Raw genomic sequence first — 55,243 nt, 5'->3', positions numbered from 1 at the left:
CCGCGCGATGGTGGTCCGGTCCGCGCACACGCGCGCCCCGGTGTGGGCGAGACCCGCACCGACTTCGGCCTTCTTCGCCGGGTCCGATCCTTGTGGGCCTCGGGTCCTGTCGGCCTGATTCCTCGCAGGCGTCGGCCTTCGTCGGGTTCGGCCGGTGTCGGCCGGGTCTTCGTCGGGTGCGGCCTTCGTGGCCCCCGGGTCCTCGTGGGCCTGGTTCCTCGCCGGCCTCGTCCTTGTCAGCCGGCCTCGGCGTGCTGCCAGTCGGCGGTCGTGCCGTCGGCGACGACCAGCCGGATCGGCGCGCCGTCCTGCGGCAGGCACAGCGCGGGTGCCGCGACGGCGGCGGCGATCTGCCGCGGGTCGTGCCCCGCGCCGAACCGCCCCTCGGTGCCGAACGCGCCCCAGGCGTGGTCTGCCCAGTGCGCCAGGTGGGGTTCGCCCACCAGCTCGTCCATCCAGGCGGGTTCGTCGACGACGGCCACGCAGGCGACGCCCTCGTGGCGGCGTGCCGCGTCCAGTTCGGCCTGCCAGTCCAGCCGGTCGGGGCAGATGCGCACGGGTGCGCCGCGCCGCAGCACCTGGGGCGGGCGGGCCCGTGGATGCGGCGGCCGGGAGCCGACCACGAGCAGCACCCGGTGGCTGTCGGCCCGCCACTGGTGGCGCCACCCGGGCAGTTCACCGGGCACGTGCTCCAGCCCCGTGGCGAAGTCGTGCCGCAGGGGGCAGGGGCGCCAGGACTCCAGCACCCGCGCGGCGTCCGGTGCCGCCGACATGCCGACCCGGTGCACCACGGGGTCGTGGTCGCGCGGCCGGTGGAGCGGATCGTGGTCGCGGTAGCCGATCAGGCCCACCCGGAGCGTGTCGTCGCCGCCGACGGCGTCCTGCACGGCGGTGACGACGGCCGCGGCCTCCTGGAGGCGCTCCTCGACCGCGGTGCCCCCGTCGGACTGCGGCCCGGAGACCTCCACGGCGACCATCAGGTCGACCGGGCAGGGCCGGGAGAGCTGCCGGGGCGTCCCGGAGGCCAGCGCGGGCCAGGGGGAGGTCTCGGGTTCGTGGTGGCCGTCGTAGCGCAGTTCCACCCGGCTTCTTCCGTGCAGGGCGTAGGACAGCGTGGTGCGGGAGCCGGGCGGCAGTACGAGCCGGTCGATGCGCAGCGAGCGCCACCGGGACGCCGGTTCGTCCCGCCCGGCGGCGACGACGGCGGCGACGCTCTCGCCGGTGGTCGCGCCGGGCGGCGGCGCGGTGACCGGGATCCGCACGACGGGCCCGGCGGCGGTGCGTCCGTCCGCGCGGCTGCCCGCGGGGAACAGCGGCCGGCGCACCAGGCCCACCGTCCCCGAGGCGCCGTCGACGTGGGCGGCGGCGAGCCACACCGTGGTGCGCAGCGGCAGTTCGCCCGTCAGGTCCTCCGGCGTCGGCGGCCAGTGCGCGGGCATCCGCAGGCACAGCAGCGCGCCCGACTCCGCCCGCACCGCCTCGGCCGCCCGCTCCAGCGACCGCCAGCCGGCGGCCCTGACGGCGAGCACGAGCGGGTCCGACGGATCGCGGTGCCCGGTCCGTGCGAAGGCGGCAAGAGAGGTCCGCAGGGCGGCGCCGACCCCGGCAGCGGCGCGGGGCCTCCCGCCGGCGAGCAGGAAGAGCCGGCCCGGCCGCTCCGGCGGGAGCACCGAGGAGGCGGGGGCCAGTTCGGTCCAGGACGACTCGGCCAGCCGGATCAGCTCCGGACCGGTCGCGCCGGGGCCGTAGGCCAGCCGGTTCAGGCGCAGCCGCTCACAGCCGACCTCCAGGACGTCCAGGGCGGGGAAGGCGCTGGAAGCGAGGCGGGTGAGCACCCAGCCCAGGCCGGCCGGCGACCGCCCGGCGCGCTCCTCGGCGAGCACGTCTTGCCAGGCGGATCGCCAGGCGTGGGCGGGCGGCGGGGCCGCGGCGGACAGCAGCCGCGCCACCCGGTGCCGTTCGGGCGGCGCCGGCGGCTCGCCCCGTTCGCCGTCCGGTTCCGTGCCGCGCGCGGCGGGCCCGCCGGCCAGCAGGTCCGCGACGCGGAGCGCGGCCCGAAGGTCGGCCGCCCCGGTCTTCGCAGCGTGGTCCGACTGCACTGTTCCTCACCCCCCGATACGGCCGCCGGCGCCCGGAGGCGGCCGGCGACCGTTGTCGCACATGTTTCAGACATGGAACGGCTCTGAAACAGAGGCAGCCATGACTGATCGCAGACCCGGAATCCCCCATCCGGTTGCGGATTCACATTATCGCCCGTGATGCGGATGGGACCCGCATTCGTGAGCTTTTTATTTCCGTCGCCGCGCCGCTGGTGGGGGAGGTGAATGGGGCCTGAGGGAAAGGAAGGGGAATGGTATTCGTCTATTTCCGCTGTTGGCGATTGTTGTTGATTTCCCGAGTGCAGGTAGGCCGGAATTGATCGAAGTCGACCGGTGCTGATTTCCTCAGTCCGCGGAGGCCGTCCAGCCCTTCGCCTCGATACGGGACGAGTCCGCCGGGCGTGCCTCGTCGAACAGGACGGCGCGGCCGGTCCCGACGCGCTGGGCGTCGACGTAGGCGCCACGGCCCACGTACAGGCGGTCCGTCGTGTACCGCCAGCGCAGGGTCAGCCGTCCGGCCGCCGGGAGGTCGGCCGTGAGCCCGTGCCAGACCCGGCCCGAGTAACCGGTGGCGATGCCCGTCGGGTGCCGCTCGGGCTCCTCGCCGCGGCGCGTCGTGGTGAACGGCACCGGCTGCCAGGTGGCGCCGCCGTCCGGCGTGCACTCCAGGACGAGCACGTCCGATCCGGGCTCGGTGTCCCACCACAGGTCGCAGCGCAGCCGTGCGCCGCCGGCGGAGGTGTCGAGCGAGGGGAGGGTCAGGGTCGCCGTCGTGGAACTCGCCATCCCGGAGAACCACGCCGTGCGGCCGCGCGTCGCACGGACCGGTACGGCCCGGGCCAGGTCGTTGCCGGTGGCGACCCGCGGAGCGGAGCCGGAGCGCCAGTTGCGCACCGGGTGCACGGAGTTGCCGAGGACGATCAGGAACGAGTCGGTGGTCGGGTCGAGGACCAGCGACGTGCCGGTGAACCCGGTGTGCCCCGCAGTGCGCGGAGTGGCCATCGCGCCCATGTACCAGTGCTGGTGGAGCTCGAAGCCGAGACCGTGCGCGTCGCCGGGGAAGGCGGTGTTGAAGTCGGTGAACATCAGCTCCACCGACTCCGGCCGCAGGACGCGGGTACGCCCGTACGCGCCGCCGTTGAGCAGCGTACGGCCCAGCACCGCGAGGTCCCACGCGCAGGAGAACACGCCCGCGTGCCCTGCCACACCGCCGAGGCTGAACGCGTTCTCGTCGTGCACCTCGCCCCACACCAGGCCGCGGTCCAGGCCCGACCAGGGCTTGCGGGCGTCCTCGGTGGCCGCGATCCGCGGCTTCCAGGAGGCGGGCGGGTTGTAGCGGGTGCCGTCGAGGCCGAGCGGCCCGGTGATCCGCTCGTGCAGCAGGGTGTCGAGGGTTTGTCCGGTGACCGCCTCCAGGACGAGTTGCATGGAGATCATGTTCAGGTCCGAGTACAGGTACGCGGTACCGGGCGGGTTGATCAGCGCCTCGTTCCGGAGGAGTTCGAGTTTCCCCTCGTACGTGGGCGCGTCGTACAGCGGGATCCAGGCGCGGAATCCCGAGGTGTGGGTGAGGAGTTGGCGGATGGTGACCTCCTGCTTTCCCGCCCGCCCGAAGTCCGGGAGGTAGGACGCGACCCTGCCCTCCAGCTCCAGCGTGCCCCGTTCGAGCTGCTGCACCGCGAGCAGCGAGGTGAACAGCTTGGAGACCGAGGCCAGGTCGAAGACGGTGTCCCGGGTCATCGGGATCCGCTGGTCCGCCGGGAACTCCACGGCGGTGTCGGTCTTCTCGTCGTACGCCGAGTAGCGCACCGCCATGCCGATCGGCTCGTGCAGCGCCACGGTCCCGCCGCGCCCGGCGAGCAGCACGGCGCCCGCGTACCAGGGGTGCGTGGGGGACGGGCCGAGGAAGGCCTCGGCGTCCTCGACGAGTCGGCGCAGCGGGGCGGCCAGCAGACCGGCCCGCTCGGGGGATCCGTACCGCAGGGTGGGGCTGCCGTTCGCCGGGGCGGCGGCGGCCGGTCCCGCGGGCAGCGCCGCGAGCGCGAGGGCCCCTCCCAACGCCATGGTGGTCCTGCCCAGTTGGCGGCGTGTCAGCCCGCCTGCCGCTGCTCTGCTTGCCGCGTCCTCGGTCGTCATGAGGCCTCCGCCCATCGTCTGAAAGTATCTTTCGGGGATGGTCGTGCGGGGTGAAACTTTCGTGTCAGGTGAGGGCTGTGTCAACGGTGCGTGCGTGTCCTGTGCGAACCTGACTGGGCGTCAAGCAGGCTCGTGCGGCCGGTGTTCACGGGGTTTCTTGACCTTCCGCCGCGCCGGAACGAGGATCATGTGTCATGACGCCTGGACACGGCAGTACGGTCGACGGAGTCCTGCGGCGCAGTGCCCGGCGCACCCCGGCACGCGTCGCCGTCGAGTACGGCGAGCGCACCTGGACGTACGCCGAGCTCGACGACGCCGTCTCCCGCGCGGCGAACGTCCTGCTCGGCCAGGACCTCGCCCGCGGCGACCGCGTCGCCGCCTACGGCCACAACTCCGACGCCTACCTCATCGGCTTCCTCGCCTGCGCCCGCGCCGGCCTGGTGCACGTGCCCGTCAACCAGAGCCTCACCGGCGACGATCTCGCCCACATCGTCGGCCAGTCGGGCAGCTCCCTCGTGCTCACCGATCCCGACCTGGCCGGACGGCTCCCGGCCGGGGTCAGGGCGTTGCCGCTGCGCGACGCGGACGACTCGCTGCTCGCCCGGCTGCCGGCCACACTCCCGTACGACGGCCCCGAGCCGCGTTCCGAGGACCTGGTGCAACTGCTGTACACCTCGGGCACCACCGCGCTGCCCAAGGGTGCGATGATGACGCACCGGGCGCTGGTCCACGAGTACCTGAGCGCGATCACCGCGCTCGACTTCAGCGCGGGGGACCGCCCCGTCCACGCGCTGCCGCTCTACCACTCGGCGCAGATGCACGTGTTCCTGCTGCCGTACCTCGCCGTCGGCGCGACGAACATCGTCCTCGACGCGCCCGACGGTGACCGGATCCTCGAGCTGGTCGAGGCCGGACGCGCGGACAGCCTGTTCGCGCCGCCCACGGTCTGGATCGGACTGGCCGGGCGCCCCGACTTCGCCACCCGTGATCTCGGCGGACTGCGCAAGGCGTACTACGGCGCGTCGATCATGCCGGTGCCGGTCCTGGAACGCCTCCGGGAGCTCCTGCCGCGACTCGCCTTCTACAACTGCTTCGGCCAGAGCGAGATCGGCCCGCTGGCCATGGTCCTCGGGCCCGACGAGCACAAGGGCCGCATGGACTCGTGCGGTCGGCCGGTGCTGTTCGTGGACGCCCGCGTCGTCGACGAGGAGGGCGACGACGTGCCCGACGGCACACCGGGCGAAATCGTCTACCGTTCACCGCAGTTGTGCGAGGGCTACTGGGACATGCCCGAGGAGACCGCGGAGGCGTTCCGCGCGGGCTGGTTCCGCTCCGGCGACCTGGCCGTCCGCGACCCGCACGGCTACTACACGGTGGTCGACCGGGTGAAGGACGTCATCAACTCCGGTGGCGTACTGGTGGCTTCACGCCAGGTCGAGGACGTCCTCTACGCGCACCCGGGTGTCGCCGAGGCGGCCGTGGTCGCGCTCCCCGACGAGCGGTGGATCGAGGCCGTCACCGCGTTCGTGGTCTCGCACGGCGAGGTCACCGAGGCCGATCTGATCGCCCACGCCCGTGAGAAGCTCGCGTCGTTCAAGGCCCCCAAGAAAGTCATCTTCGTGGACGCACTGCCGCGCAACGCCAGCGGAAAGATCCTCAAGAGGGAACTGCGCGACCGGTTCACCGCACGATGACGACACACCCGACACCAAAGGCGACCCCGGAGGCCCCCACACTGACCCTCCGCCCCTGGCACACGGCGGACGCGGCCGACCTGGTCGAGGCGTACCGGGACGAGGCGCTGCGCGCTGGGCCGGTCAGGTCGTGGACGACCGGAACGGCGCGGCCCGGTGGATCCGGGAGCGGCAGCGGGACCGGGAGACGGGGGACCGGTTCTCGTTCGCCGTCCTGGAGGCGCAAGGTCCCGAGGGGCGCGAGCGGCTGGTGGGGCACGCCGTCGTCAAGGGCCTGCGTCCCGGCGTCCCGTCCGCCGAGGTGGGCTACTGGACCGCCGCGCACGCACGCGGCAGGGGAGTGGCGCCCCGGGCCCTGCTGGCCCTGACCGACTGGGCCTTCGCCCTGTTCGGAAACCGGGGGCCGGACCGGCTGGAACTGCTGCACCAGGTGGACAACACGGCCTCCTGCCGGGTCGCGCTCAAATGCGGGTACGAGCAGGCCGGGATCCTTCCTGCGGCGCCGCCCGGCTACCCGCTCGACGGGCATCTGCACATCCGCGCGCGGCCCGGCGCCTGCGCTGAAAAGTCCCCCTCACGTGGCCTGTTGACGCCGGGACTCGATCGCTAGGCTGACCCGCGGACGACGATTTGGGGAGGAGCACGGACGTGGCCGAGAGCACTGTCCAGCAGCACGCGCTCGCGGGATGGGACAAGCCGGATCTGGATCTCAGCAGCGCGAAGTGGCAGTCCAGCAGCGGTGGCCTGGGAGATGTCCAGATCGCCTTCGTCGAGGGTTTCATCGCGATGCGCAACGGCGGCCGCCCGGAAAGCCCCTCCCTGATCTTCACCCCCGCCGAGTGGGGCGCGTTCATGTCAGGGGCACGGCAGGGGGAGTTCAACCTCACCTGACCGGACGCGCGCCAGGGGTGTTTTCCCCCGCCTCCGGGGACAGCAGACCTTGAAAGCCCCGCCGGGCCGGCGGCCGGGCGACGCCGGGCCCGCGGGAAGGTCTCCGTCCGGAGGAGAGGAACCTCATGAGCACCCCACCGGTCGTCGCCGCCGTCGACGGCTCCGACGACAGCCTGCGCGCCCTGGACTGGGCCCTCGACGCCGCCCGGCGGCGCGGGGCGCCCCTGCGCGCGGTCCATGTCCGCCAGTACGCGCCCATGGCCCAGCCCGACGTCCTCGTCGCCGGACCGCCCGGCGACGACGGCGATCCGGTGCTCGACCAGGCACGCGCCCATCTGGGGGAGCGCGCCTCCGGCACGCAGGTCGAGTACGCCGGCCTGGACGGGCTTCCGGGCGCGATGCTGCCCGAACTCGGCTCCAGCGCCCAGCTGTTGGTGCTGGGCTCCCGGGGGCGCGGCGGCTTCGCCAGCCTGCTCCTCGGCTCCAGCAGCCTGGCCGCGGCCCGCGACGCCGAGTGCCCGGTCGTCGTGGTGCCCCGGCCCGGCCGCGAGGTGCACGGCGAGACGGCGGCCGGCCCGGGGCCGCGGGTGGTCGTCGGCGTCAACGTCGACAGCCCCGACGACGCCCTGCTCGACTTCGCCTTCACGGAGGCCGCCCTGCGCGGGGCCCGGCTCCAGGTGGTCGCCGCCTACCCGTGGCCGCCTCCGGCCTGGGTGGCCCCGGCGGAGGTCACCACGCTCATGGCCGACCGGGACGCCGTGGAGAACGAGACCCGCACCCTGGCCGAGGGCTTCCTCGCCCCGCACCGCACCCGCCACCCCGAGGTGCCCGCCGAGCCCCACGTGGTGCCCGGCGACGCGGCCGGCCTGCTGGTCGCCGCCTCCCGCGACGCCGAGCTGGTCGTGGTCGGCCGCCACCGCCGGCGCCTGCTGGCACCCGCCCGCATGATGGGCTCGGTCACCCAGGCCGTCCTCCTGCACGTGGCCGCCCCCGTCGCGGTGATCCCCCCGTCACCGCCGGAGGAGTGACGCCGGTCACTCCGCTGCCCGCCGCACTCCTCACCCAGCCGTACGGCGCTCCGCCCTCAGGCCGCGTACCGCGTACCGCGCACCGGCCGCGTACCGCGCACCGGCCGCGTACCGCGCACCGGCCGCGTACCGCGCACCGGCCGCGTACCGCGCACCGGCCGCGTACCGCGCACCGGCCGCGTACCGCGCACCCGCCGCGCACCCGCCGCCCACCACGCACCCGCAGCGCGACGCGTCCCGGAGCACCGCCCCCTCTCCGAGCAGGCCACCTCGTGCTCCGGGGCCGCGCCCGTGACGCCGCCACCACGCGTCGCACCACGCGTCGCACCCCGGGAAGGGCACCGGGTGATTCCACCCCCGGTCGGTGGCCTCCCTCACGCCGCGGGGCCGGGCGGGGAACGTACCATGGCGGCATGTCGTTCCTCCGCCGCCGCCACGCCACGCCCGCCGGGCCCGACTTCGACGTCCTGGCCATGGATCCGGGCGACTGGCCCGGCAACCTGGGCGCCGGTCTGCTGCCCGCGCCCGACGGCACCTGCCAGGGCGTGTTCCTGCGCTACGACCTGTTCGGCGGCCGCGGCACCGCGATGATCATCGGCAACCTGCCCGAGGGCTCGGCGGCCCGTGAGGTCGCCGAGGGCGAGGTCCCCTTCGAGGTGGCGCAGCTCCTGCTGGCCCTGGAGAACGACGAGGAGGTCACCGTCGTCGGCAGCGAGGACATGCCGGTGCTCCAGGGCGACAACCTGCTGATCGTGCGGCGGCTGAGGCTCTCCGAGAGCCGTGTCTCCTGCGTGCAGTTCGACCGCAGCGACGGCGTCCTGGTCACCATCGCGGCCTGGGACCGGCCGATCACCGACGACCTGTACACCCTGCTCAAGCCGCTGCCCGCCGAGCTGTTCCAGCAGGGCTGACCGGCCGCGCGAAAGGGCCGGCCCCCACGGGACCGGCCCCTCACGTCGTTCTCGTACGCTCTCGGCCCGCTACCGGGACGAGCGTTTCACCTGTACGTCCGCGGCCCGCACGAACGCCACCCGGTGCCCGAACTGGACCTCGTAGTACATGTCCTTGCCGACCACCACCCGGTGCGAGTCCGTGGTGAAGGTGGCCGAGTAGTAGTACTCACCCGGCAGCAGATCGCCCACCACGTACTTCTGCCCCGCGAGCAGCTTGTACGGCAGCGGCGACACCGCCTGGACGGGCACGCCCACCGGATAGGCACCCTCCTCCGGGTAGGCCCTGCCGTACACCGGCACGCTGTCCAGCCCCGCCTTGGGCGTCACCACCGTGCCGGCCGCGTTCACCGCCGTCGGCTGCTTCGCCGGGTTCTGGAACCAGGCCTTCTGTCCCAGGTACCAGATCGCCGTCCAGTCGCCCTGCCGGTCGGCGACCGCGTACTGCTGCCCGGTCTCCACCCGCGAGGCCACGTCGTTCACGTCGATCGTCGACGGGCTGCCGTCCGGCCTCAGACCGATGTCCTTGATCAGCGGCGAGGAGGTGTCGGGCTGCGAGTACAGCCGCACCTCGCTGGAGCCGTGCGCCGCGCACGGCTTGCCGCTGGTGACACAGCCCGTGTACTCGGGCCGGTTGGCCGCGTAGTCGGGGCGGATCGTCACCAGACCGCCCTTCTTGCCCGCGGACGCCTGGAACGGGTGGCCGAGCAGCTTGAAGTAGTGCCGCCAGTCCCAGTACGGGCCCGGGTCGGTGTGCATGCCCGGGATGTTCCCGGTGGTCGTCCCGGGCACGGTGTCATGGCCGAGGATGTGCTGCCGGTCCAGCGGGATGTCGTACTTCCGTGCCAGGTACTTCACCAGCCGCGCCGATGACCGGTACATCGCCTCCGTGTACCAGGCGTCCGGCGAGGCGAGGAAGCCCTCGTGCTCCAGGCCGATCGACTTGGCGTTGATGTACCAGTTGCCCGCGTGCCAGGCCACGTCCTTGGCCTTCACATGCTGGGCGATGTGCCCGTCGGTGGACCGCAGCGTGTAGTTCCAGGACACATAGGTGGGGTCCTGGATCAGGTTGAGGACGCCGTCCCAGTTGCCCTCCGTGTCGTGGATGACGATGTACCGGATGGACTGCGTCTTCGGCCGGTCGCCCACGTCGTGGTTGCCGTAGTCGTTCCCGCCGAACTCCTCGTACGGCGCCGGAACCCACTCGCAGGACACCGAGGCCGGGCACTCGGTGCCCGCCGAAGAGGCGAGGGGCAGGGCCGCCCGCGTCAGCTGGGCCTTGCGGGGGGCGATGCCGGGCCGCGCGGCCAGGGCGACCCGCTGCCCCGAATCGGTGGTGCGCCGCTCACCCGAGCGGATCACGTTGTACACGTCGTCGGCGTAGGCCGCCGCCGTCGCGCTGTCGTCCGCGCCGGAGTACCGGGCCACCGCGCCGTACCAGTCGGCCGGATCCGCGCTCAGCGGCTCGCCGAGCTTCTTCTGGGCGGCCGCCAGCAGGGCCGCGCCGCCCGCGATGTTCGCCGACTCGTCCTCCCGCAGCCGCTCGGCGGGGATCCCGGTCAGCCCCGCCGCCCGGGGCAGCGTCTTCAGTCGGGCGGGCAGGGCCGAGTCCGACGGCACCTCCGCCTCGGGGTGCAGGGCGGCCCGCGCGTCGTCACCGCGCGCGTCCTCCGAGCCCTCGGCGTGGTGCGGGGCCGAGGCGAGCGCGGTGCGCGCGTCGGTCAGGTGCATCGGCCCGTAGCCGCCGGTCACGCTCGGGGCGCCGCCGTGCCCGTCCCAGCGCGACTGGAGATAGGACACGCCCAGCAGGACGCTGAGCGGCACGTGGTACTCGGCGGACGCGGACGCGAACGCCTGCTGCAACCGGCCGGTCTCGTCCGTGGCGGCGCCCGCGGACGGGGCGCCGCCGAGCAGCGGCAGCAGCAGCGCGGCCGAGGCGACGACTCCCGCCGCGGCGCGCGCGCTTCCGCGTCCCGGCATGGTTCTGGGGTCGGTGGTGGCGGATCCTCGCAATGCAGCCTCCTGGGGCGCTCGGGCGTAGCGGGGCGTGCGGGGCCGGCGTGGATCAGTGGTACCGGCTGCCCGACGATCCGTCAATCATGCGCACAGCAAGGCGATTTCCCATGTCAAGCAGCATCTCGGCGAGTTTCGCCGCGGCGTGCCCGAGGCCTGCGCGGCGTCAGTGGCTTACACCAATGGCTCCCGCGGCCACTGCTTCGAAAGAGGTGAACTTCCGACCCGAGTGCGACGTCCGCGGAAGGAGCCGCACGGGAGCCGGTCAAGGGCGGGCACGGCAAAGGTCCGCGGCGCACCCGTGTCGCAGGGTGCGCCGCGGACCGTCGTTCCGGTCAGCGGGTGCCGACGGCCGCGCGTACGGCCCGGCGGGCCAGCTGGCAGTCGTCGTGGAGCCGCCGCAGCAGCAGCCGCTGTTCCTCGCCGGACGGCACGGCACCCGGGTGGGCCGTGCCCGGTGCGGCCGGGGTAGTGTCGTGCAGGGAACGCTGCACGGCCGTCTCGTACGTGCGGATCTCCCGGGTGAGCACGAGCATCAGGTTCACCAGGAACGCGTCCCGCGAGGCCGGGCCCGCCGACTGGGCGAGCTGGCTGATCTGCCGCCGCGCGAGCGGCGCGTCCCCGAGCACGGACCACAGCGTCGCCAGGTCGTAGCCCGGCAGGTACCAGCCCGCGTGCTCCCAGTCCACCAGTACGGGACCGGCCGGGGAGAGCAGGACGTTGGCGAGGAGCGCGTCGCCGTGGCAGAACTGGCCCATGCCCTGCCGGCCGGCGGCGTGCGCGATGCCGCGCAGCAGCTTCTGCAGGTCACCCAGGTCCCGGTCGGTGAGCAGACCCAGCTCGTGGTACCGGGAGATACGGGCCGCGTAGTCCAGCGGGGCGTCGAAGGTGCCCGCCGGGGGCCGCCAGGCGTTCAGCCGGCAGATCGCGCTCAGAGCCGCCCCGATGTCCGCCCGCGGCGGGGCCTCGACCGGGTGCCGTTGCAGCGCGGCCACCCGACCCGGCGTCCGTTCGATCACCAGCGTGCAGTTGTCCGGGTCCGCCGCGATCAGCCGGGGCACACGGACCGGTGGCCGGTGCCGGACGAACGAGCGGTATGCGGCTATTTCGTGCCGGTAGCGCTCCGCCCACGCGGGGGAGTGGTCGAGTAAACACTTGGCGACAGCGGTGCCGCGCCCGATCGTGCCGACCAGGAGCACGGACCGCCCGCTGCGGCGCAGCACCTGCACCGGAGCGAACTCCGGGCAGATCCGGTGCACCGAGGCGATCGCCGTACGCAGTTGCGCGCCCTGAGGGCCGGACAGGTCGAGTCTCCCGCTCAGCGGTTGCGTGCCGGGCCCCACGGCGTGGCGCGTCCGGCCGGCACCGAGCGCGGGGGCCGCCGGACGCACGGGGTCGAGGTAGGGGCCGCCGACGCCCGGACGGGGACGCAGCGACCGGGGCGGGGCGGACACGGAGGACGATGCTGCGTACATGTGGCGGGACCGATCCCTTCGTGTGCCTGCTGCTTCAGCGCCTCCCGGCCCGGACGCCCGGGTGCACCCTGGGGAATGTCCCTCGGCGACCGGGTCGGGGTGGCGCGTTCCTACCTGACACCCGGCGCGCACTGGCACACCATGTGGCGCACCCTGGCGAACCCTGGCGAATAGTCGCCCGGCAAGTCGCGGCGGGTCTACTGTCAACTCAGCCGAGTACCTGGGGGCTTGACGTGACAGGACAACCCAACACCCGTCTCGCGGACCTGTTCGGCCTGGCCGGCTGGTCCAAAGGGGAACTCGCGAGGCTGGTCAACCGGCAGGCGGCGGCCATGGGCCACCCCCAGCTGGCGACCGACACCTCCCGGGTGCGGCGCTGGATCGACATGGGAGAGATCCCGCGCGATCCGGTGCCACGGGTGCTGGCGGCCCTGTTCACCGAGCGTCTCGGCCGTGTCGTGACCATCGAGGACCTCGGTCTGGTGCGGCACGGGCGTACAGGGAAACGGCAGGGCGACGGGAGTGAGGAACATCCCGACGGAGTGCCGTGGGCGCCCGAGCGCACCGCTGCGGTCCTCACCGAATTCACGGGAATGGACCTCATGCTCAACCGACGCGGCTTGGTGGGCGCGGGCGCCGCGCTCGCCGCGGGCTCCGCACTCAGCAGCGCCATGCACGACTGGCTGCAATCCGATCCGACACTCAAGGCCGAAACACCCGCCCTCGACCGTCCCCTGCACGCCGACCCCGCCGGGTTCGACCGCTACGACGCCGCCCCCGTCGGGTCGCAGGAGATCGAGGAACTCGAACGCTCGGTGGAGGTGTTCCGCGCCTGGGACGCCGCCCGCGGCGGCGGGCTGCAACGCAAGGCGGTGGTCGGCCAGCTCAACGAGGTGGGCGGCATGCTCGCCTACCGCCACCCACCCCACCTCCAGCGGCGCCTGTGGGGCGTCGCCGCCAACCTCTCCGTCCTCGCCGGCTGGATGTCCCACGACGTCGGCCTGGAACCCACCGCCCAGAAGTACTTCGTCATCGCCGCCCACGCCGCCAGGGAGGGCGGCGACCGGCCGCGGGCCGGGGAGGCACTGTCCCGCGCGGCACGCCAGATGGTGCACCTGGGCCGGCCCGACGACGCACTGGACCTGATGAAGCTCGCCCACTCCGGCGCGGGCGACCGCCTCCAGCCGCGCACCAAGGCCATGTTCCACACCATCGAGGCCTGGGCGCAGGCCTCGATGGGCAAGGGCCAGGCGATGCGCCGCACCCTCGGACGGGCGGAGGACCTCTTCGTCTCCGACACCGGCGACGCGGAGCCGCTCGACTGGATGCAGACCTTCAAGGACGAGGACCTGTACGGCATGCAGGCGCTCGCCTACCGTACACTGGCCGAGCACGACCCGGACGCGGCCGCGCACGCCCAGCACTACGCGGAGAAGGCACTGGCCCTGCGGGTCGACGGACGCGAGCGGTCGAAGATCTTCGACCATCTGTCCATGGCCTCCGCCTGCTTCATCGCGGACGACCCCGAACAGGCCGACCGGTACGCGCGGCTGGCTCTGATGGCGATGGGCTCGAACTCCTCCCGGCGCACCTGGGACCGGCTGCGCGAGATGTACCGGCTCACCGCCGAGTACGCCACCTATCCGAAGGTCGGCCAGCTGAGGGAGGAGATCCGGCTGGCGCTGCCGGGGCCGAAGGGCAGGAACGCCGGGAGCGCACCGGCGTAGGGTTCCGGTTCCGTACGCGGGCTACGACGTCACCCGGGCGACCAGCACACAGGCGTCGTCCTCGCGCCCGGTTCCGGTGAACTCCTCCACGACCGTCCGTACGCACTCCTGCGCGTCGCGCGCCGCGGTGAACCGCGGGGCCAGGCCGAGCAGGTGGTGTGCGGTGGCCGTCCGTCCCTCACGCGCGGCCGTGCCGGCGCGCGGGGACCCGCACCGGGGCGCCAGTCCGTCGGTGTGCAGCAGGAGCAGGTCGCCCGGCTCCAGGGTCTCCTCGGCCTGCCCGTAGGAGGCTCCGGGAACGGTGCCGAGCGGGGCGCCGTCCGGGGCGTCCAGCATCCGCCCCGTCCCGCCGCGGTACAGCAGCGGGGCGGGGTGTCCCGCCCGCGCCCAGGTCAGGGTGCGGGTGGCGGGCCGGTACTGGCAGCAGACGGCGCTGCCGGCGGCGGGCTGCTCGGTCGCGGCCGGCAACTGGTCGAGCCAGGTCATCAGCTGTTCCGGCCGGGCTCCCGCCATCGCCATGCCGCGCAGGGCGCCCAGCAGCATCGCCGCGCCCGTGGTGGCGTCCGGCCCGCGGCCGGTGAGTCTTCCGGTGCCGAGCAGGGTGCCGCCGTCGGGCAGCCCCAGCGCGTCGTACCAGTCGAACCCGGCCGGGGTGCCGGTGGAGGACGGCAGGTGGTGGGCGGCCAGGTCGAGTCCCGGGCGGCCCCGGTGCGGGAGCCGCAGGAAGCCACGCCACGGGGGGAGCGCGGCTTCCTGCGGCTCGACCGCGAGCCGGTGCTCGGTCTGCGCGCGATGCCGGTGGCGGTGCAGCGAGTCACGGGTCTCGCGCACGGCCGACTGACTGAGCCGCAGTTCGCTGACGTCCCGCAGCACCGCCCACATCGAGGCGGTGCCGCCGTCGGCGTCGAGCACGGGCTCGCCCATCATGTGCACCGCGCGGACGGTTCCGTCCGGCCGCACGATGCGGAACTCCCCGTCGATCGGCTTGGCGTCGACCAGGCAGTCGGTGACCATGGCGGTCAGCCGGGGCCGGTCCTCGTCCAGCACCACGCAGGGCAGTTCGTCCAGGGTGAGCGGGGGAACGGCCGGGTCGCGGCCGAGGATCCGGAACAGCTCGCCCGACCAGGCGGCCTCGTCCGTCAGCAGATTCCACTCGGCGCTGCCGACACGGCTGAGCAGCGAGCCGCGCGGGACGGCGGAGGGCCCGGCGGGCGCCGGTGGCGGCCCGTCCCGTAACTGCGCCAAGTGCGCGTCCAGATCGTTGAGCTGGCGCAGCGCCAGATCGCACAGGGCGCGCTCCCACCTACCCCGCGGATCCGAGGCGTCGCCCCGCGCGTCCCGCCGCACGGCGTCCACCTCGCCTCTGAGCCGGCGCGCCTGGGATATCAGCGCGTCGACCGGGCCGCCCCCGGGTGACTGGGCGGGGGAGCGGTCCGCGGAGACATGGGGCGGCATGGCGCACTCCGATGCGGGAACGGTTCGGCCGGGGCGGCGTGAGGGGCGCTGGGGACTTTCGCAGCAGGCCCTAAGACTGTGGCACAGCCGACGGTGCCCTGTAAGGGATTTGGCAAGACGCGATGCGAGGGTGCACCTGGCATATGCCACCGTCTCCCCAGGGTGGCTGACCGGCACTTTCTGTGTAGCCGCACCGGTGGCCGAGGCGTAGACGACGTACGCGATTTGACGGTCGGCCGGAGGCGGTGCGCGGACACTCAAGCGTGTGTTCTACGGCCGTCTGTTCCCTTGTCGCGGGCCGCGCACCGCCGATCACCGGGAGAGTGACGCAGCTCACATGGATTGGTGGGCCGTCAGGCGTAATGCGAACGGCACCTGCGGACTCCCAAGGACAACGGCACAACCGGCCGACCTGACGACCCACAGGGGAGACCGACCATGGACACCACCCTCGAGCAGACCGCCCGCGCCCGTCTGATCACCGCGGACGGACAGGAGCTTTCCGTGCCCGCCGTCCTGCGCTACGTGTCCACCGACCCGCTGGCCGTGCACATGGACTTCCCGCCCGAGGTCTCCCTCGACGGCGAGGCGGTCTCCTGGACCTTCGCCCGCGTCCTGCTGGAGGAGGGCATCGAAGGCCGGGCCGGCGCCGGAGACGTGCACCTGTGGCCGTGCGGAGGGTCCCGTACGGTGCTGGAGCTGCACTCGCCCTCGGGGCTGGCCCTGCTCCAGTTCGACACCCCGGCGCTGCACCGCTTCCTGCTGCGCAGCTACGCCGTGGTCGCCCCGGGCCAGGAGGACCTCACCGCGGCCGTCGACCACGGCCTGAGCACGATCTTCGGCACCGTCTGAGCCGGCCACCCCGCACGCCGGGCACCACCACGGGCCTCCCCGCAGGCCCGGCGCCCGGCGTCAGTAGCGCAGCACTCCGGCGATCCCCTGCGCGTCGCCGAGGGTGCCGTCGGGGACGAAGCGCACGTCGGCGCCCGTCTCCAGACACTGCTCGACGATCTCGTCCACGATGTCCTCGCGGGCGCCCGGTTCCCCGCTCCCGGCCGGAACCAGATGCCCGCCTGCGGACTCGCGCATCGTCACGCGGTAGTTCTCCTCGACGGCCAGCAGCCGGACGCGGCCCTCCCGCGCGCTCTGCCAGACCTCGTCGACACCGGCCGCGTACTCCTTGCGCCCGCGGGCCCCCTCCAGTTCGCGCGCCACCGCCTCGGCGTCACCGCGGATCCGCTCGTCGCGCACGGGGCCGATCGCACGCCACACCGCTTCGGGGGTGGCGTGCGCCAGACCGCCGTGCTGAACGGGCACCGCGTACTTGGCGACGCTGCCGACCTCCTCCAGCGCGGACAGCGCGGCCGGCTCGCCCGTGATGTACACCCGGCGCGGATGCTCACGCAGGACCGTGCTCATGGCACTGTCCGCCTCCCGCAGGAACTGGCGGGTGCTCTGGTCGCGGAACGTGCTCGGCTCGTCGCCGATCTGCATCCGGCGTTCGGCGTCGAAGTTCTCGACGAGCTTTCTGGTCAGCGGGAAGCCGCCGGTGTGGTCCTCCGTGACCCGGTCGACGCCGCCGCTCCACAGCGTCACACGGTCCGCGGAGACGGACAGGACCCAGAACGGACGCTCGGCGGTACGCGCGGAGACCAGGTTGCGGGTCAGGAAGGTGTCCGAGAGGACCACGCGCTCCGGAACGGCACGGGACAGCGACCACACCTGGTGCTCGCCCGGGGCCGCGAAGATCACCAGCCCGTCCTCGGCATAGGTCAGGTCCACCTCCGCGAGGGCCTGGTCGAGCTGCCGGAAGACGTCGTTGCGCTGCTCCCGGCCAACCTGCGGGTTGGCGTCAAGCTGCCGCTTGGCCTCGGCCACGACATTGCGCAGCCGCACCGGATCCTGGGCATTGTCGGGCTCGCGGCGGTGCGTCGGCGTCAGCACCGAGACCGCCGGGTAGGGGCGCGGACGCCGCAGCTCGGCGAGGATCGAGGGACTCAGCTCGTGCTCCATGACAGCACGATAGGTCCGATTCGCACCTCAGGCATTCGGGGCAACTCGGCTGGCGCGCGGGCTCATTCGCTGCTAGGGCCTGTTGCGATAGTCCCGTCGTCCGCCCGGAGGGCGGGCCTCGCGGCGTCAGGTGCGTGCTCTCGGTGTGCCGGGCCCTGGCCCTCGTACTGGATGTACTTGGGGCAGGGCCCGGCGCGGCGAGTGGGGGCGCCCCCTGCTCGAAGAGCTTGGGGGAGCGTGCATGGCGTCGTGGGGCAGGCGGGACTTTCGCAACAGGCCCTCTAGGGGCCCCCGAGACCCGGCACGCCAGGCGACGCGCCTGCCCGGGACCGGTGCGACCGACCTGGTGCGCGAACGTGGGAGGAGCGCGCGGACATGGAGAAGTCTTTGCCCTTGGCCGGTTCCCACCGCAGCGCCCCAGGTGCGGGGCCCTTTCCATGCTGTTCCGGGAGCAAAGCGCGGCCGGAACGAGCGGGGCACGACGGCATCCGGGTGAAGCACGCGTTGACCGCCACGGCCCCGGTGGCACACGCTCGACATATAGGTGCTCCATGCAACTGGTTCTCCGGCGGGCCGGAGGGCGGGAGGTAGCGGATGTGCGGCATCACCGGCTGGGTCTCCTACGACCGTGACCTGAGGGCCGAGGACGCGACCCTGCGCGCCATGACCGAGACGATGGCCTGCCGCGGCCCCGACGACCGCGGCACCTGGGCCGAGGGGCCCGCGGCCCTGGGACACCGCAGACTCGCCATCATCGACCTGCCCGGCGGCCGCCAGCCGATGACCGCCGGCACACCGGATGGCACGGTGGCCCTCGTCTACTCCGGCGAGGCCTACAACTTCACCGCGCTGCGCGCCGAACTCACCACCCGCGGCCACCGCTTCGCCACCGACTCCGACACCGAGGTCGTCCTGCGCGGCTACCTGGAGTGGGGCGACTCGGTGGCCGAACGCCTCAACGGCATGTACGCCTTCGCGATCTGGGACGGCCGCCACGACGAGCTCGTCATGATCCGCGACCGGATGGGCATCAAGCCCTTCTACTACCGGCCCACGCCCGACGGCGTCCTCTTCGGCTCCGAGCCCAAGGCGATCCTCGCCCACCCCATGGTCCGCCCCCGGGTCACCCTGGACGGGCTGCGCGAGCTGTTCACCTTCGTCAAGACCCCGGGCCACGCCGTCTGGGACGGCATGCGCGAGGTCGAGCCCGGAACCGTCGTCACCGTCGGCCGCGACGGTCTGCGCACCCGCGTCTACTGGCGGCTGCGGACCCTGCCCCACCCCGACGACCGCGACACCACCGTCGCCACCGTGCGCACCCTGCTGGACGACATCGTGCGCCGTCAGCTCGTCGCCGACGTGCCCCGCTGCACCTTGCTCTCCGGCGGTCTCGACTCCTCCGCCATGACCGCGCTGGCCGCCCGCCGGCTGGCCGAGCAGGGCGAGAAGGTACGCAGCTTCGCCGTCGACTTCGTCGGGCAGAGCGACCACTTCGTCGCCGACGACCTGCGCGCCACCCCCGACACGCCGTTCGTGCACGACGTGGCGCGCGCCGCCGACACCGACCACCAGGACATCGTGCTCGACGCGGACACCCTGGCCGACCCGGAGATCCGCCGGAAGGTGGTCCGCGCCCGCGACCTGCCGATGGGCTTCGGCGACATGGATGCCTCCCTGTACCTGCTCTTCCGCAGCATCCGGGACCACTCCACCGTCGCCCTCTCCGGCGAGTCCGCCGACGAGGTCTTCGGCGGCTACCAGCACTTCTTCGACGAGGAGGCGCGCCGCGCCGACACCTTCCCCTGGCTGGTGCGCTTCCGGCGCGACTTCGGCGACGACGCCGGTGTCCTGCGCCCCGACCTGGCCCGCGCCCTCGACCTGCGCGCCTACGTCGCCGACGGCTACCGCACCGCCATCGGCGCCGTCGGCCGTCTCGACGGCGAGAGCGACTTCGAGTTCCGGATGCGGCAGATCTGCCACCTCCACCTGACCCGCTTCGTCCGGGCCCTGCTCGACCGCAAGGACCGGATGAGCATGGCGGTCGGCCTGGAGGTCCGCGTCCCCTACTGCGACCACCGCCTGGTCGAGTACGTCTACAACGCGCCCTGGGCCCTGAAGTCCTTCGACGGCCGGGAGAAGAGCCTGCTGCGGGAGGCGACCGCGGACCTGCTGCCCAAGTCGGTGTACGACAGGGTCAAGAGCCCGTACCCGTCCACCCAGGACCCCAAGTACGCCCTCGCCCTCCAGGAGCACGCCAAGGACCTGCTCGGCCGGCCCGGGCACCCCGTCTTCGACCTCGTCGACCCGGAGAGGCTGCGCCGCCTCGCGCACAGCGACACCGACCTCGGCGGCAACCAGGCGGCGCGGCGCGGTCTGGAGCGGATCCTCGACCTGGCCGTCTGGCTGGACATGTACCAGCCGCAGATCGTCACCGTCTGACCCCGGTCCGGCCTCACGGCCCCACGGCCCCACGGCCGACCGGTCAGCCGGCCGCGTCCGGCTCCCGGTCCGCGCCGCAGGAACTGCCGTCGGCCGGCAGGGAGCCGTACAGCAGGAAGTCGTTCACCTTCCTGTGCACGCACCGGGAGGACAGGTACCCGGTGTGCCCGTCGGCCCGGTTGTCGAGCACCACGGCGGACGGACCGAGCCGCCGCGCCGTCTCCAGCGTCCAGCGGTACGGGGTCGCCGGGTCGCCGCGGGTGCCCACCAGCAGCATCCTCGCCGTGTCGACGTTCTTCACCTTCTCGCGGATGAAGTCCGTGCCCCTGGGACGGCCGTAGCACATCAGCAGCTCGTCGAGCCGGGCGCGGCCGAAGACCGGCGAGGCCCGCCGGTACTCGGCGCTCAGCCGGCGGAGGTCCCCGGTGAGCCGCGCGGCGCCGGGCCGGTCGGGATCGTCGGCGCAGTTGACCGCCAGCGTCGCGGCGGGCTGGTTGTCCGGCGGGATCTCGCCGGAGCCGACCAGACCGCCGTCCGCCGGACGGGGCGCGCTCCGCCGTCCCGGCAGGGTGCCGCCACCGGCGGCGAAGACCTCGATGCCGTGCGTGTCGCCGTCCTGCACCAGGGAGGCGATCGCCCGTTCCAGCGAGGGCCACAACTGCTTGCTGTAGAGCGCCTGTCCGATCGCCCGGGCGAGGTCCTGGCCGGACAGCTTCCCGCCGGACCCGTTCGGCACCGGGTTCTCGTCGAGCGAGCGGACGAGCTGGACGACCTGGTCGCCGGCCGCGCGGCGGTCGTCGCCCCACGGGCAGGCGATGTCCCGCACACACCAGTCGAGGAAGTGGTCGAGCGCCGTCTGCTGTGCCTCGACGGCGACCAGGCCCTGCCGCGCCTGCGGCTCGGTCAGCGTGTCGACTCCGTCGAGGGCCATCCTGCCGACCTTGCCGGGGAACAGCGCCGCGTACACCGCGCCGAGCCGGGTGCCGTAGGAGAAGCCCAGGTAGTCGAGCCGGTCGTCGCCGAGCGCCTGACGCATCACGTCCAGGTCCCGGGCCGCGTCGACGGTGCCCATGTGTGCCTGGACCGGGCCCGAGCGCCGGGCGCAGTCGGCGGCCGTTCGCTGCCAGGCCGTGAGTTTCGCGCGGGCGACCTTCGGGTCGCCGAGGTCCCCGTTTCCGCCGGTCGCCCGCGTGGCCCGGTCGTCGGTGTCCAGCCCGCAGCCGACCGGAGAGGACCTGCCGACGCCCCGCGGGTCGAAGGTGACCACGTCGTAGCCGTTCGTCAGGTCCAGGAACCGCTTGCCGTCGGTGGTCAGCCCGGACACGCCCGCGACGCCGGGACCGCCGAAGTTCAGCAGCACCGAGCCCCGTGAGGGGCCGGTCGCCCGGTAGCGGGCCAGGGCGAGGTCGAGGGTGCCCGCGCCGGGGTGCGCGTAGTCGAGGGGAACGGTGACCCGGCCGCACTGCACGTCCTTCGGGGCGCCCGCCTCGCACGCCGACCACGCCACCTTCTGGCGGTAGAACCGGCTCAGGCCCCTCGGTGCGCCGCCGTCGGTCTCCGCGGGCAGTGCCGCGCCGAGGATGACGATTGCGGCGGCCCCCACGCACGCGCCGCGCCGGGTCGCGTGCCGCGACAGCTTGGCCGGCATGGGCGCCTCCAGCAACGTCCGCCACGGACCGGAAACAGGCCTTCGCCCACCGTAGGCGGACCGTCCGGCCGCCGCCTCCCGGTGGGCACGGCCCCCCATCTCGCGGGTACCGCCTTCGGCGCCCAGGGTCCCGCCCCGGCGGCTTCGCGCGCCGTTCGATAACGGGCCCCCCGAAGGGGTGAAAGGGCGACAGGCCATAACCCTGAACCTTTCACCAGCGTTTTACGGGGTGCGGGTGAGCGCCCGCGACCATGTCTGGAAGGCAGGGAACCTATGAAACGGGTCACGCGGAACAGTGTGATCGCCGTGGCCGCAGCCTCCGGCGCGATGGCGATGGCGATGCCGATGTCCGCCTTCGCGGCGGACGGCGGCGCCGTGGCGGAGGGTGCCGCGGCCGGCTCGCCCGGTGTGCTCTCCGGCAACACCGTTCAGCTGCCGGTGGACGTTCCGATCAACGTGTGCGGGAACACCGTGGACGTGGTGGGGCTTCTCAACCCGGCGGCGGGCAACCGGTGCGCCAACGCGTCCGACGGGAGGGATCGGACGCCGACGGCCGGCGGTGCGGTGGCGCAGGCCGCCACGCACGACTCACCCGGGGTGGTCTCCGGCAACAGCATCCAGTTGCCCGTGCACGCTCCGGTGAACGTCAGCGGCAACAGCGTGAACGTGGTGGGCATCGGCGACCCGGCCTCCGGCAACACGTCCACGAACACGCCGGGCGACCACGTCACCCCGACGCCTCCGCCGCCCGTGCGGTCCGAGCCGCAGCCGGTGCCGCGGCACGTGACGCACCCCCGGCCCGTGGCCGTGCCCCGGACGCAGGTGTCGCTCGCCCACACCGGCGCGGACCAGACCGCGCCGATGGTGGCCGCGGGCGCCGCCCTGGTGCTCGGCGGAGCCGTCCTCTACCGGCGCTTCCGGCCCGGCGCGCTGCGCTGACACGGACCCGCGAGCGCGGCGGAGGCTCACCGGACCGGTGTCCGGTGGGCCTCCGCCGCGGCGGGGGCCCGACGGCCGCGGATCCCGCACCGTAAACCTGTTGCCGAGAACGTCCGCGCTTTGATCCAGTTGGCGTATGGATCACGCCGCGGTACTCGCCCTGTACGACCGGAACCTGCGCGAAGGCGTCGGGCCCGACGGTTCCGGAACGCGCGTGGAGCGCGCCGGGAAGGTGGTGCGCCAGATCGGCTCGGCTCAGGACTGGAACGGCGTGCTGTGGTCGGACCTGGACGAGTCCTGCGCGGACGCCGTGATCGCCGAGCAGACGGCCCGCTACGGTGGGTCCGGCCTCGCCTTCGAGTGGAAGGTGTACGGGCACGACCGCCCCGCGGACCTCGCGCGGCGCCTCCTGGCCGCCGGCTTCGTCCCCGAGCCTCAGGAAACCCTGATGGTCGCCGAGATCGCCGAGCTGGACCTCGGCGCCGAGCCGCCCGAGGGCGTGCGCCTGCGCACGGTCACCGACGAGGCGGGCGTCGAGCTGCTGGTCGGTGTGCACGAGCAGGTTTTCGGCAGGGACGGCTCCCGCATGCGCCACCGCCTGCTCGCCCGGCTGGCCGCCGAACCGGACACGCTCGTCGCCGTCGTCGCCCTCGCCGGTGACGAGCCGGTGAGCGCGGCCCGGATGGAACTGGTGCCCGGTACGGGGTTCGCGGGCCTGTGGGGCGGCGGCACCGTCGAGGGCTGGCGGGGCCGGGGCGTCTACCGCGCCCTCGTCGCCCACCGCGCCCGTGCCGCCGCCGCCCGCGGCTACCGCTACCTCCAGGTCGACGCCTCCAGCCGCAGCCGCCCCATCCTGGAACGCCTCGGCTTCGCCGCCCTGACCACCACGACGCCGTACGTGTACGAGCCCTGAGCCCACCGGACCGAGCGGGGCCGCCGGATCAGCGGTGCCCCGCCCTCGCCCGGTCCAGCATCGAGACACCCAGCGCGGCGAGGGCGATCTGGATGAGCCATTCGATCCAGTCGACCCCCTTGGTGTCCGCGACGCCCAGCGCCGAGGCGATCGCCGCGCCGACCAGCGCGGCGACGATGCCGATGAGGATCGTCCAGAGAACGCCTATGTGCTGGCGTCCGGGAACGACGAGCCGTCCCAGAACACCGATGATCAAGCCGATGACGATGGCACTGATGATGCCCGTGATCTCCATCTTCCGCCCCTCTGCGTCGTGACCCCCGCGCCCTTTCGGATGCCCGCTGGAACCGGAGCCACACCGGTCGGGTTCCGCCGCCCCGGCCCGGCGCCGTCCCTCTTCAGGTCCCCCGTGGCAGCGCGTACGGCTCCTCGGCGCACGCCTGCTGCCGGAGGCGGCGGCGCAGCTCGTGCAGGCCCCGGCGGGAGTGGCTCTTGACGGTGCCCAGCGGCCAGCCCGTGCGCGCCGCGATCTGGGTCTGGGTGAGGTCCTCGAAGTAGGCCAGCCGCAGTACACGGCGCTGGGCCGCCGGGAGCCGGTCCAGCTCGTACCGGACCAGGACGCGGTCGAGGGCGGCCTCCGGCCGGCCGTCGGCCGGATCGGCGGGGCCCAGAGCCGACCCGGCGGCGGCGACCAGCTCCCCGCGACGGGTCCGGGCGGCCAGCGCGTCCGCGATCCTGCGCCGGGTGATGCCGACGATCCATCCCGCGAGCGGACCGCGCTCGGGCCGGTAGCCGTGCCTGCCCCGCCAGACGCCGAGGAAGACCTGCTGGGTCACGTCCTCCGCCTCCTTGGCGTCTCCCAGGGACCGCCAGGCCAGCGTGTGCACCAGCGCCGACCAGCGGTGATAGGCGGCGGCGAGGCAGGCGTCGTCGCCCGCCACGAGGCCACGCGCGAGGTCTTCCGGTGTCATGGCGACGGCTCCTGTGGCGGTTCCCGGGGACTCGCCCCCGTACCGCCATCGTGTGATCGCCGGCCGCCCCCTTCAACTCGCGTCGCTTCCGCATCGTTTCCCCCCTGGGGACGGGGAGCGCGGCTCCTCAGCCGCGGTCGCGGGCGTGTTTGAAGCGGGCCAGCCCCTCGGACAGTTCCACCACCGGGTCCGGGTAGTCGAGGGCGGCCCGGGCCGCCCCCTGGAGCTTCCACGGCTCGTGCACGGCCGGCCCGTCCAGCCCGGAGAGTTCGGGCACCCAGCGGCGTACGTACGTGCCGTCCGGGTCGTACCGCTTGGCCTGGGTGACGGGGTTGAGCACCCGGTTGGGCCGGGTGTCCGTGCCGGTGCCCGCCATCCACTGCCAGTTGAGCTGGTTGTTGGCGAGGTCGCCGTCGACCAGGTACCGCAGGAAGTGCCGCGCGCCCACCCGCCAGTCGACGTAGAGGGTCTTGGTGAGGAAGCTCGCCGTCAGCAGGCGGCCCCGGTTGTGCATCCAGCCCTCGTACAGCAACTGGCGCATGGCCGCGTCGACGATCGGATAGCCGGTGCGGCCTTGGCGCCACGCCTCGACGTCCTCGCGCGCCGACCGCTCGGACCGCCACCGGTCGTGCTTGGTGCGGTAGTCGGCGCTCGCCGCCGCGGGCCGCGCGGCCAGCACCTGGCGGTGGAAGTCGCGCCAGGCGACCTGCCGTACGAAGGCCTCCGCGCCCGGGACGGCCGCGCCGCGCGCCCGGTGCACGAGTTCGACCGGGGAGAGGGTGCCGAAGTGCAGATGGGGCGAGAGCCGGGACGTGGCGTCGCCGGCCAGGTCGTCGTGGCGCTCCTCGTAGGCGGTGACACCCGAGCGCACCCAGGCCGCCAGGCGCCTGCGGCCCTCCGTCTCGCCGCCCGGCGCGAGGGCCGGCGACAGGTCGGCGGCGGCAGGCCGGGAGGGCAGTTCCCCGGAGGCGACGCCGTCCGGGACGCGGACCGTGCGGGGTGCGCCCAGTGGAGCGCGCAGCCGCTGCCGCGACCACTGCCGGAAGTAGGGCGTGAAGACGGCGAAGTGGTCCGAGGAGGACGGGGTCAGTGTGCCGGGTGCGACGGCCGTGGTCACCGTGTCGTGCACGTGCAGCCGGCGCCCGTCCGCCTCCAGGGCGCGCCGCAGCCGCTCCTCGCGGCGGTGGGCGAAGCGGCTGACGTCGGCCGCCACGTGGACCTCGTCGGCGTCGGCCTCACGGGCCACCTCGCACACCTGCTCGACAGGGTCGCCGCTGCGCACGACCAGCCGGCCGCCGCGCCGGCGCAGTGCCGCGTCGAGGTCGTGCAGGCAGTCGGCGAGGAACGCCAGCCGGTTCGGGGCGGCGAAACCGGCCCCGTCCACGGCCGGGTCGCGCACGAACAGCGGGACGACGTGCCGGGAGCCGTCGAGGGCGGCGCACAGCGGTGGGTGGTCGTGCACCCGCAGGTCGGCGGTGAACAGGACGACCGAGACGTTCATGGTGGGGGCTCCGTGGAGGGGACGGGAAGGCAGGACGGACCGCTCCGGACGGTCCGGGGCGCCCCGGACGCTCCGGATGCCCCGGAGGTTCCGGAGTGTTTCCCGCGCGGGGCGTCCGGCGGATGCGGGCGTCAGCGCACGGAGGTGCGTTCCCCCGAACGGGTGAGCCGGGCCTGTTCGGCCGCCGCCCCGGCGATGTTGCGGGCCATCCCGCCGAACACGACCGCGTGGAAGGGCGAGAGGCTCCACCAGTAGGCGTGCCCGAGGAGCCCGTGCGGATGGAACACCGCGCGCTGGCGGTACAGCGTGCGGCCCTCGGCGTCGGTGCCGACGCACATCTCCAGCCAGGCCAGGCCCGGCAGCCGCATCTCGGCCCGCAGCCGGAGCAGCCGTCCCGGTTCGATCTCCTCCACGCGCCAGAAGTCGAGCGAGTCGCCCGCCCGCAGCCGCTGCGCGTCACGGCGCCCCCGGCGCAGCCCGACCCCGCCCGCCAGCCGGTCGAGCCCGCCGCGCAGCGCCCAGGCGAGGGGGAAGGAGTACCAGCCGTGGTCGCCGCCGATGCCCTCGACGACCCGCCACAGGGCCTCGGGCGGCGCGTCCACCGTGCGTTCGCGTCGGTCCGTGTAGAGGCTGCCGCCGGCCCAGTCGGGATCGGTGGGCAGGGGATCGCTGGGCGCGCCGGGCACCGAGGCGGACGACCACCGGGTCGTCACCTGCGCGTCGCGGACCCGTTGCAGTGCCAGCCGTACGGCCTCGTCGAAGCCGATCGGATGACCGGGAGGGTCGGGCACGTACCGCAGGATGTCGTGCTCCCGGCAGACGACCTCGTGGCGCAGCGACTCGGCGAGCGGGCGCGCGATGGCCGCGGGCACGGGGGTGACCAGGCCGATCCAGTGGCTGGACAGACGGGGGGTGAGGACCGGGACGGGGACGATGACCCGCCGGGGCAGGCCCGCCACCGCCGCGTACCGCAGCATCATGTCCCGATACGTGAGGACGTCCGGCCCGCCGATGTCGAAGGCCCGGTTCACGTCGTCCGGCATCCGCGCGCCGGCCACCAGGACACGCAGGACGTCGCGCACGGCGATCGGCTGGATGCGGGTGCCCACCCAGCTGGGAGTGACCATCACGGGCAGGCGCTCGGTGAGGTAGCGCAGCATCTCGAAGGAGGCCGACCCCGAGCCGATGATGACGGCGGCGCGCAGGACGGTGGTCGGCACCCCCGAGGCCAGCAGGATGCGGCCGACCTCCGCCCGCGAGCGCAGATGCGGGGACAGCTCCTGCTCCGGCACACCGGCGGGGGTCAGGCCGCCGAGGTAGACGATCCGCCGCACGCCCGCGGCCCGGGCCCGTTCCCCGAAGACGCGTGCGGCCCGGCGGTCGGTCTCCTCGAAGTCCTTGCCGGTGCCCAGGGCGTGCACCAGGTAGTAGGCGACGTCGACGTCCCGCAGCGCCATGGCGACCGACTCCGGGTCGGTGACGTCGCCGCGCACCACCTCCGTGCGCGCCGCCCAGGGGTGGTCGCGCAGCTTGCCGGGGGAGCGGGCCAGGCAGCGCACCCGGTTGCCGGCGTCGAGCAGCTCCGGGACCAGCCGGCCGCCGATGTACCCCGTGGCGCCCGTCACCAGGCAGCGCGGGCCGTCGCCCGTGTCCTCACCGTTCATCGGTCTTGGTCCCTCGTACGTAGGTGCCGTGTGCGTCCCCGGATCACTTCCACCAAGGCGGCCCTCGCGGATGCGTGGACGGCGCTTTCCGTGGGCCGATCGTGTGACCGTGGCCGCCGCACCGCGAATGGGCCGATCGCGTGGCCCCCGCTGACGTGCCGCGGCGGCCGGGGAAGGGATTCCGCCGAGGCCGTCGGGCGAGGTGCCGGTGCGGGGCCCACCGTTCGAGCGAGAGGTGGGACGACGGCACGACGTCAAGGAGAACGTCATGAAGTACTACCTGCTCAGCGTGATCCAGCCGGCCGAGGGCGAGCCGCCCGCGGCCGAGGCGCTGGCGCGGATCATGCGCGAGGTCGAGGGCTTCCACCAGGAGCTGCGCGAGGCGGGTGCCTGGGTCTTCGCCGGCGGGCTGCACGGCCCGGAGACCGCCGTCGTCGTGCGTCCCGGGGACGGTCAGGTACGGGTCTCCGACGGCCCCTACACCCAGGGCGCCGAGTACCTGGGCGGCTTGTGCCTCATCAAGGCGCCGGATCTGGACGGGGCCGTGGAGTGGGGCCGCAAGGCGAGCCGGGCCACCACTCTCCCCATCGAGGTGCGCCCGTTCCTGCACCCGGCCGGGGACTGACACCCGGCGCGTCGGATCCGATTGGTCTACACCCTTGACTGGTACAGACCAGTGCGGTTGAGTGCCCGCAACCCCCCACCGCGGCCGCCCCCCAGACCGTGCCCGGTACCACCGGCGCGTGCGCGCGAGAACCGGCTCCGTCCGGCCTCGCGGGGGTGCGGCCGCGCTCCGCGGATCCCTCGGACTCCCGCCGGACGCCGGCCGGTTCCGCTGACGTCCGGCCGCCGCTCGTGATGTCATGCCCCTGACCATCCTGGCCGACGGTGTCATCGACCGCCGGGGCGCCCCCCTGGGCGACGGCCACCGTCCGGACGAAGGGCAACACCGCCATGCGCACCCCCCACGCGCTGCTCGCCACGACCGCGGCGCTCGCCGCCGTCGTGGCATCCCCCGCATCCGCTCCCGCGAGCGCCACGGCGCAGGCTCCGGCCGCCGGGGCGTACTACGTCCAGAGCGTCACGACCGGCCTGGCCGCGGCGGCCGCCGGTGCCGGCGCCGTGGAACAGCACAACCCCAGGGGCGACGAGGACCACCAGCAGTGGAACCTGAGGGCGAACGGACCGTCGTACGTCCTGGAGAGCGCCGACCAGGCCGGCACCTGTCTCGGCCGCTCGGGCGACCGGGCCCGCACCGTCGCCTGCGCCGACGCGGAGGCGGCCTGGGAGATCGCCCCGGCCGGGGACGACCGGTACACGCTCAAGACGCCCGGCACCGACCGCTACCTGACCGTGGCCGCCAAGCCGTCCGGCGCCAACTACCCCGCCCCGCTCGCCCTCGGCCCCGCGGGCGACCTGGCCCGCTGGTACCTCACCCCGGTGACACCGGACACCCGGCCCATGCCGCCGGCGGACCAACGCACCCTCGACCAGGTCACGTTCCTCACCGCCCACAACGCCTACGCCAACGGGGTCGACGGCGGTTTCGCCCCGCCGTTCGTCAACCTCTTCCCCAACCAGAGCCGTGGCATCGACCAGCAACTCGCCGACGGCGTCCGCGGTTTCATGCTGGACATCCATCAGACACCGGACGGCGCGATCCTCTGCCACAACAGCTGCACACTGGTCAGCAGGCCGGTCGCCCTGTGGGTGGACCTCCAGCGCATGGTGGACTTCCTGGCGTCGCACCCCGACCAGTTCGTCACCGTGTTTCTGGAGGACTACGTCGATCCGGGCGTCCTGCGCGCCGAACTCGCCCGTGTGCGCGGCCTGTCCGACGTGCTCTACCGGCCCGACCTGACCGGCGTCCGGAACAACGGCTGGCCCAGGATGGCCGACCTGATCGCCGACAACCACCGGCTGCTGATCCTCACCGACCACAGCCGCTCGGCCGACGAGGCGGCTGGCCTGACCCGGGACGGCTTCGGCGTGATGTACCAGCGCGAGTGGACGGTCGAGAACTACTGGTCGATGGGCGCGGGCGTCGGCGCGTCGGACTGGTCCTGTTACAGCCGCTGGTACGGCGCCGACCTCAACATCCCGCTGACGCACACCGAACCGGGCTTCCGGCCGCTGTTCGTGATGAACCACTTCCGGGACAGCACGATCAGCGCCACGGTGCAGACCGACAACGGCAAACTCGCCGACCGCGCCCGGCGGTTCTGCGAGCCCGCGGCACGCAAGAAGCCCAACTTCCTGGCCGTGGACCGCTACGACCTCGGCGACCCCGCGGCCGCCGTGAACGCGCTGAACACCCACACATATCCGTGACATCCGGCCGTACGGCGCACGCGATCACGACACGCGGGTGTGCGAGACTCCGCCGATGACCTCCGAAACGATCACCGCGGACGCCGCGGGCACCTGGGAACTCGGCGACCTGCCCGTCCACCGCATCGGCCTCGGCGCGATGCGGCTGACGGGCAGCGCCGCCTTCCACCTCGGCACCCCGAGCGACCGGAACCGCTCGATCGCCGTGCTGCGCCGGGCGGTCGAGCTCGGCGTGAACCACATCGACACGGCGGCCTTCTACTTCTCCGCCCGGCGCTCCGCCAACGAGCTGATCAACAGCGCCCTTTCGCCGTACCCGGACGATCTGGTCGTCGTCACGAAGGTCGGCCCGTTCCGGAACTGCTCGGGGGAGTGGGGCCCCTCCGCGCGCCCCGACGACCTGCGCGGCCATGTCGAGGAGAACCTGCGCCAGCTCGGCCGCGACCACCTCGACGTGGTGAACCTGCGCCGGATGGGCCAGGACTCCATCGCCGAGCACTTCGGCGCGCTCGCCGAACTGCGCGAGGAGGGACTGATCCGCCACCTCGGCATCTCCGACGTGGAGCCGCGCCACCTCGAGGAGGCCCGCGCCATCGCGCCGGTGGTGTGCGTGCAGAACCGCTTCGGGCTCGACTTCCACGACCCCGCCACCGACGAAGTGCTGCGGGTCTGCGGCGAGGAGGGCATCGCCTTCGTCCCGTTCTTCGCCATCGCCGGCGAGGGCGGCTCCAAGGGGGCGGCGGACGGCGCCCACGACGAGGAGGTCGCGGCCGTCGCCCGGGCCCACGACGCGACACCCGCGCAGGTACGGATCGCCTGGACCCTCCAGCAGGGCCCGCACGTCCTGGCCATCCCCGGCACCGGCAACCCCGACCACCTCGCGGAGAACGTGGCCGCGGGCGCCCTGCGCCTCACCGACGAGGAGATGGCGGGGCTCGACGCGCTGCACACCGCGACCGGCGACGGGACCGGCTGAGCGGCGTCCCGTACCGCATGCGGGGACCGTCCAGCCGGGCCCCCGCGCCGGTCCCGGCGGCGTGCGGTCCTGGTCAGTCCAGCCGCTCGTGCAGGAACGCGACGGTGCTCCGCCACGCGCGGGACGCCGAGTCGGGGTCGTGGCTGGGTCGGCGGTCGTTGAAGAAGGCGTGGCCGGCCGGATACATGCGGAAGTCCGCGGAGACGCCCGACTGCCGCTCGATCGTCTCGCGCAGCTCCTCGACCCGCTCCGGCGGGACGCCCTGGTCCTGCTCCCCGAAGTGGCCGAGGAGCCCGGCGCGCAGCCCGGAGAAGTCGGGCAGCTCGCCGCGGATGACGCCGTAGAACGGCACGGCGGCGCTCACCCGCGGATCGACCGCCGCGAGGTACAGCACGAACCCGCCGCCCATGCAGAAGCCGACCGCGCCGACCGTGCCGGAGGTGACCTCGGGCAGGGACAGCAGATGGCCGACGGCGCCCGAGAGCAGTTCGACACCGCGCGAGACCGGCAGGGCCTTCATCATCGGCAGGGCCTCGTCGGGGTCGTGTGCCACGCTGCCGCCGTACAGGTCGGGTGCCAGGGCGACGAAGCCCTCGGCGGCGAGCCGGTCGGCGACGTCTGCGATGTGGTCCGTCAGCCCCCACCACTCCTGGATGACGAGGACGCCCGGACCGCTTCCCGACGGGGGCAGCGCGAGGTAGCCGTGCGCGGTGTCTCCCGCGCTCGGGAAGGTGACGTTCTGCCGGGCGGGCGTCTCGGCGGGCCTGGACCGCTCGGACATGGTGCCCAACTCCTTGCCGGATCGCGGATCGGCGCCCGCCGAATCGTGGCGGGGGCCTCCCTCGATCCTTACCGCGTTCGCCGTGCCGACGCCGCCCGCCGTTCACGGTCCGGTTCGCGCCCCTTCGTACGGTACGGCGGGCGGTCCGGCCGTGCGGCGGGCCGCCGGAGCGCGCCGGGACCCGGGTGGCGCGGTGCGCGCGATCCCGCGGTCATTCCCGGGCGGCTCCTTCCATAATGGGCGGGCGGGCGCGCCCGCGAGCGGACCACGGCACCGGACTGACTACAATCATGTAGACGATCTACGACCGTGGGCGACAACGGGGTGAGGAAGTACCCATGACCGACGACGACAGGGACGAGCGCAGGCCGGCCGGTGAGCTCGAAGCCAGCGTCATGGCCGTCCTGTGGGCCGCCGGCGCGCCCCGCACCCCCGGCGAGGTCCAGCTCGGCCTCGGCAGCGGCCTGGCCCGCACCACGGTCACCACCATCCTGACCCGGCTGCACGACAAGGGCGTCGTCGAGCGTCACCGCCAGGGGCGCGGATACGCCTACTACCCCGTCCAGGACGCGCACGGCCTGACCGCCCGCCGCATGCACTCCGAACTCGACCGCGACACCGACCGCGAGACCGTACTCGCCCGCTTCGTCGCCCAGCTCAGCCCGGACGACGAGCGCGTCCTGCGCGATCTGCTCGAATCCGGTGAGCGATGACCGCGGCCCTGCTCCTGCTCCTGTCCCTGCTGCTGCCGTTCGCCGCGCCGGCGCTGGCCCGGCGCGCGCTCGACCGCCTCGCCCCCGTCACCGCGCTGTGGATGATCACCGGCTTCGCGGTCGTGCTCGCCGGCTGCTCGCTCGCCGCGCTCGGCGCCTTCGTCCTCACCGGTCTGCTCAAGCTGCCCTTCGTCGCGGCGCTGGGCAAGCTCGTGCACCCCGTGTCCACCCCCTCCGACCTGGTGGTCGTCCCGGCGGCCGCGATCTCCGTGGGAGCGCTCGCCGTGTGCGCGTGCACGCTGGGGCGCGCCGCGCTGAGGGAGTTCCGCGCCTTCCGCGACGCCCATACGGAGGCCGGCCGCGGGCCCGCCGCCGGCGACCTGTGCGTGGTGGACTCCCCGCACCCCGACGCCTACGCGCTGCCCGGCCGCCCGCACCGCATCGTCGTCACCACCGCCATGCTCCGCAGCCTCGACGCGGCCGAGCGCGAGGCGCTGTTCGCCCACGAGCGGGCCCACAACCGGGGCGGCCACCACTACTTCCTGGCCGCCGCCGAGCTGGCCGCCCACTGCCATCCCGCGCTGCGGCGGGTGCGCGGGCCCATCCGCCTCGCGGCCGAGCGCGCCGCCGACGAGGCCGCCGCCGCGGCCGTCGGCGACCGCCGGCTGACCGCCCGCGCCATCGCGCGCGCCGCCCTGGCCGGCCAGGAGGCCCGCTCCGTACGCCCGGAGTTCGCCCCCGCCGCCACCTCGGGACCGGTCCCGCACCGCGTCAAGGCGCTCCTGGCCGCCCCGCACGTCCCGCGCCGCGCCGCGACCCGGATCGCCGCGCTGCTGACGGCCTGCGCCGCGGTCTCCTTCGCCGCCTCGGCGACCGGCATGATCGACGTCCATCACCGGGTCGAGGTCGCCCAGGGCGACACCTCCCGCTGATCCCTGCCGGCCCGCGTCCGGAATGACTGGCGTCGTGGCACGTTTTACGTATAACCTCACCCGACGATCGCTCCTCGCGATCGCTGTTCCGAAAGGCCCCGATGAGACGCATCGCCCTGATCACCCTCGTCGTCGACGACTACGACGAGGCGATCCGCTTCTACACCGGAGCGCTCGGCTTCCGTCTCGCCGAGGACGCCCCGCGCCCGGACGGCTCCCGCTGGGTCGTCGTCGAACCGGGCGACGGGACCGGGACCGCGCTGCTGCTCGCCCGCGCCCGGACCGCGTCCCAGCAGGCCCGGGTGGGCGACCAGGCCGGCGGACGCGTCGCGTTCTTCCTGCACACCGGCGACTTCGCCCGCGACCACGCCCGGATGCGGGCGGCGGGCGTCACCTTCCTGGAGGAACCGCGGCAGGAGCCGTACGGCACGGTCGCCGTCTTCGAGGACCTGTACGGCAACCGCTGGGACCTGCTCCAGCCCGCCCCCGACGCGGGCTGACCACCGCACACCACCACCGCGCACACCACCACCGCTCGACTGCCCTAGGAAACGCCCCATGACCGCGCCCCGCATCGACACCGACACCCTCCGCCGGCTCCCCAAGGCCGTGCTGCACGACCACCTCGACGGCGGCCTGCGCCCCGCCACCGTCGTCGAACTCGCGGACGCGGTCGGCCACACCCTGCCCACGACCGACCCCGCCGAACTCGCCGCCTGGTACTACGACGCGGCCAACTCCGGCGACCTGGTCCGCTACATAGCCACCTTCGAGCACACCCTCGCCGTGATGCAGACCCGTGAGGGCCTGCTGCGCACCGCCGAGGAGTACGTCCTGGACCTGGCCGAGGACGGCGTCGTCTACGGAGAGGTGCGTTACGCCCCCGAACTGATGGTCAACGGCGGGCTGACCCTCACCGAGGTCGTGGAGACCGTCCAGGAGGGCCTCGCGGCGGGCATGGCCAAGGCCGCCGCCCAGGGCACCCCCGTCCGGGTCGGCACGCTGCTGTGCGGCATGCGGATGTTCGACCGCACCCGTGAGATCGCCGACCTGGCCGTCGCCCACCGCGACGCCGGTGTCGTCGGCTTCGACATCGCGGGCGCCGAGGACGGCTTCCCGCCCGCCGACCACCTGGCCGCGTTCGAGCACCTGCGCCGCGAGAGCGTGCCGTTCACCATCCACGCGGGCGAGGCGCACGGCCTGCCCAGCATCCACCAGGCCCTCCAGGTGTGCGGCGCCCAGCGCATCGGGCACGGCGTGCGCATCACCGAGGACATCGTCGACGGCAAGCTCGGCCGCCTCGCCGGCTGGGTGCGCGACCGCCGGATCGCCCTGGAGATGTGCCCGACCTCCAACCTCCAGACCGGCGCCGCCACCTCGATCGCCGAGCACCCCATCACGGAGCTGAAGGACCTGGGCTTCCGGGTCACCCTCAACACCGACAACCGCCTGGTGTCCGGCACCACGATGACCCGCGAGATGTCCCTGCTGGTCGAGCAGGCGGGCTGGACGGTCGAGGACCTGCGCACGGTCACGGTCAACGCCGTCAAGAGCGCGTTCCTCCCCTTCGACGAGCGCGTGAGCCTGATCCGGGACGTGGTGCTGCCGGGCTACGAGTCCGCGCTCTGAAGCAGCCCCCTGACGTAGGCGGCCTGTCCGGCGTGCTGGAGATCGTCGGACAGGACGCTGACCAGGCGCACGCCCAGCGTGACCGGCGGGTCCCAGTTCTCGTCGACGACGCGTTCCAGGTCCTTGGCGGTCAGTTGGCGCAGGGCGGTCAGGGTCTGCTCGTGCACGGCGTCGTAGTAGCCGGTCAGCAGCTCGCCGTCGTCGACCCGCACCTCGGCGACCTTCGCCGGGGTGTGCCCGTAGCCGGTGTCATAGCGGTCCAGGTGGAGCCCGAAGCGCTTCTGCCAGTCCCGCGCGAGCCACACCTGGTCGAGCCCGAACGCGTCGGCGACGTGGTCGTCCTGCACGCGCGTGAGGTGCCACACGAGCCAGGCCACGGAGTTGGCGCCGGCCGCGGGACGGGCGTTGAGCCATTCGGACGGCAGACCGTCGACGACGGCATGGACCTCTTCCCGGATGCGGGCATGGCCCTCGATGAGGATGTCCTTCGCATGCATGCGTCCACCTTGGCGCATCGCCGGCCGTCCCGCGTCCGGAATCCGGCCCGCGTCAGGCGGTGCCCGGCTCCTCCGCCTCGAGCAGGGTGATCAGGGCGCGGGCCGCCGGACTGGTGGCCTGTTCGGGCGGCAGCAGGGCGACGGTCTCGTACTCCGTCTCCGTGGCGCCCTTGAGCGGCAGCGCGGTGAGTGAAGGCCGCTTGTGCCGGAAGTGGCGCGGGACGACGGCGATGCCCAGGTTCTCGTCGACCAGGTCGAGCAGGCTGTGCACGTCGTTGACCTCCAGGGCCACCGTGCGGCGGACCCCCGCGGCGGCGAAGGCCGCGTCGGTGGTCCGGCGCGGCCCCCAGTCCGGGTGGAAGTCGACGAAGACCTCGCCGTCCAGGTCCCGCGGCGTCAGGACGGCCTGGGCGGACGCGAGCCGGTGCCCCGGGTGGCACAGGACCGTCATCGGCTCGCCGGCCAGGGAGACCGAGCGCAGCTGGTCGGTGTCCGCGCGGGTCCGGTAGGCGAACGCCAGGTCGAGCCGGCCGGCCGCGACCTCCTCCGCCAGCGCGCCCGAACCCGTCTGCCGCAGCCGGATCTCCACATCCGGGTGCCGCCGCCGGAACGCGGCGAGCAGCCCGGCCACATGCACCCCCGCGATGCACTGCTCGGTGCCCAGCGAGAGCGTGCCGCGCAGCACGCCCTGCACCGCCGCCACCGCCTCGTGCGCCGCCCGCACCTGCGCCAGGATCCGCTGCGCCTCGCCGAGCAGCGCCCGCCCGGCCTCCGTGAGCGTCACCCGGCGCGTGGTGCGCACGAACAGGGAGGTCTGCAACTCCCGCTCCAGCGCGCGAATCGACGCCGAGAGCCCCGACTGGGAGACCATGAGGCGCTCCGCCGCCCGGGTGAAGTGCCGGTCCTCGGCGACCGCGACGAAGTGCTGGAGATGACGCAGTTCCATGATTGAGCAGCGTAGTCGTTGAATCCCATCGGATTCTCCTGTTGGACCGCTGCCCCCGGGGCGCGCGAGAGTTGGGGACACTGGTTCCGCCGGAACCGTTCACCTCCGTGCCAACCCCGATGGAGTCGCGTTGTTCACCGCCCACCCCGACCGCTACGCGGACATGCCCTACCGGCGCACCGGACGCAGTGGCCTGAAGCTTCCCGCGCTGTCGCTCGGCCTGTGGCACAACTTCGGCCCGGACCGCCCGGTCGACACCCAGCGTGCGATCCTGCGCCGTGCCTTCGACCTCGGCGTCACCCACTTCGACCTGGCCAACAACTACGGCCCGCCGCCCGGCGCCGCCGAGTCGGCCCTCGGCGACGCGCTCCGGGCCGACTTCGGTCCCTACCGCGACGAGTTGGTCGTCTCCACCAAGGCGGGCTACCTGATGTGGCCCGGCCCGTACGGCGAATGGGGCTCCCGCAAGTACCTGCTGTCCTCGCTGGACCAGAGCCTGAAGCGGATGGGCCTGGATCATGTCGACATCTTCTACTCGCACCGCCCCGACCCGGACACCCCGCTGGAGGAGACCATGGGTGCCCTGCACTCGGCGGTCCAGCAGGGCAAGGCGCTCTACGTCGGCATCTCCAACTACTCCGCGGAGCAGACCCGCGAGGCCGCGCGGATCCTGGGCGAACTGGGCACCCCGCTGCTGATCCACCAGCCCCGCTACTCGATGCTCGACCGGCGCCCCGAGGAGGAGGGCCTGCTGGACGCCCTGGACGAGCTCCAGGTCGGCTCCATCGCCTACTCCCCGCTGGAGCAGGGCCTGCTCACCGCCCGCTACCTGGACGGCATCCCCGAGGACTCCCGGGCGGCCGGCGACAGCCCGTTCCTCGACTCCGCCGCGGTGACCGGCGAACTGGTCGGCAGGCTGCGCGCGCTGGACGAGATCGCCAAGTCCCGTGGCCAGTCCCTGGCGCAGATGGCGCTGGCCTGGGTGCTGCGCGGCGGACGGGTCACCTCGGCCCTGGTCGGCGCGAGCAGCCCGCAACAAATGGAGGACAGCGTCGCCGCGACGCGCTCCCTGGACTTCGACACGGAGGAACTGGCCCGCATCGACGCGGCCATCGCGTCCTAGCGCGCGCCCCGTCCGGCCCGAGGTGCGGGCCGACGGGCGCGCTCGCACCGGCCCCGGCGGAAACCCCGCCGGGGCCGGACCGCTTCCGGGACGGCGGGGGCTCAGGCCGCCGCCGGTACCCGGTCGAGGAAGCCGAGGACCGTGCGGATCCTGCCCTCACCGTCCAGGGTGATCACGTCGGAGCCCGCGACCGGGGCGGAGTCTCCCCCGGTACCCCCGGCCTCGCTCACGAGCTCCCAGGAGAAGCGGGCCGTGTCGTGGTGGCCGTCGACGCTGCCGGTGAGCCGGAAGGCGAACCCGGGAAACTGCTCGCGCACGGCACTGATGACGGCGGTGATCGCCTCGTGGCCCCCGGCGTCGGCCAGGGGGTCGGTGTAGGTGCCGTCGGGGGTCCAGGCGTCGGCCACCGCCTTCGCCCGGGCCGGGGCGTCCGGCGCGTTCCAGGCCTCGAAGTAACGGGTGACGGCGATCGTGTACCGGTCGGTCTGCGCGGACATGCTGAATCAGCCTCCATCGAGGTCGTAATCGCTGGTCGGAGCCCGGGTCCCGGTGCTCGGCGACCCGATGGGACCACCCTGCCGCGCGGACGCCGCCGGGGTCGATTACCCCGCGGGTCATGCTCGTGCGATCACTGAACGTCGCATTTCGGCCACCTGGCGTGAGGAATATGCCCGGAGACTGGCCGGAAAGTCGTGGTGACAGTGGTTCAGTAGTGAACATACTCGAATTCAGGGGCACTTCACCGCATAAAAGCCGCACGGACCGGGGCCGACCGGGCGGCGAAGCCACGGGGGAGGAGCAGTGCACGACGAATTCCTGTGCCATGTCACCGCGTACGGTGTGTGCGGCGGCCGCCGGATCGGCGTACCGCTCGGCACCTACCGGGCGCCCACCCTGGCCCTGGCCCTGTGGTGGCTGCGCGACCGCGCCTCCTGGATCGCCGAGCGGCTCGACCCCGGACCCGACACCCCCCATGTCCCGTCCGGCGCGCTGGTCCCGGTGCCGGAGTCCGTGCCCGACGTCCCCGCCATCCTGCGCGCCTGGTGCGCCGACGTGGCCCAACAGGAGATCGTGGCCGACGAGTTGACCGAGGGGAGGCTGGTGCGGATCGCCGCCAGTGACGAGACCACGGAGTACGAACTGCTCGCCGAGTCGGTGGACGCCCTCCGCATGCACCGGACCCTGCCCGCGCTCGTCATGCCCATGGCCTGACCGGCCGGTGCCGTGACCGGCGCGCGGCCAGAGCACCCAGGAAGCCCGTGACCAGACCCCACCCGGCGGCGAGGCCCAGCGCACCCCAGAACCGGGGACGCAGCAGCAGCTCTCCGGAGAGGCCGCCGCCCACGTCTCCGATGCCGAGGAGCGACAGACCGTAGTGCGCGGAGATCCGGCCGACGGCACAGACCGTCATGACCGTCAGCAGCAACGCGACGGCCATGCGGACGGCGTGCCGCCAGGCCGGCGTCCCGGCCGGGGAACGCGCCGCCATCAGGAACGCGGCGCCCAGCAGCAGCACCGCGTCCACGACCACCAGCCACCACACCCGGCCGTCGTGCTCGGCGAGCGTGCCGAGGTTGAGCGTGGAGACGTCCGGGGTGCGCAGCACCTCGTCGAGCAGACGCGGCATCGGCAGCCCGAACGGGCCGTCCACTCTGCCGTTCCAGGTGGCTCCCAGGCCGATGGTGAACACCGGCCAGACCACGTTGGGCAGCCCGAGCAGGATCACGGCGAAGTGCTCCGCCGGGCGCCCGCGGGTGGCCGCCGTCACGAGCGCGACGACGAGGCCCACGACCACGCACGCGAGCAGCAGGACCACCATGGCGTACGCCGCCGGACGCACCGGCTCCCGCCGGCGCAGCAGCCGCGCGGGCAACGGGGCCCCGGGCGCCACCAGGAGGGCCAGCACGAGTACGCCCGCCAGCCACAGCAGCCCGAAGAGCACGGTGAGCGGCACCCGCGCGGCGAAGCCGACCTCCGGCGCGGCGCCGAACAGCCCGCCGATGGCGCCGAGCATCCCGTTGCCGAGGTCGACGGCGAAGGTCTGCCGGGCGGCCAGCGCCAGGCCGATCAGCGCGAGCAGCCACAGGGCGGCGATCCGGGCGGCCCACCCGGCCAGTTCGCGCGCCCCGGCCACCGCACGGTGCCGGAGCGGCCGCAGGAAGCAGGCGGCGACGATGAGCGTGCCGACCAGCGTGACCGTGAGCGGCATCACCGTGATGCCCGCGTGGGTCCGGGCGAGCGGGCCTGCGTCGCCCGACAGGTCGACGCTGCCGCCGACGGCTGTCACCACGGTCGCGGCGACCACCCGGGGAAAGGCGTTGCCGGGAAGACGCGCCGCACCGGCCGCCCACAGCCCGAGCGCGGCCACCACGCCCATGCCGACCACTGCGGCCAGTACTGTGGCCAGGGCCTGTGCCCAGCCGTGCCGGGCCGTCGGCGGTGCCGGGGGACTCGGCGGGACCGGGAGGCTCGGCGGGACCGGGGGGCTCGCGGGGCTCACACCGCCACGCTAGGCAGGGCCCGGGCGCCGCGCCTGCCGGAGGGTCCGTCCGCGTCCGCCGACGGGTGGGACTGCCGGGCGCGGCTCGGGGTAACAGCACAGGTGCAGCAGTGTCCGGCCTGGCCGGCTTCCGAGAGAGACACGCATGACCGACCATCTGGACGGGGCAGTGATAGCGACTGGTTTCGACGTTCCCGTGGAACCGCTCCGGCGGGCGACGCACTACACCGGCGAACCCGGTTGCATCGCCGAGGCGCGTTCCTTCGCGGCGCACTTCCTGGACCAGCTCAGGACCGAGTGGTGCGCCGAGATCGGCCGCCGCTGCGGCGACGCGCTCCTGCTGGTGGTCAGTGAACTGGTCACCAACGCCGACCGGCACAGCGACGGGCCGTACATCCTGGAGCTGGAGGGCACGGGCAGCGCGGTGAACGTGTGCGTGTACGACAGCAGCGCCGTACTGCCCCGGCGCTTCCCCCGGGATCCGCGGCGGGTGGGCCGGCACGGCCTGGAGATCGTGCACGCGCTGGCGCTCGAGGTGACCGTGGAACGCGTCCCGGTGGGCAAGCGCGTCCGCGCGCTGGTCGAACTCGGCAACGAGTGACCAGCGCGCGGACGGAGTGACCGCCTGAGCGAGCCCGAGGACTTCCCGTCCGGACGGACTCTAGGCGCAGCCCAGTTCGCCGAGCATGCCCTGGCGGAGCTGGGTGATGATCCGCTTGATCAGCCGGGAGACGTGCATCTGCGAGCAGCCGAGCCGTTCGCCGATCTCCGCCTGGGTGGCCTCCTCCACGAACCGCAGATGGATGATCTGCCGGTCGCGTTCACTGAGCCCGGCCACCAGCGGCGCGAGGGCGTGGAAGTCCTCGACCAGCCTGATCCCGTCCTCCTCCACGCCGATGAAGTCGGCGAGCACCGCCTCGCCGTCCTCCGGTCCCTCACCGGTGAGGGCGGCGTCCAGCGACGCGGAGTTGTAGCCGTTGGAGGCGATCTGGGCCTCCACCACCTGGTCCTCGGATATGTTCATCAGCGTGGCGAGTTCGGCCAGCGTCGGGTCCCGGTCCAGGCGGCTGGACAGCTCCTCGCGCGCCCGGGCCAGTTCGACCCGCAGCTCCTGGAGCCGCCGCGGCACGTGCACCGCCCAGGTGGTGTCCCGGAAGAACCGCTTGATCTCGCCCACGATGTAGGGCAGGGCGAACGAGGTGAACTCCACCTCGCGCGCCAGCTCGAACCGGTCGATCGCCTTGATCAGGCCGATCATCCCGGTCTGGACGATGTCCTCCATGTCGTCGCCGCGGTTGCGGAACCGCCCGGCCGCGAACCGCACCAGCGACATGTTCATCTCGATGAGCGTGTTGCGGGCGTACTGGTACTCGTGCGTGCCCTCGTCGAGTTCGGTCAGACGCCGGAAGAAGTGGCGGGACAGCTCGCGGGCGTCACGCGGAGCGACCGTCCGCGGATCCTCCACCCCCGGCAGCGACCCGCCACCAGTCTCGGCCTTCCGGGTCTCCTCGACCGCTGCCCCGGACCGGATCACGGTGGTGTCCATCGCCTCTCCCACGTACGTCAAGGTTCGCCCTCTGCCTTGTCGGCCTGCGTACTTCAGCCCGGCGCTCAGGCACCGAGCGGTTGTGCGACCCCCGGGTACCCGGGGCGCCGGGATGTATGCCCGCGCCGTTCCCGGGGGGTCGCGCACCGCTCCTTGCCTGCCGGGCCGTTGGAGCTGCGGATACCCGCAGTCACCGAGGGCATTCCCTACGTGCCCCGGAGCGGCGCGAATTCGCCGGTGCGGGGAGGGCGGAGGAGGCGGTGGGGCGGGAGGACCCGGCCGCGGATTCACCCAGGGCGCAACCGCCCTCCCTTCCGCCCGAGTCCGGGACTCCTAGGCTGGGGGAATGAGCGAACGAGCGCCGAACCGAGCCCCCGTCATCCCTCTGCGCCCGCCGGCCGCGCGCCCGGCGCCGTCCCGCCCGGCACCCGAACGTCCCGCCCAGGGCCGCACTCCGGCGGCCGCGCCCAGGGAACCCCTCTGGCGCGATCTCGTCGGCGACGTCCTGCGCCGCGAACGGCTGGCGCAGGAGCGCACGCTCCAGGACGTCGCTGACACGGCGCGGATCTCGATGCCGTATCTGTCGGAGGTCGAACGCGGCCGCAAGGAGGCCTCCTCGGAGATCCTCGCGGCCGCCGCGCAGGCGCTCGGCATCGGCCTCGGTGACCTGCTCTCCCTCGTCCAGGACGAGCTGTCGCGCACCGCGGCACGTGGCACCGTCCGCAGCCGCGGTACCTCCGTCCCCCGCCACGGCGGACTGTGCCTGGCCGCCTGACACCCGCACCGGGCCGGCGCCCCGGAGCCGCGAGTCAAACAGGCGGGCCGGTGCATCGCGCGTCGGACTCGCGCGACGCCCCCGGCCCGCGTGGGTCAGACCCGTGCGAGGCGCCGGCTCAGTACCTCGTCGGCCAGCCCGTACGCCACCGCCTCCTCGGCGGTGAACACCTTGTCGCGGTCCATGTCCGCGCGCAGGGTCGCCGGGTCGTGGCCGGTGTGCCGGGACAGCACCTCCTCGACCTGGGAGCGGATCCGGCTCATCTCCCTGGCCTGGAGCGCCAGATCGGAGACCGTGCCCTGCCTGCCGCCGGAGGCCGGCTGCCCCAGCAGCACCCGGGCGTGCTCCAGCACGAACCGCCGCCCCGGGTCGCCGCCCGCCAGCAGCACCGCCGCCGTCGACGCCGCCTGCCCCACGCAGAACGTGGAGATCGGCGCCTGCACGAACGTCATCGTGTCGTAGATCGCCATCAGCGAAGTGAACGATCCACCGGGCGAGTTGAGGTAGATCGCGATCTCCTGGTCCGGGGCCGCCGACTCCAGGTGGAGCAACTGGGCGATGACGACGCCCGCGACACCGTCGTCGATCTCGGTGCCGAGGAAGACGATGCGTTCGTTCAGCAGCCTGCTGAACACGTCGTAGGACCGCTCACCCTGCGCGGTGCGCTCGACGACGTACGGAACCGTGTACGACCCCATGTCAGAGCCCCATCCGCCGACGCGAGTCGGCCGGGCGGATGCCGGCGACCGACTCCACCACCCGGTCCACCATCCCGTACTCCCTGGCCTGTTCGGCGGTGAACCAGCGGTCACGGTCGCCGTCCCGCCGGATCGTCTCCTCGCTCTGCCCGGTGTGCTCGGCGGTGAGCCGCTCGATGGTGCGCTTGGTGTGCTCCAGGTTCTCCGCCTGGATCTCGATGTCCGCGGTGGTGCCGCCGATGCCCGCCGACGGCTGGTGCATCATGATCCGCGCGTTCGGCAGCGCGAACCGCTTGCCGCGCGTGCCCACCGCGAGCAGGAACTGCCCCATGCTGGCGGCGAATCCCATCGCCAGGGTCGACACGTCGTTCGGGATGAGCTGCATCGTGTCGTAGATGGCGAGCCCGGCGGTGACGGATCCGCCGGGGCTGTTGATGTACAGGGCGATGTCGGTGCGCGGGTCCTCGGCCGACAGCAGCAGCAGTTGGGCGCACACCCGGTTGGCCGACACCTCGTCGACCTGGGTGCCGAGGAACACGATCCGCTGGGCGAGCAGCCCGGCCGCGAGATGGTCGTCGAACCGGCTGGGCGGGGTGTCGTGCTCCTCGGCGCGCGGCGCGAGCGCGCCGGTCGGGAGCAGTGCGGTCGGTGGCGTCATCGGGTCTCCTTGTCGTGGCACGGATGCCGTCGGCCCCACTGTCGGCCCGGTGCCACCGCCGCGTACGGTTTCTCTGCCCGTGGCAGATTCGCCACGGGCGGAGCGGCCCCGTCAGCCCTTCTCGCGGAGCTGCCGGAAGAACGCCCGTACGTCCGCGACCAGCAGGTCCGGCTCCTCCATCGCCGCGAAGTGGCCGCCCCGGTCGAACCGCGTCCAGCGCACGAGGTTCTCGGTGCGCTCCGCCCTGTGGCGCAGCGGGAGTTGCAGCTCGGCGGGGAAGACGGCGAGCGCGGTCGGGGCGGTCGACGGCTCGGTGGGCGCGGCGGCCCTGCCGGTGGCGTGCGCCCGCTCGTAGTAGATCCGCGCGGCCGAACCGGCCGTCCCGGTCAGCCAGTACAGCATCACGTCGGTGAGCATCCGGTCCCGGTCGACGGCCTCCTCGGGCAGGTCGTCGCAGTCCGTCCACTCACGGAACTTCTCGACGATCCAGGCGAGCTGGCCGACGGGCGAGTCGGTCAGCGCGTATGCCAGGGTCTGCGGGCGGCTGGCGTTCAGCGCCGCGTAGCCCGCGCCCTCCCGCTGCCAGGCGTCCCAGCGCCGCCACGACGCGAGCGTCCGCTCCCGCTCCTCGGCGCCGAGCCCGGCCAGCTCCTCCCCGGTCGGCTCGGTGGTCTGCTGCGCGCCCGGCAGCAGATTCAGATGGACACCGATCACCCGGCCGGAGTGGGCGCGGCCCAGCTCGCGGGAGATCACCGCGCCCCAGTCGCCGCCCTGCGCGCCGAACCGCTCGTAGCCGAGCCGCCGCATCAGCTCGGCCCACGCGTCGGCGACGCGTCCCGCCTCCCAGCCCCGTTCGGCGGTGGGCCCGGACAGCCCGAAGCCCGGGATGGTCGGCAGGACGAGGTGGAAGGCGTCGGCGGGGTCGCCGCCGTGGGCGGCCGGGTCGGTGAGCGGGCCCACGATGTCGAGGAACTCGACGATCGAGCCCGGCCAGCCGTGCGTGACGACCAGCGCGGTGGCGTCCGGCTCCGGCGAGCGGACGTGGGCGAAGTGCACGTTCGCCCCGTCGATCGTGGTCGTGAACTGCGGCCACCGGTTCAGCAGCTCCTCGGCCGCCCGCCAGTCGTAGTCGTGCCGCCAGTACCGCACGAGCTCGCGCAGGTAGTCGAGGGGCACGCCGTAGTCCCAGCCCGCGCCGGGCAGCTCGTCCGGCCAGCGGGTGCGGTCGAGGCGGTCGTGCAGGTCGTCGAGGTCGTTCTGCGGGACGCTGAGCCGGAAGGGCCGGATGCCGTCGGTGGGGGGTGACGTCGTCATGCCCGCGATGCTAATTCCGGGCCGGTGAAGCGCCCCATGGTTTTTTTTCGGACCCGCCGATGAGTTTCGCCGCGCGGGCCGGTCGGTACACACGAGCGCGTCCCACACCCCCAGGAGGAACCCGTGGCCACCGAAGGATTCACCACCTGTCTCTGGTTCGACGGCCAGGCCGAGGAGGCCGCCCACCACTACGTCTCGGTCTTCAGGAACTCCGGCATCGGGCGGATCGGCCGCTACACCGAGGCCGGACCCGGCCCGGCCGGATCCGTGATCGCGGTCGACTTCGTGGCGAACGGCCAGAAGTTCGTCGCGCTCAACGGCGGTCCGCAGTTCACGTTCAACGAGTCGATCTCCTTCCAGATCCACTGCGAGGACCAGGAGGAGATCGACCACTACTGGACCAGGCTTACCGAGGACGGCGGCGAGCCCGGCCCCTGCGGCTGGCTCAAGGACAAGTACGGCGTCTCCTGGCAGGTGGTCCCTGAGCGGCTCATCGACATGATCGGCGACCCCGACGCCGAGAAGGCGGACCGCACCACGCGGGCGATGCTCGCCATGGGCAAGCTCGACATCGCCGCCCTGGAAAGGGCGTACGCGGGCGAGTGACGGCGGGCGACGGGGGCGGTCCACCTTCCGGGGAGTGGACCGGACCCACCGGTCACCGCGCCGGGGCGAGGAAGCGCGCCCCGGTCAGGGCAGGTCGTTCACCAGCACCGCGGCCCCGTCGAAGCGGCCCGCCTTGAGGTCCTCCAGCGCCTGCGGGGCCCGCGAGAGCGGATACGTGTGCGTGGTGGCGCGCACCCCGTGCCGGGCGGCCAGGGCGAGGAAGTCCCGGCCGTCCTCGCGGGTGTTCGAGGTGACGCTGCGCAGTTCCTTCTCGTAGAACAGCTCGCTCTCGTAGCGCAGCGGCGGTGTGTCGCTCAGATGGATGCCCGCCACGGACAGCACGCCGCCCCGGTCGAGGGCCCGCAGTGCCACGGGGACCAGGTCGCCCACGGGGGCGAACAGGATCGCGCTGTCCAGCGGCTCGGGCGGCACCGCGTACGCGTCCTGGGCCGAGGACGCGCCCAGCTCCAGCGCGAGTCGCCGCGCGGCCTCCCCGCGGGTCATGACGTGCACCCTGGCGCCCTCCGCGAGGGCCACCTGCGCGCACAGATGGGCGCTGCCGCCGAACCCGTACAGGCCGAGGCGTCCACCGGGCGGCAGCGCGGCCCGGCGCAGCGCCCGGTACCCGATGATCCCCGCGCACAGCAGCGGCGCGAGCGCCACGTCGTCGACCTCGCCGGGCAGCCGGTAGGCGAAGGCGGCCGGGACGGTCGTGTACTCGGCGTAACCGCCGTCGGCGTCCCAGCCGGTGTACCGGGAGGCCGGGCACAGGTTCTCCGCGCCGCGCAGGCAGTACGCGCAGGTGCCGTCGGTGCGGCGCAGCCAGGCCACGCCCACCCGGTCGCCGGGCGCGAAGCCGGCGACCGCCCGCCCCCGGCCCGCGACCACGCCCACGACCTCGTGACCGGGCGTGACCCCGGCCCGGTGCACCGGCAGATCGCCCTCGGTGACGTGCAGATCGGTGCGGCACACCCCGCACGCGCGTACGTGCACCAGCAGCTCGTCGTCCCCCGGCTCGGGGACCGGCTTCACCGTCAGCCGCAGCGGCTTCTCCTCCACCGGCCGTGGTTCGGTGACCGTCCACGCCCGCATCGTGCCGTCCGCCATCTCGCGTCCCGTCCGCCGTGACCGCCCGGTCCTTCGCCGTCCGTCCCAGTGTGGAACAGGCGGGGCCGCTCGGCGCGCGACCGGACCGGGGAGTCAATAGCGTGAGGAAGGGACCAGTCACCGAACGGGAGAGGGCGGCGGCCATGGCGGTACAACCCGAGGGAACCCCGTGCTGGGCGGACGCGATGTTCAGCGACGTCGAGGGGGCCAAGAGCTTCTACGGCGACGTCCTCGGCTGGACCTTCGGAGAGTCCTCCTCGCAGTACGGCAACTACACCCAGGCCTACGCGGACGGAAAAGCGGTGGCCGCCGTCGTACCGCCCATGCCCGGGCAGGAGGGGCAGTCGCAGTGGTGCCTGTATCTCGCCTCGCCGGACGCCGCCGCCACCGCCCGCCGGATCCGCGACCACGGTGGTGAGGTGCTGATGGAGCCCATGCAGGTCGGAGACTTCGGCACCATGTGCCTGGCCCGGGAGCCCAGCGGCGCCGTGTTCGGTGTGTGGCAGGGCGGCACCCACGAGGGCTTCGAGGCGATCGCGGTGCCGGGCGCCTACTGCTGGGCGGAGCTGTTCACCCGGGAGCCCGCGACGGCGGACACCTTCCTCTCCGACGTCTTCGGCTACACCGCCAAGCAGATCCAGGACGAGGCGATCGACTTCCGCGTGTTCGACGTGGGCGGCGACCCGGTCCTCGGCCGCATGAGGATGTCGGACGACTTCCCGCCCGAGGTGCCCTCGTACATCAACATCTACTTCACCGTCGCGAACTGCGACGACGCGGTCGCCACCGCGACCCGGCGGGGCGGTGTGCTGCGGTTCGGCCCGCACGACAGCCCCTTCGGCCGGCTCGCGGCGCTCACCGACCCGCAGGGTGCGAACTTCTCGGTGATCGACGTCACCACGACCCAGGGCGAGAAGCCGCAGGCCGCGGACGTGTCCTAGGCCGTGTCCTGGACTGCGGTCCGGAGGGTGCGCCCGGGCGTGGCATGATCGAGCCCATGCGTGAACGTGTGGTGGCCGCCTGCGACGGGGCGTCGAAGGGAAATCCGGGTCCGGCGGGCTGGGCGTGGGTCGTCTCGGACGACGCGGGCAGTCCGGTCCGCTGGGAGGCGGGGGCGCTCGGCACCGCCACCAACAACATCGCCGAACTCACCGCGCTGGAGCGGCTGTTGACGGCGACCGACCCGGACGTGCCGCTTGAGGTGCGGATGGACTCGCAGTACGCGATGAAGGCCGTGACCACCTGGCTCCCCGGCTGGAAGCGCAACGGCTGGAAGACGGCCGCGGGCAAGCCGGTCGCCAACCAGGAGCTGGTCGTGCGGATCGACGGGCTGCTCCAGGGCCGTTCCGTCGACTTCCGCTACGTGCCAGCCCACCAGGTCGACGGCGACCCGCTCAACGACTTCGCGGACCGGGCGGCCAGCCAGGCGGCGAGCGCGCAGCAGTCCGCGGGCAGCGACCTCGGCTCGCCGGAGCCGCCGCCCTCGGCCCCCGTGTCCGCCGCCGCGCGCCGCCGCACGAACGGGACCAAGGCGGCACGGCCGCGCACCGGCGGCTCGTCGTCCCGCACGATCAAGGCGAAGTTCCCCGGCCAGTGCGTCTGCGGCCGCTCCTACGCGGCCGGCGAGTCCATCGCCCGCAACGACCAGGGCTGGGGCCACCCGGAGTGCCGCGCGGCGGCCGCCGGATAGCCGCGCCCGCCGGCGCACGGGGTACCGGCCCGCTCCGCGCGGGTGGACGTCTGATGACAGACTGTCGCCATGGACGAACGTGAATTCGGCAGGTCGCACCAGCACGCGTCGGTCGTCGGGCTCGGCACCTGGCAACTGGGCGCCGACTGGGGCGACGTGGACGACAAGGAAGCCCTCTCCGTCCTGGAGGCGGCCGCCGAGACGGGGGTGACCTTCTTCGACACCGCCGACGTCTACGGCGACGGACGCAGCGAGTCGGCCGTCGCCGCGTTCCTCGCCGGCCGGCCGGACCACCACGTGCTGGTCGCCACCAAGATGGGTCGGCGTGTCGAGCAGATCCCGGAGAGCTACGTCCTGGACAACTTCCGCGCCTGGAACGACCGTTCCCGGCGCAACCTGGGCGTCGACCGGATCGACCTGGTGCAGCTGCACTGCCCGCCCACCCCCGTCTACTCCAGCGACGCGGTGTTCGACGCGCTGGACACCCTGGTGGAGGAGGAGCGGATCGCCGCCTACGGGGTCAGCGTGGAGACCTGCGCCGAGGCCCTGACAGCGATCGCCCGGCCCAACGTGGCCAGCGTGCAGATCATCCTCAACCCGTTCCGCATGAAGCCGCTGCGCGAGGTGCTGCCCGCGGCGCGGGAGGCGGGCGTCGGCATCATCGCCCGGGTCCCGCTCGCCTCCGGGCTGCTGTCGGGCAAGTACACCAAGGACACCGTCTTCGCGGCCGACGACCACCGCACCTACAACCGGCACGGCGAGGCCTTCGACCAGGGCGAGACCTTCTCCGGCGTCGACTTCGCCACGGGCGTGGAGGCCGCGGCCGAGTTCGCCGCACTCGCCCCCGAGGGCTGGACCTCGGCCCAGCTCGCGCTGCGCTGGATCATCCAGCAGCCCGGCGTCACCACGGTCATCCCGGGCGCCCGCTCGCCGGAGCAGGCCCGCGCCAACGCCGCCGCCGCGAAGCTGCCCCCGCTGGCCGAGGAGACCCTCGCGGCGATCCGGGACCTCTACGAGCGCCGGATCAAGGACCAGGTGGAGGCCCGCTGGTAGCAGCGGGCCGGACCGTCCGCGGGAATCCTCCAGGCCCGGGCGCCGGCCCGGCGGTCGGGAGCAGTAGCCGACGCCGATCCGTCGCCGCCACACCATCCGGTGCGGCGGCGACGGCAGCCCCGCTCAGCTTCCGGTGAGCACCTCCGCGAGAAAGTTGTCGACACCGGCGTCCTCCTCGCCCGGGGCCACCACGGCGTAGGTGTCCCGCAGGAAGGCTCCGACGGCGGCCGCCCACACGAACACCGTCGCGTGCTGCCGTTCTCCGTCGGTGTGGGCGTCGCCGAAGAACTCCATGCACAGTTCCTCCGACAGGCCGTCGGAGACGGGGCGGAAGCGGACGTCGCCGACGCCGACGGGCTTCCCCAGCCCCTCTTCGAGCATGCCCCGGTCCACCTTCCACCGGGCCAGCACCCGCCCGTCGTGCGCGAAGACGATCGTGACGGCGAACGGGTCCTCGGCGTCGTAATCCAGGTGCGCCAGCACAGGGAAGCGTTCCGTGCCATGTGCCTGCAACTGCACCACCAGACTCTTGCGCACCATGGCGTTCACGAATTCGGCCCTCCGAGGACGACTGCGGGACATAGACCCCTCTGGTACCCCTGATCCGCACGAGATGCCCGGCCGTTCGGAGCAATCTCCGGGTGCCGCGACGGCCGGACCGCCGGCGCGGGTCAGCGCAGTTCGAACCGGTCCGCCCAGGACATGACGTCGGCGACCGCCGCGTTGCCGCCGCACACCACCAGGCCGAGCCGGACGTCCTGGCCCATCCGCTCCCGTACCTGCCGGGCGGCCGGCAGCAGACAGCCCGCGGCGGGCTCGGCCCAGACCTTGGCGTGCTCGGCGAGGTCGAGACTGCCTCGCACGGCCTCCCGGTCGGGCACCACGAGCACCTCGTGCACGAGGGCGCGGACATGCTCGTACGTCAGCCGCGACACCGTCGGGGCGCTCAGCGTCGTCACGAGCGAGGAGAGGGCGACCGGGACCGGGCCGCCGGACGCCAGCGCCTCGGACATGGCCTCGGCTCCCTCGGTCTCCACGCCCCAGACCCGCACCCGGGGCCGCAGCGCGTGCAGGGCCGCGGCGACGCCCGCGATCAGCCCGCCGCCCCCGATGCTGACGAGCACGTCGGTCAGCTCCCCGGCGTCGGCGGCCAGCTCCAGGCCGACGGTGCCCTGCCCGGCGACCACCACCTCGTCGTCGAAGGGATGGACCAGGGTGAGCCCCTCGTCCCGCAGCCGCGCGGCCGCGGCGAACGCCTCGTCCATGCCGTCCGTCAGCCGCACCGACGCCCCGGCCTCCTCGGCGATCGCGACGGACCGGGCGGGCGCCGAGCGCGGCATGACGACGGTGGCCTTCACATGCAGCGCGGCGGCCATCACGGCGAGCGCGATCCCGTGGTTGCCGCCGCTGACCGCGACCACGCCCGCGGCCCGCTCCGCCTCGTCGAGCGACAGCAGCCGCGCCGTGGCGCCGCGCGCCTTGAAGGAGCCCGTGCGCTGCAACAGCTCCAGCTTCGCGGTCACCGGGGTGCCGAGCAGCGCGGACAGGCCGGGGCTCGGCACGGTCGGGGTGCGCACGACGTGTCCGGCGATCCGCTCGGCGGCGGCTTCGATCTCCGAGATGCCGATCAAGACAGTCCCACCTTTCCGGCTTTCCGGCGCGGCTGGTGATCCGCGCCGACCCGACCCTCGCCTGCCGGGGTCGCGCGGGTCAACAGGTTCCGCCGGATCCGGCCCACGGGGCCTCTTCCGCCTCAGTTCTGCTGGGGCCGGTGCGGCGTCGCCTCGCTCGGCCGGACGACCACGTAGCCCTCGCCCTCCAGCATGAGCTGCACCGCCTCGCCCGACCCGCCGCGCAGCATCGAGCCGAACGACTGCGAGCGGTGCAGCGACGTCCTCAGATGCGCGGTCCAGCCGACGATCGCGTCCGTGTCGACGTACACGGGCTGCTGCGGCGTGACCGGTATGACCAGCGGGCTGCCCTCGCACACCAGGCCGAGCAGGCCCTGCCCGGTGAACACGCTGTTGAACAGACCGCCGCCCGCGATGCCCGAACCCTTCACCGTCCTGATCTCGTACGACAGGGTCGCGTCGAAGCACAGCACGTTGCGGCCGTTGACGGTGAACTCGTCACCCGGGCCGACCTCGACGACGAAGCAGTTCAGTGCCTCCTGCGCGAACCAGGCCTCGCCCTGCCCGCGCACGGTCATCAGCGGCAGCCCCTCCCCGGTGACCGCGCGCTTGAGCATGCCGCCGACGCCCTGGCCCTTGCGCTCGAACCGCAGATCACCGCGGTACGCCACCATCGAGCCCTGGCGGGCGAACATCTCGCCGTCCACCGTGTACTTGACGCACTTGGAGTTCTCGACGGTCATGCCCGGCGCGGTCGCGGGGCCCACCACGTACTCACTGGAAAACAGGTCACCCTTCATGCGGGCATCCTGGCCCGGAGGCAGCCGTTCCGCCAAGATCACTGCGCGAGGTCGTTCTCCGTCGCCGTGCCCGGCAGGTCGGCGGCGCCCAGCGCCTTCGTCCGCTTGCCGCAGAACGCCGACTCCAGGGTGCGCAGCATCGTCCGCTGCACCGGGCCGTTGTTGGAGGTGTTGGCGAGCGCGGCCAGGCTGCGTCTGCCGTCCTTGCTGGTGAACGCGTAGGTGTAGTAGCCCTGTACGGCGCCGGTGTGCCCGTACACCGACACTCCGCACGACAGGTCCCGGCGGCGCAGCCCGAGACCGTACGCCTGGCCGGTGCCCGCGGGGATCCACCGCTCCATCTGGGCCAACTGGGCGGGCGGAAGCAGCCGTCCGCCCAGCAGCGCCGAGAAGAACGTGTTGAGGTCGCGGGTGCTGGAGATGAGCGCGCCGGCGCTCTGCGCCCAGGACATCGTCTGCTCGGTGGCGTCCACCGGGGGCGACGCGGCCTCGTCGGGGGTGAGGTAGCCGCGCGCGTACCGGCCGGGGATCTTCGTGGCGGGGTGGACGTAGAAGGTGTCGTTCAGCTTCAGCGGCCTGATGACGCGGTTCTCGTAGGCGGTGCGCACCGGGTGGCCGGTCAGCTTCTCGATGAGCATTCCGACGACCACGAAGTTGGTGTTGGAGTAGGCGTAGGCGGCGCCGGGCGCCTGGGTGCGCGGGTGTTTCAGGGACAGCGCGAGCAGCTGACGGTACGTGAAGACCTTGGTGCGTACGGCCTCGAAGCCGGGGACGGTCCTGGCGAACAACTCGTCGGCGTAGTCGTACAGACCGCTGCGGTGGCTGAGCACGTGCCGCACCGTGATCCGGTCGTCGGGCAGGAGCCCCGGCAGGTAGTGATTGACCGGGTCGTCGAGCTTCACCCTTCCCTCGGCTGCCAGTTGCAGCAGTACGACGGCGGAGAATGTCTTGGTGACGCTGCCGATGCGGAACCGGTCGGCCGTGCTGATCCAGTCCCCGCTCCCGCGGTCGGCGACGCCCTCCGTGGCCGTGTACACCGTCGCGTGGTCGTCGTAGGAGAGGCGGTGGTCGTCGATCCGCGCCATGGCGCCCGGCGCGCCCTGCTTCAGAGCCGTGCGCAGGAGGGTGCCGAGTGCCGCCGTGTCCGGGGCGGGCAGCGCGTCCGGCGCCGCCGCCGTGCCGGGCCGGTGCTCCACCGCGTGCGCCGGACTCGCCAGCAGAGCCGCCACCAGCGCGCCGAGTACCGCACCGCTGCACACCGTTCGTGAGGCCATCCGATTCCTCCTCCGTCTCCGTCCGCGCGGCGATCCGTGCGAATCCGGCCACATCCGGGCAGAGCAACCCTCCCGCATCCGGCCGCGTCTTTCCGACCGACACACAGCTGAGTGGATCGGATGTCCCATCCAGAGGAAGTTCACTCGGTGAGCCAGGCGGATCGTCCGGGCCGCATGTCTTCGCGTGCGGTCAGAGCACGACGAGCAGCACGACCAGCAGCACGAGGCCGGCCGCCGCCGGACCGAGGATCTCGTACGCCCAGCGCACCTCGGGCCGGCCCTGGCCCTTCTTGGTCACGGCACCCGCCTCATGGAGCGCACGCAGGCTGTCCATGGCTTTGCCGGATCGCGGCCGCAGGCGTTCCGCCTCCGCGTTCGGCCGGTCGGGCCGTCCCGCGTCGAAGAGCCCGCGGCGGTCCAGGCCGGGACCACCTGGACTCTGCAAGGACTGGGCCAGCCTGACCTGCTCGCGCCCGGCTTGCCTGACGCCGCGCGCGGAGACCGGGACGGCCCACAACTGGTATTTGGTGCCCAACTGGTCGAAGACCTCATTGGAGTGGCCGGCCCGCAGACCGGAGACGGCGCCCCAGGGCAGGGTGACGGTGCGGAACGGGTTGCGGACGCGCAGCCGGTGGTCGTTGGCGAAGATCGCAGGACGCAAGGTGAAGGCGACCAGGAGCGGAATCACCAGCAGCATCGCCGCCAGCACCTTCCAGGGCATGCCGCCCTCGGTGCCGACGACCGCGTTGACGCCGAGCCACAGGACGACGGCAAGCAATATCGCTCCTGTGGCTATGCCGGCGGGCGACCGGAAGACACGGTCGGCGGAGGCGGCCTGCGCGGCGCTGGGTGGTGACTGCGGGTCAGGTGTCGACATACGCGCGATTGTGCCCGACATGAACACGCCCCGAACTCCCTCCCAGTCGAGATCGCCCAAGCCCACAGGACCACCGCAGTGACACCCATCAGGTCACAGCCACTGGGCCCAGCCGAAGGTCGCGATGTACGCACGCTCGATCGCCTGCCAGCTTCGTCCGCCGCGTCTGCGGACGACGGCCAGGGCCAGCACAAACCAGACCGCGAACATGCCACCGATGATCAACGGCCACTTGGGGCCCTCCAAGTACCCGACCGCACCGAGTACCAAGGCCGTCACCACCAGACCGAAGTGCGCCCCGCCCCGGCTGGAGCGCAACATCTCCCGGATCACCCGCCGATCCTCTGCGAGGACCCGCTCGTACGCGTTCGGAGCCGCCACCGCGCTGCGCTCCCGCCCCACGTCCTTCTCCACGAGACCCCCTCAACAGTTCCGGCCCTACGCAGGGCCGGACCACACCCCGACAGACGCACCCACCCTTCCCGACCGTTGCCCGGTCCAGCAGGCAAGGGCGGCGCACCACAGAGTGCCCGCATCTTCCCATCGCCTGCCCCTGTGGCCTAACTCGGCGCAGCGGCGCGGAGCCAATCGGTGAGCGCGGAGAAGTCGGCGTCTACGAGGCCTTTTGCCGGGTCGACGCGATGAAGGAGTGACGGCCCAGGGGGTTGGGCAGCGGTCCAGAGGCGGTCCATGGTGCTGATCTCGTCGTCGACCCAGATGAACGGCCGGCGGTTGGCCCACTCGACGAGGTGGCGGGTCTTCCAGTGCAGGCGGCGCGGGCTGTCTTCGGTGTAGGCGTCCGACCCTCCACGACGGGCAGCCTCGGCAGTCCGAGACGTGGGGCGACGGCCTGGTTGCATCCTCCATCCAGGTCGAGGCCCATACGAGTTCACAATCCAGGGCCAGGAGGCGTGGTCCAAGGCCGGGGTCGAGCCGCTCGAGCAGCGGGTTGTCCTGGTCAAGGGGTAGCTGGAAGTCGGAGACAGGGACCTGCGCGCGACTGGGGGACGGTCCGAACGGGATGAGTGGGCCGTCGACTTTACCGACCGTAGGAGCTCATGAACCGGCTCTGAACTGCGACGATTCATAGACTACATGTTCGCGACGGGAAGTTGAGGTCGTTGGCGAAGTTCGTCTAGTAGTACTTCGTTAGGTTGATTTGATCTTGGGTGCCGAGTCCGGCAGGCTGCCCGTGTGGACTTGGGGGAGATCGAGCAACTCCGGGGTGAG

The 55,243-nt window shown here is 73.1% G+C and carries 51 protein-coding genes and 2 pseudogenes; 25 read left to right on the top strand and 28 right to left on the bottom strand.

The features are described 5' to 3' along the window. Window positions 1–236 precede the first annotated feature (236 nt). Together ACIP4X_RS31220 and ACIP4X_RS31215 are read right to left on the bottom strand one after the other, a co-directional pair. Window positions 237–2,099 (bottom strand): hypothetical protein, encoded by a 1,863-nt coding sequence (locus tag ACIP4X_RS31220; protein ID WP_401351549.1) that lies wholly within the window; start codon window positions 2,097–2,099, stop codon window positions 237–239. Window positions 2,100–2,444: 345 nt separating this feature from the next. Next, a complete protein-coding gene (locus ACIP4X_RS31215; RefSeq protein WP_401351547.1) occupies window positions 2,445–4,235 on the bottom strand; it encodes a serine hydrolase in 1,791 nt (596 codons plus the stop codon). Window positions 4,236–4,429: 194 nt separating this feature from the next. Here ACIP4X_RS31215 and ACIP4X_RS31210 point away from each other — a divergent pair, with 194 nt between their 5' ends. The 5 genes and pseudogenes from ACIP4X_RS31210 to ACIP4X_RS31190 all read left to right on the top strand — a co-directional run bounded on the left by ACIP4X_RS31210 (window position 4,430) and on the right by ACIP4X_RS31190 (window position 8,759). Further along, entirely contained in the window at window positions 4,430–5,929 is a 1,500-nt protein-coding gene (locus ACIP4X_RS31210) for an acyl-CoA synthetase (RefSeq protein WP_401351545.1), read from the top strand. After that, a pseudogene (locus tag ACIP4X_RS31205) lies at window positions 5,926–6,539 on the top strand (GNAT family N-acetyltransferase). Before ACIP4X_RS31210 ends, ACIP4X_RS31205 begins: the two are co-directional and overlap by 4 nt. Before the next feature lie 38 nt (window positions 6,540–6,577). Continuing rightward, complete coding sequence (locus ACIP4X_RS31200) at window positions 6,578–6,820, top strand: DUF397 domain-containing protein (RefSeq protein ID WP_358733759.1); 243 nt, start codon at window positions 6,578–6,580, stop codon at window positions 6,818–6,820. A gap of 125 nt (window positions 6,821–6,945) precedes the next feature. Continuing rightward, a complete protein-coding gene (locus ACIP4X_RS31195) occupies window positions 6,946–7,848 on the top strand; it encodes a universal stress protein (RefSeq protein WP_401351544.1) in 903 nt (300 codons plus the stop codon). A gap of 413 nt (window positions 7,849–8,261) precedes the next feature. Beyond that, complete coding sequence (locus ACIP4X_RS31190) at window positions 8,262–8,759, top strand: hypothetical protein (RefSeq protein WP_358733763.1); 498 nt, start codon at window positions 8,262–8,264, stop codon at window positions 8,757–8,759. A gap of 69 nt (window positions 8,760–8,828) precedes the next feature. On the opposite strand, the gene ACIP4X_RS31185 is transcribed toward ACIP4X_RS31190, so the two are convergent. After that, complete coding sequence (locus ACIP4X_RS31185) at window positions 8,829–10,811, bottom strand: N-acetylmuramoyl-L-alanine amidase (RefSeq protein WP_401351542.1); 1,983 nt, start codon at window positions 10,809–10,811, stop codon at window positions 8,829–8,831. Window positions 10,812–11,146: 335 nt separating this feature from the next. Further along, window positions 11,147–12,286, bottom strand: coding sequence for an aminoglycoside phosphotransferase family protein (locus tag ACIP4X_RS31180; protein ID WP_401351540.1), 1,140 nt, complete (start codon window positions 12,284–12,286; stop codon window positions 11,147–11,149). Between the two features lie 233 nt (window positions 12,287–12,519). On the opposite strand from ACIP4X_RS31180, the gene ACIP4X_RS31175 reads away from it, so the two are divergent. Continuing rightward, entirely contained in the window at window positions 12,520–14,013 is a 1,494-nt protein-coding gene (locus ACIP4X_RS31175; RefSeq protein WP_391459127.1) for a hypothetical protein, read from the top strand. A 21-nt stretch (window positions 14,014–14,034) separates the two neighbouring features. Here the strand turns inward: ACIP4X_RS31175 and ACIP4X_RS31170 are convergent, their stop codons facing one another. Next, window positions 14,035–15,468: a PP2C family protein-serine/threonine phosphatase gene (locus ACIP4X_RS31170; protein WP_401351538.1), complete on the bottom strand. Its 1,434-nt coding sequence runs from the start codon at window positions 15,466–15,468 to the stop codon at window positions 14,035–14,037. A 438-nt stretch (window positions 15,469–15,906) separates the two neighbouring features. Here ACIP4X_RS31170 and ACIP4X_RS31165 point away from each other — a divergent pair, with 438 nt between their 5' ends. Next, window positions 15,907–16,320 carry an SsgA family sporulation/cell division regulator gene (locus ACIP4X_RS31165; RefSeq protein ID WP_358733772.1) on the top strand — a complete coding sequence of 138 codons (414 nt, stop codon included), beginning with the start codon at window positions 15,907–15,909 and terminating at the stop codon, window positions 16,318–16,320. Window positions 16,321–16,380: 60 nt separating this feature from the next. Here the strand turns inward: ACIP4X_RS31165 and ACIP4X_RS31160 are convergent, their stop codons facing one another. Next, entirely contained in the window at window positions 16,381–17,481 is a 1,101-nt protein-coding gene (locus ACIP4X_RS31160) for a chemotaxis protein (protein WP_401351536.1), read from the bottom strand. 594 nt (window positions 17,482–18,075) lie between these two features. On the opposite strand from ACIP4X_RS31160, the gene asnB reads away from it, so the two are divergent. Continuing rightward, complete coding sequence (gene asnB / locus ACIP4X_RS31155; protein WP_358733776.1) at window positions 18,076–19,920, top strand: asparagine synthase (glutamine-hydrolyzing); 1,845 nt, start codon at window positions 18,076–18,078, stop codon at window positions 19,918–19,920. Window positions 19,921–19,963: 43 nt separating this feature from the next. Here the strand turns inward: asnB and ACIP4X_RS31150 are convergent, their stop codons facing one another. Continuing rightward, on the bottom strand, window positions 19,964–21,568 hold the full coding sequence (locus tag ACIP4X_RS31150; RefSeq protein ID WP_401351534.1) for an alpha/beta hydrolase: 1,605 nt from the start codon (window positions 21,566–21,568) through the stop codon (window positions 19,964–19,966). A 273-nt stretch (window positions 21,569–21,841) separates the two neighbouring features. Between ACIP4X_RS31150 and ACIP4X_RS31145 the strand changes: the two genes are divergently transcribed. Both ACIP4X_RS31145 and ACIP4X_RS31140 read left to right on the top strand, forming a co-directional pair. Continuing rightward, window positions 21,842–22,507 carry a chaplin family protein gene (locus ACIP4X_RS31145; RefSeq protein ID WP_401351532.1) on the top strand — a complete coding sequence of 222 codons (666 nt, stop codon included), beginning with the start codon at window positions 21,842–21,844 and terminating at the stop codon, window positions 22,505–22,507. A gap of 136 nt (window positions 22,508–22,643) precedes the next feature. Next, on the top strand, window positions 22,644–23,420 hold the full coding sequence (locus ACIP4X_RS31140; protein ID WP_401351530.1) for a GNAT family N-acetyltransferase: 777 nt from the start codon (window positions 22,644–22,646) through the stop codon (window positions 23,418–23,420). Window positions 23,421–23,448: 28 nt separating this feature from the next. Here ACIP4X_RS31140 and ACIP4X_RS31135 read toward each other — a convergent pair whose 3' ends face one another. The 4 genes from ACIP4X_RS31135 to ACIP4X_RS31120 all read right to left on the bottom strand — a co-directional run bounded on the left by ACIP4X_RS31135 (window position 23,449) and on the right by ACIP4X_RS31120 (window position 27,556). Beyond that, window positions 23,449–23,715 carry a GlsB/YeaQ/YmgE family stress response membrane protein gene (locus ACIP4X_RS31135; protein ID WP_358733783.1) on the bottom strand — a complete coding sequence of 89 codons (267 nt, stop codon included), beginning with the start codon at window positions 23,713–23,715 and terminating at the stop codon, window positions 23,449–23,451. A 103-nt stretch (window positions 23,716–23,818) separates the two neighbouring features. Then, complete coding sequence (locus ACIP4X_RS31130; protein WP_391459114.1) at window positions 23,819–24,391, bottom strand: sigma-70 family RNA polymerase sigma factor; 573 nt, start codon at window positions 24,389–24,391, stop codon at window positions 23,819–23,821. A 127-nt stretch (window positions 24,392–24,518) separates the two neighbouring features. After that, window positions 24,519–25,892, bottom strand: coding sequence for a cryptochrome/photolyase family protein (locus tag ACIP4X_RS31125; protein ID WP_401351528.1), 1,374 nt, complete (start codon window positions 25,890–25,892; stop codon window positions 24,519–24,521). Between the two features lie 131 nt (window positions 25,893–26,023). Continuing rightward, window positions 26,024–27,556: a DUF2867 domain-containing protein gene (locus ACIP4X_RS31120; RefSeq protein WP_391459110.1), complete on the bottom strand. Its 1,533-nt coding sequence runs from the start codon at window positions 27,554–27,556 to the stop codon at window positions 26,024–26,026. A 268-nt stretch (window positions 27,557–27,824) separates the two neighbouring features. Between ACIP4X_RS31120 and ACIP4X_RS31115 the strand changes: the two genes are divergently transcribed. From ACIP4X_RS31115 to ACIP4X_RS31105, 3 genes are all read left to right on the top strand, one after another. Beyond that, complete coding sequence (locus ACIP4X_RS31115; RefSeq protein WP_358733791.1) at window positions 27,825–28,181, top strand: YciI family protein; 357 nt, start codon at window positions 27,825–27,827, stop codon at window positions 28,179–28,181. A 329-nt stretch (window positions 28,182–28,510) separates the two neighbouring features. Beyond that, a complete protein-coding gene (locus tag ACIP4X_RS31110) occupies window positions 28,511–29,887 on the top strand; it encodes an RICIN domain-containing protein (RefSeq protein ID WP_358733852.1) in 1,377 nt (458 codons plus the stop codon). A gap of 55 nt (window positions 29,888–29,942) precedes the next feature. Then, entirely contained in the window at window positions 29,943–30,863 is a 921-nt protein-coding gene (locus ACIP4X_RS31105; protein WP_391459108.1) for an oxidoreductase, read from the top strand. A 73-nt stretch (window positions 30,864–30,936) separates the two neighbouring features. Here the strand turns inward: ACIP4X_RS31105 and ACIP4X_RS31100 are convergent, their stop codons facing one another. Then, window positions 30,937–31,644: a dienelactone hydrolase family protein gene (locus tag ACIP4X_RS31100; protein ID WP_391459106.1), complete on the bottom strand. Its 708-nt coding sequence runs from the start codon at window positions 31,642–31,644 to the stop codon at window positions 30,937–30,939. 338 nt (window positions 31,645–31,982) lie between these two features. Between ACIP4X_RS31100 and ACIP4X_RS31095 the strand changes: the two genes are divergently transcribed. From ACIP4X_RS31095 to ACIP4X_RS31080, 4 genes are all read left to right on the top strand, one after another. Then, a complete protein-coding gene (locus tag ACIP4X_RS31095; RefSeq protein ID WP_358733796.1) occupies window positions 31,983–32,357 on the top strand; it encodes a BlaI/MecI/CopY family transcriptional regulator in 375 nt (124 codons plus the stop codon). Beyond that, the gene (locus ACIP4X_RS31090; protein ID WP_391459103.1) at window positions 32,354–33,289 is read left to right on the top strand and encodes a M48 family metalloprotease; all 936 of its coding nucleotides are present in this window, start codon (window positions 32,354–32,356) and stop codon (window positions 33,287–33,289) included. Before ACIP4X_RS31095 ends, ACIP4X_RS31090 begins: the two co-directional genes overlap by 4 nt. Before the next feature lie 101 nt (window positions 33,290–33,390). Next, complete coding sequence (locus ACIP4X_RS31085; RefSeq protein WP_358733800.1) at window positions 33,391–33,789, top strand: VOC family protein; 399 nt, start codon at window positions 33,391–33,393, stop codon at window positions 33,787–33,789. A 58-nt stretch (window positions 33,790–33,847) separates the two neighbouring features. Beyond that, window positions 33,848–34,918 (top strand): adenosine deaminase, encoded by a 1,071-nt coding sequence (locus ACIP4X_RS31080; RefSeq protein WP_391459100.1) that lies wholly within the window; start codon window positions 33,848–33,850, stop codon window positions 34,916–34,918. On the opposite strand, the gene ACIP4X_RS31075 is transcribed toward ACIP4X_RS31080, so the two are convergent. After that, the gene (locus ACIP4X_RS31075; RefSeq protein ID WP_358733803.1) at window positions 34,900–35,415 is read right to left on the bottom strand and encodes a DinB family protein; all 516 of its coding nucleotides are present in this window, start codon (window positions 35,413–35,415) and stop codon (window positions 34,900–34,902) included. The genes ACIP4X_RS31080 and ACIP4X_RS31075 overlap by 19 nt on opposite strands. A gap of 52 nt (window positions 35,416–35,467) precedes the next feature. Beyond that, the gene (locus ACIP4X_RS31070; protein WP_391459098.1) at window positions 35,468–36,361 is read right to left on the bottom strand and encodes a LysR substrate-binding domain-containing protein; all 894 of its coding nucleotides are present in this window, start codon (window positions 36,359–36,361) and stop codon (window positions 35,468–35,470) included. A gap of 130 nt (window positions 36,362–36,491) precedes the next feature. On the opposite strand from ACIP4X_RS31070, the gene mgrA reads away from it, so the two are divergent. Continuing rightward, window positions 36,492–37,484: an L-glyceraldehyde 3-phosphate reductase gene (gene mgrA, locus ACIP4X_RS31065; RefSeq protein ID WP_391459096.1), complete on the top strand. Its 993-nt coding sequence runs from the start codon at window positions 36,492–36,494 to the stop codon at window positions 37,482–37,484. A gap of 101 nt (window positions 37,485–37,585) precedes the next feature. Here the strand turns inward: mgrA and ACIP4X_RS31060 are convergent, their stop codons facing one another. Further along, complete coding sequence (locus ACIP4X_RS31060; protein WP_391459095.1) at window positions 37,586–37,981, bottom strand: nuclear transport factor 2 family protein; 396 nt, start codon at window positions 37,979–37,981, stop codon at window positions 37,586–37,588. Between the two features lie 304 nt (window positions 37,982–38,285). Here ACIP4X_RS31060 and ACIP4X_RS31055 point away from each other — a divergent pair, with 304 nt between their 5' ends. Beyond that, the gene (locus ACIP4X_RS31055; protein WP_358733811.1) at window positions 38,286–38,696 is read left to right on the top strand and encodes a hypothetical protein; all 411 of its coding nucleotides are present in this window, start codon (window positions 38,286–38,288) and stop codon (window positions 38,694–38,696) included. Here ACIP4X_RS31055 and ACIP4X_RS31050 read toward each other — a convergent pair. Next, window positions 38,680–39,861 (bottom strand): streptophobe family protein, encoded by a 1,182-nt coding sequence (locus ACIP4X_RS31050; protein WP_358733853.1) that lies wholly within the window; start codon window positions 39,859–39,861, stop codon window positions 38,680–38,682. The genes ACIP4X_RS31055 and ACIP4X_RS31050 overlap by 17 nt on opposite strands. 268 nt (window positions 39,862–40,129) lie before the next feature. Here ACIP4X_RS31050 and ACIP4X_RS31045 point away from each other — a divergent pair, with 268 nt between their 5' ends. Then, window positions 40,130–40,585 carry an ATP-binding protein gene (locus tag ACIP4X_RS31045; RefSeq protein ID WP_358733812.1) on the top strand — a complete coding sequence of 152 codons (456 nt, stop codon included), beginning with the start codon at window positions 40,130–40,132 and terminating at the stop codon, window positions 40,583–40,585. A gap of 60 nt (window positions 40,586–40,645) precedes the next feature. Here ACIP4X_RS31045 and ACIP4X_RS31040 read toward each other — a convergent pair whose 3' ends face one another. Further along, window positions 40,646–41,530 carry an RNA polymerase sigma factor SigF gene (locus tag ACIP4X_RS31040; protein WP_358733814.1) on the bottom strand — a complete coding sequence of 295 codons (885 nt, stop codon included), beginning with the start codon at window positions 41,528–41,530 and terminating at the stop codon, window positions 40,646–40,648. 346 nt (window positions 41,531–41,876) lie between these two features. On the opposite strand from ACIP4X_RS31040, the gene ACIP4X_RS31035 reads away from it, so the two are divergent. Next, a complete protein-coding gene (locus ACIP4X_RS31035) occupies window positions 41,877–42,305 on the top strand; it encodes a helix-turn-helix domain-containing protein (RefSeq protein WP_358733816.1) in 429 nt (142 codons plus the stop codon). Window positions 42,306–42,400: 95 nt separating this feature from the next. On the opposite strand, the gene ACIP4X_RS31030 is transcribed toward ACIP4X_RS31035, so the two are convergent. The 3 genes from ACIP4X_RS31030 to ACIP4X_RS31020 form a co-directional block, all read right to left on the bottom strand. Beyond that, window positions 42,401–43,003 carry an ATP-dependent Clp protease proteolytic subunit gene (locus ACIP4X_RS31030; RefSeq protein WP_358733818.1) on the bottom strand — a complete coding sequence of 201 codons (603 nt, stop codon included), beginning with the start codon at window positions 43,001–43,003 and terminating at the stop codon, window positions 42,401–42,403. Window position 43,004: 1 nt separating this feature from the next. After that, window positions 43,005–43,661 (bottom strand): ATP-dependent Clp protease proteolytic subunit, encoded by a 657-nt coding sequence (locus ACIP4X_RS31025; RefSeq protein WP_358733820.1) that lies wholly within the window; start codon window positions 43,659–43,661, stop codon window positions 43,005–43,007. Between the two features lie 111 nt (window positions 43,662–43,772). Continuing rightward, window positions 43,773–44,975, bottom strand: a complete 1,203-nt coding sequence (locus tag ACIP4X_RS31020) for an epoxide hydrolase family protein (RefSeq protein WP_401351521.1) — start codon at window positions 44,973–44,975, stop codon at window positions 43,773–43,775. A 123-nt stretch (window positions 44,976–45,098) separates the two neighbouring features. Here ACIP4X_RS31020 and ACIP4X_RS31015 point away from each other — a divergent pair, with 123 nt between their 5' ends. Continuing rightward, window positions 45,099–45,581: a VOC family protein gene (locus tag ACIP4X_RS31015; RefSeq protein WP_358733824.1), complete on the top strand. Its 483-nt coding sequence runs from the start codon at window positions 45,099–45,101 to the stop codon at window positions 45,579–45,581. An 84-nt stretch (window positions 45,582–45,665) separates the two neighbouring features. Here the strand turns inward: ACIP4X_RS31015 and ACIP4X_RS31010 are convergent, their stop codons facing one another. After that, window positions 45,666–46,673, bottom strand: a complete 1,008-nt coding sequence (locus ACIP4X_RS31010) for a zinc-binding alcohol dehydrogenase family protein (protein ID WP_358733855.1) — start codon at window positions 46,671–46,673, stop codon at window positions 45,666–45,668. Between the two features lie 158 nt (window positions 46,674–46,831). On the opposite strand from ACIP4X_RS31010, the gene ACIP4X_RS31005 reads away from it, so the two are divergent. The 3 genes from ACIP4X_RS31005 to ACIP4X_RS30995 all read left to right on the top strand — a co-directional run bounded on the left by ACIP4X_RS31005 (window position 46,832) and on the right by ACIP4X_RS30995 (window position 49,431). Beyond that, window positions 46,832–47,629 carry a VOC family protein gene (locus ACIP4X_RS31005; RefSeq protein WP_391459240.1) on the top strand — a complete coding sequence of 266 codons (798 nt, stop codon included), beginning with the start codon at window positions 46,832–46,834 and terminating at the stop codon, window positions 47,627–47,629. A 44-nt stretch (window positions 47,630–47,673) separates the two neighbouring features. Then, entirely contained in the window at window positions 47,674–48,378 is a 705-nt protein-coding gene (locus ACIP4X_RS31000; RefSeq protein ID WP_401351518.1) for a ribonuclease H, read from the top strand. 69 nt (window positions 48,379–48,447) lie between these two features. Next, a complete protein-coding gene (locus tag ACIP4X_RS30995) occupies window positions 48,448–49,431 on the top strand; it encodes an aldo/keto reductase (protein ID WP_401351516.1) in 984 nt (327 codons plus the stop codon). Between the two features lie 123 nt (window positions 49,432–49,554). On the opposite strand, the gene ACIP4X_RS30990 is transcribed toward ACIP4X_RS30995, so the two are convergent. The 7 genes and pseudogenes from ACIP4X_RS30990 to ACIP4X_RS30960 all read right to left on the bottom strand — a co-directional run bounded on the left by ACIP4X_RS30990 (window position 49,555) and on the right by ACIP4X_RS30960 (window position 55,036). After that, a complete protein-coding gene (locus tag ACIP4X_RS30990; protein ID WP_391459083.1) occupies window positions 49,555–49,980 on the bottom strand; it encodes an SsgA family sporulation/cell division regulator in 426 nt (141 codons plus the stop codon). 122 nt (window positions 49,981–50,102) lie between these two features. Next, the gene (locus ACIP4X_RS30985) at window positions 50,103–51,062 is read right to left on the bottom strand and encodes a threonine/serine dehydratase (RefSeq protein ID WP_401351514.1); all 960 of its coding nucleotides are present in this window, start codon (window positions 51,060–51,062) and stop codon (window positions 50,103–50,105) included. 122 nt (window positions 51,063–51,184) lie between these two features. Further along, the gene (locus tag ACIP4X_RS30980) at window positions 51,185–51,862 is read right to left on the bottom strand and encodes an AIM24 family protein (protein ID WP_391459079.1); all 678 of its coding nucleotides are present in this window, start codon (window positions 51,860–51,862) and stop codon (window positions 51,185–51,187) included. Window positions 51,863–51,900: 38 nt separating this feature from the next. Next, window positions 51,901–53,136: a serine hydrolase domain-containing protein gene (locus tag ACIP4X_RS30975; RefSeq protein WP_401351512.1), complete on the bottom strand. Its 1,236-nt coding sequence runs from the start codon at window positions 53,134–53,136 to the stop codon at window positions 51,901–51,903. Between the two features lie 190 nt (window positions 53,137–53,326). After that, window positions 53,327–54,013 carry a PH domain-containing protein gene (locus tag ACIP4X_RS30970; protein ID WP_391459075.1) on the bottom strand — a complete coding sequence of 229 codons (687 nt, stop codon included), beginning with the start codon at window positions 54,011–54,013 and terminating at the stop codon, window positions 53,327–53,329. Between the two features lie 93 nt (window positions 54,014–54,106). Continuing rightward, entirely contained in the window at window positions 54,107–54,427 is a 321-nt protein-coding gene (locus tag ACIP4X_RS30965) for a hypothetical protein (protein ID WP_358733836.1), read from the bottom strand. A gap of 146 nt (window positions 54,428–54,573) precedes the next feature. Beyond that, window positions 54,574–55,036 (bottom strand): annotated as a pseudogene (locus ACIP4X_RS30960) (hypothetical protein). Between the last annotated feature and the right edge of the window lie 207 nt (window positions 55,037–55,243).

Origin of the sequence: Streptomyces sp. NPDC088817 (assembly GCF_044750345.1) — a bacterium.
Lineage (GTDB): Bacteria > Actinomycetota > Actinomycetes > Streptomycetales > Streptomycetaceae > Streptomyces.
This window is presented reverse-complemented; position numbering and strand designations above follow the sequence as displayed.

Excerpts from the sequence above, each read along its gene's own strand:
- ACIP4X_RS31110 (WP_358733852.1), top strand. The coding sequence starts at position 28,511 with ATGCGCACCCCCCACGCGCTGCTCGCCACGACCGCGGCGCTCGCCGCC.
- ACIP4X_RS31080 (WP_391459100.1), top strand. The coding sequence starts at position 33,848 with ATGACCGCGCCCCGCATCGACACCGACACCCTCCGCCGGCTCCCCAAG.
- ACIP4X_RS31115 (WP_358733791.1), top strand. The coding sequence starts at position 27,825 with ATGAAGTACTACCTGCTCAGCGTGATCCAGCCGGCCGAGGGCGAGCCG.
- ACIP4X_RS31010 (WP_358733855.1), bottom strand. The coding sequence starts at position 46,673 with ATGCGGGCGTGGACGGTCACCGAACCACGGCCGGTGGAGGAGAAGCCG.
- ACIP4X_RS31085 (WP_358733800.1), top strand. The coding sequence starts at position 33,391 with ATGAGACGCATCGCCCTGATCACCCTCGTCGTCGACGACTACGACGAG.
- ACIP4X_RS31035 (WP_358733816.1), top strand. The coding sequence starts at position 41,877 with ATGAGCGAACGAGCGCCGAACCGAGCCCCCGTCATCCCTCTGCGCCCG.
- ACIP4X_RS31070 (WP_391459098.1), bottom strand. The coding sequence starts at position 36,361 with ATGGAACTGCGTCATCTCCAGCACTTCGTCGCGGTCGCCGAGGACCGG.
- ACIP4X_RS31130 (WP_391459114.1), bottom strand. The coding sequence starts at position 24,391 with ATGACACCGGAAGACCTCGCGCGTGGCCTCGTGGCGGGCGACGACGCC.
- ACIP4X_RS31075 (WP_358733803.1), bottom strand. The coding sequence starts at position 35,415 with ATGCATGCGAAGGACATCCTCATCGAGGGCCATGCCCGCATCCGGGAA.
- ACIP4X_RS31045 (WP_358733812.1), top strand. The coding sequence starts at position 40,130 with ATGACCGACCATCTGGACGGGGCAGTGATAGCGACTGGTTTCGACGTT.
- asnB (WP_358733776.1), top strand. The coding sequence starts at position 18,076 with ATGTGCGGCATCACCGGCTGGGTCTCCTACGACCGTGACCTGAGGGCC.
- ACIP4X_RS31135 (WP_358733783.1), bottom strand. The coding sequence starts at position 23,715 with ATGGAGATCACGGGCATCATCAGTGCCATCGTCATCGGCTTGATCATC.
- ACIP4X_RS31050 (WP_358733853.1), bottom strand. The coding sequence starts at position 39,861 with ATGGGCGTGGTGGCCGCGCTCGGGCTGTGGGCGGCCGGTGCGGCGCGT.
- ACIP4X_RS31210 (WP_401351545.1), top strand. The coding sequence starts at position 4,430 with ATGACGCCTGGACACGGCAGTACGGTCGACGGAGTCCTGCGGCGCAGT.
- ACIP4X_RS31150 (WP_401351534.1), bottom strand. The coding sequence starts at position 21,568 with ATGCCGGCCAAGCTGTCGCGGCACGCGACCCGGCGCGGCGCGTGCGTG.
- ACIP4X_RS31120 (WP_391459110.1), bottom strand. The coding sequence starts at position 27,556 with ATGAACGGTGAGGACACGGGCGACGGCCCGCGCTGCCTGGTGACGGGC.
- ACIP4X_RS31195 (WP_401351544.1), top strand. The coding sequence starts at position 6,946 with ATGAGCACCCCACCGGTCGTCGCCGCCGTCGACGGCTCCGACGACAGC.
- ACIP4X_RS31160 (WP_401351536.1), bottom strand. The coding sequence starts at position 17,481 with ATGGAGCACGAGCTGAGTCCCTCGATCCTCGCCGAGCTGCGGCGTCCG.
- ACIP4X_RS31020 (WP_401351521.1), bottom strand. The coding sequence starts at position 44,975 with ATGACGACGTCACCCCCCACCGACGGCATCCGGCCCTTCCGGCTCAGC.
- ACIP4X_RS31005 (WP_391459240.1), top strand. The coding sequence starts at position 46,832 with ATGGCGGTACAACCCGAGGGAACCCCGTGCTGGGCGGACGCGATGTTC.
- ACIP4X_RS31000 (WP_401351518.1), top strand. The coding sequence starts at position 47,674 with ATGATCGAGCCCATGCGTGAACGTGTGGTGGCCGCCTGCGACGGGGCG.
- ACIP4X_RS30995 (WP_401351516.1), top strand. The coding sequence starts at position 48,448 with ATGGACGAACGTGAATTCGGCAGGTCGCACCAGCACGCGTCGGTCGTC.
- ACIP4X_RS30975 (WP_401351512.1), bottom strand. The coding sequence starts at position 53,136 with ATGGCCTCACGAACGGTGTGCAGCGGTGCGGTACTCGGCGCGCTGGTG.
- ACIP4X_RS31170 (WP_401351538.1), bottom strand. The coding sequence starts at position 15,468 with ATGCCGCCCCATGTCTCCGCGGACCGCTCCCCCGCCCAGTCACCCGGG.
- ACIP4X_RS31165 (WP_358733772.1), top strand. The coding sequence starts at position 15,907 with ATGGACACCACCCTCGAGCAGACCGCCCGCGCCCGTCTGATCACCGCG.
- ACIP4X_RS31100 (WP_391459106.1), bottom strand. The coding sequence starts at position 31,644 with ATGTCCGAGCGGTCCAGGCCCGCCGAGACGCCCGCCCGGCAGAACGTC.
- ACIP4X_RS31215 (WP_401351547.1), bottom strand. The coding sequence starts at position 4,235 with ATGACGACCGAGGACGCGGCAAGCAGAGCAGCGGCAGGCGGGCTGACA.
- ACIP4X_RS31040 (WP_358733814.1), bottom strand. The coding sequence starts at position 41,530 with ATGGACACCACCGTGATCCGGTCCGGGGCAGCGGTCGAGGAGACCCGG.
- ACIP4X_RS31145 (WP_401351532.1), top strand. The coding sequence starts at position 21,842 with ATGAAACGGGTCACGCGGAACAGTGTGATCGCCGTGGCCGCAGCCTCC.
- ACIP4X_RS31060 (WP_391459095.1), bottom strand. The coding sequence starts at position 37,981 with ATGTCCGCGCAGACCGACCGGTACACGATCGCCGTCACCCGTTACTTC.
- ACIP4X_RS31180 (WP_401351540.1), bottom strand. The coding sequence starts at position 12,286 with ATGTACGCAGCATCGTCCTCCGTGTCCGCCCCGCCCCGGTCGCTGCGT.
- ACIP4X_RS31025 (WP_358733820.1), bottom strand. The coding sequence starts at position 43,661 with ATGACGCCACCGACCGCACTGCTCCCGACCGGCGCGCTCGCGCCGCGC.
- ACIP4X_RS30980 (WP_391459079.1), bottom strand. The coding sequence starts at position 51,862 with ATGAAGGGTGACCTGTTTTCCAGTGAGTACGTGGTGGGCCCCGCGACC.
- ACIP4X_RS31090 (WP_391459103.1), top strand. The coding sequence starts at position 32,354 with ATGACCGCGGCCCTGCTCCTGCTCCTGTCCCTGCTGCTGCCGTTCGCC.
- ACIP4X_RS31095 (WP_358733796.1), top strand. The coding sequence starts at position 31,983 with ATGACCGACGACGACAGGGACGAGCGCAGGCCGGCCGGTGAGCTCGAA.
- ACIP4X_RS31140 (WP_401351530.1), top strand. The coding sequence starts at position 22,644 with ATGGATCACGCCGCGGTACTCGCCCTGTACGACCGGAACCTGCGCGAA.
- ACIP4X_RS31190 (WP_358733763.1), top strand. The coding sequence starts at position 8,262 with ATGTCGTTCCTCCGCCGCCGCCACGCCACGCCCGCCGGGCCCGACTTC.
- ACIP4X_RS30970 (WP_391459075.1), bottom strand. The coding sequence starts at position 54,013 with ATGTCGACACCTGACCCGCAGTCACCACCCAGCGCCGCGCAGGCCGCC.
- ACIP4X_RS31105 (WP_391459108.1), top strand. The coding sequence starts at position 29,943 with ATGACCTCCGAAACGATCACCGCGGACGCCGCGGGCACCTGGGAACTC.
- ACIP4X_RS31030 (WP_358733818.1), bottom strand. The coding sequence starts at position 43,003 with ATGGGGTCGTACACGGTTCCGTACGTCGTCGAGCGCACCGCGCAGGGT.
- ACIP4X_RS31125 (WP_401351528.1), bottom strand. The coding sequence starts at position 25,892 with ATGAACGTCTCGGTCGTCCTGTTCACCGCCGACCTGCGGGTGCACGAC.